The sequence below is a fragment of the Botrimarina colliarenosi genome, assembly GCF_007859955.1.
Lineage (GTDB): Bacteria > Planctomycetota > Planctomycetia > Pirellulales > Lacipirellulaceae > Botrimarina > Botrimarina colliarenosi.
Map to the genome: position 1 here is coordinate 1 of NZ_SJPR01000009.1, position 57,671 is coordinate 57,671.

Here is a 57,671-nt window from a genome sequence, read left to right on the forward strand (position 1 = left end):
AACGGAACCCAGGAGAGTGAGCTGATGCAGGCGGCCGCGCAGACCCTGTGAGGGGGTCTGCGGGCCGCTCCCCTACCAAGCCGGGGCACGCCGGAAAACTATGTGCGCAACTTGACGGACACTACCACGACACACGGTCTTGTTGAGATTCCTCTGGCGACAGATCTCTATGGCAACCGGGTAGCTGAATCCCCCTCCCCCGCGTGGGGAGGGAAATCGGACGACTGAGTCGACACGGGAATGTCAACACGACCTCGGCAAGGGGTAGGCAACCGTGGCGGATTGTCGCGTGCGTTGTAGCACGCGGAGAATCGACAAATCGTCCCTACTCACGGGCGAGCAAGAACTTACTTTGCCGGCCGCGGCACGACGATTTTGAAGGGCGTCTCGGCCGTGTCGACCATCAGCGGCGTTGTCGCGATGTTCGTGTAGTCGGTGTCGACGAGCGAGTTGCCCTTGTCGTCGACGGCGAACATGATCGCCACCTTGTGCTTGCCCGGTACAAGGCCGTCGCCCGGCTTGTAGCTGGTGACCGAATCGAACCGGCCTTCGCTATTGAGGTCGGCGCCGCCGGCGCGGGGGTGGGCGGTCCCTTTCGCCTCCGCCATCGGCTTGAAGATCACCTTGCCGACGGTAAGCGGTTCGCCGTCTTCGAAGTGGACGCTGCCGCTCGCGGCGACATAGGCGAACGGGCTGCCGTTGTTGCAGCCTAGAGACGCACTAAATAGCAGAGCCAAGGCAGCCGAGGCGGTCAAACCACGTCGAGGATTCCGCACGTTGATCTCCATCAGCGTCAGAGTTGGTGTATGCCGAGCAGCGAAGCGTCCACTATTCAAGCGACATCACATAGCCGTCTCTCGCGACGCAGAGGCGTTGCCAGGTGGCGAAGAGCTCGGGAGACGTGCTGCCATCGGTCGCGATGCCGCCGATTTTACTGGCAGCCGAGCCCTGGAAGGGCTGGACCCCCGATTCGATGAAGTCGGAGACGAAACGCACGCTCGCGTCAGCGAGGGCTGCATTGACGCCACCCGGGTGGAGGCTGCGAACGATCGACTGGCCGCTCCGCTGGTTGTAGCCGATCGACATGCATTCGGTTGCGAACGCCGGCTTGTTTTGGCTAAGCACCGTCCCATCCATCAAGATGTCGTCGTCGTTGACGCAGTCGTTAATCGTCGTTGATCCGTTGGTGGCGTGACGGCAGTGCCAGCTCGAGCCACACATGCCCATCGCCCAAACGCCGCGACGATCTTCGGGCACGAGGCCGACCCGTAGTTCGGCGACCATTAGCGTCTTTGAGGTGCCGTCAGTGATTTGCCCTATCCGCAGGCCTTTGTTGATGGAACTAACGCCGACATTCCAGTCGTCCGCATAGGGGCGACCCTCGGTGTCGGTGTCCTTCCAGCTGTCGGGCCAGAACTGGATGCCATTGAGGCCGTAGTTGCCCCGCGCCCAGTTGCCGTCGGTGCTGCCGCTAACGATGCCACCACTCCCCTGCCGTGTGACCGATCCCGTAAAGGGGTTGCCGGCGCCCAGGTCACTTGGACAGAGCATGACCGCCAACTCGGCGCCCCGCTCGCTCCAGTCGCCCGCTTCGTCTGGTCCGGCGCCGTCGCTAATCCGTGCGTTAGGCACGTCGAGATCAAAGCGGTCGAAGAGATTCTGTTCCTCCAGAAAGGGGAGCGTCAGGATCGCCCAGTTGGGAGCCAGACGGGTGTCGACACCGACCGTCGGGGACTCGGTCTTCACCAGCGGGGGGAACTCCCCGTTCGTGTCGTGGTAGTTGTGCAGCCCGATCGCCAAGTTCTTGAGATTATTGACGCACTGCGTGCGACGGGCCGACTCCCGCGCGGCTTGCACCGCGGGCAGCAGCAACGCGACCAAGATACCGATGATCGCGATCACCACCAGGAGCTCGACCAGCGTGAACGCCCCGAGCGAGCGGCGCCGAGTCAACTGACACATACCTCTAGTCCTCCGAGACACCGCTGTTGTAAACCGCTTCTCGAACATGAAATAACCCGGAAACCGATGGCTACTTTCTTAACGCGGCTCTTAGCCACAACGCGATCGCTTCTTGTAGACATCACATGACTTAAGCATTGGATTCGCGTCGCCGCTGTTCCAATGGAAGAAACTTCCCCGCTAGCAATTAGCGATCAACACGCGACCGCATCGCGATCGAGGTGACTGCAAAGGCAATCAGGACCGCCGCCGTCGGCTCAGGAACCGCTGCGATGGCGGCTTCGGCTACGATCGACCGCACACGGAAATTGTCGATCGTGAAGACGACGTCTTCCGAGAGGACACTCATGTTGCTCGCCAAGTGGAATGTCAGATAGCCGGTGTCCTCGTAGAGGCCGACGTCTGTGATCGACATGCCGTTGGTATCGCTCCCTCCGACATCAACAAATTGCGACAACTGCAACTCGACGGTTGTGGGTTCACCCGACCCGATACTGGCGAACGGGATTGCGCCAGCGTTGTTCTGGAAGAAGGGATCGCCCGTGTTGCTCGGACCGCCATCGGCCGCGATCGCCATGTGCAAAATCAGGTAGCCGGGATTGTCATTCGGGAACTGGTCTTCGACCGTGACATCGAACGCGATCGCGTAGGCGTCGGGGTTGTTCAGGGCGGTGACGAGTTCGTCGATCCGAGCCTGGACGACGGGATCGGGACCTCCGCCAACGGCGCCGTAGTTGTCCGACCACGCTGTGTAGTCGGCGGCGCCGACATCGCCCGTGGCGCCGGGGTCGCGGTTGGGCAGCGCGAACGACATCCCCTGGTTGTCTCGCCAGACGGTGTAGTCGGCGGCGTCGACCGACCCGTTGTTGCTGTAGTCACCGATCGGCGGGGTGCTGTTCGCGAAGGCGTCGAGTGAGAAAGCGGTGCCCCATTCAAAGCTGTTGGCGGTGGGGTGACGCGTGATCTGGAGGGCGTTGACGCCGTCCGTCGCGCCGATGGCCGGACTTCCGACCGATCCCTGGCGGACCACCACGTCGTGGGCGCCCGCCACGATCGGCGGCGCGTCCCAACCCTGCAGGTCCGCGCCGTTCTCCCAAGAGAAAAGAAGGGTGTCCAGAAGCGTCGGCGGCTCCGGCGACGTGCTGACGGTCGCCATAGCGCCGTCGTAGCCGCCGAGGAACTCGTCCCCGCCGAAGAACTCGATGCCGAACGACGTGATGTCAGACGGGTCACCGCCAAGCGACGTGATCTGCATCGGAGTGATCGAGAAGGTGACGGGACTCGCACCGAGCGTCAGCGCCTGGCCGTTGCCGGTAAAGATCGAGCCCCCCGCGGAACGGACAAACACCTGAGCGCTGATGTTTGGCAATCCTTCCGGAGCGATCACCGGGTTGCTGAGGGTTAACGAGAACGCGTTGAGGCCCGTGAGGTCGGCCGTCACCGGCGCCTCGACCGCGACGCGGAAGAGGTCGTCGTTGATGTCGTAGTCCGTTTTGAAAGTCAGCGTGGCGGCGTCCGATCCCGTAGCGGTCAGAGCTTGGAGCGCCGCCATATCGGGGTCGGGATTGTCGATAAAGTCGGCGAAAGCCAGGTTAAGGAAGTCGGCCTGGCTGGGGCTGAAGATCGTCTGGGCCGCCGCTGGTGCGGCCAGCGCGGCGCTGACGATCAAGGCCAGGAGGGGCTGCGTCTTGCGGGTCATGGTCGTCGCCTTCTAGGGGCTGAGCTGCTCCGGAAAGCCGCGAATGCGGCAGATAAGTCGTTCCAATCTCCCGAAGGAGGAGCAAGGCAATCGACGCCGCCCCACCCCGGTAACGGCAGCCGACTGTCCTTCTCTCCGGCCGGCACGCCGGCGCCCATGTGGGCGCCGAGGCGCCGGTCAGATCGTCTACACTGCGAAGTTGCTTTAACGCCGATAAGTTGCTTTAACGCCGACGGACGGCGGAAGCCGCCAAGCCGACGATCAGCACGAGCGCGGCGGAGCCGGGCTCGGGAATCGTTGTCAGGACAACGCTCTGGACCTGGATCTGAAGGGCTCCGCCCGCGTGCGGGTCGAGGTTCAGGCCAATCCATTGCGTCAGGTCGAGGTCGCCGCCCGCACCGAGCGCCGCCAACGGGAACGAGAGCGTGTGGTACGCGCCGTCGGCCGTTAGCGTCTGGCTCGTCCCGCCATAGTTGAAGGCGTTGCTGTCGGCTCGGTCGGCGTACTGGGCGAAGAACTGCACGCCCACCTCGCTGGCGCCGCCGGCTCCGGCAGTCGCCTTCATGGTGACTTCGGCGAAATCGTAGTTTGAGATATCCAACGGGCGGGACGAGAAGTCGACCGCAAGGGCGTTGCCGTTGCCCCACGCGACCGCGCCACCCGACTCGTCACCGGGGTCCCCCGTGCCGCCGAGGTCGACCCAGCGGAGGGCGCCACTGAGCAGGCTCAGGCCGGCTTGGCTATCGGCGGCGCCGCCGCTGATTCCGAGCTCGTCGAACTTCACGACGGCGTTCTCAAGATTCGCGGGCGACAAGGAGTAATCGGCGATGACGCGTTGGGACAAGCCTGGACCAACCGAACGCAACTCGCCGAGTTCCCATGTCAACGGTGAGGCCTCGCCGCTGCCGAAGATCTGCACGCCGATCGCCCGGACGAACTCCAACTGGTCGGCCGAGATGCCCGAGCCGGCGAAGCTGACCGAGACCGTGCTCATGCCGCCGGGATCAACGGTAAACGAGCTGCTCGTAAAGAAGCCGCAACAGCCCGACCCGTCGTCCGGCTGGAAGAAGAGCTGGCCGCTGATGCTGTTCGCGCCGTTGTGGGAGATGTCGAGTTCAAACTCGGTGAGACCCAAGAGGTCTGTGCCGCCGGCGTCGAAGAAGCCGCCCGACGCATTCGCGGCCGATTCCTTAGCGACATTGAAGCCATCACTGATGGCCCAGTCACTGCCAGCAACCGACTCGGTGACGGTCAGGACGCCGTCGGTCGCATTGCTAAGCGTGGTGGCGCCGGCGCCAAAGCCGTACGACCAGCCTTCGACGCTGTCTCCGAGCGCCGAGCCGAAGGAGTGATCCCACGTGTAGAGCACGCCCGGCGACTGGGCCGACGCAAGACTTGCCGCCGCCGCCATGCTGACAACCGCTACGAACTTCAATCGATGCAGACTCACTGGTACTTCTCCAACAGATAAGGGAAGAAGGTTCGCCCTCGTGACAACAGCACTCCGCACGAACTACCCGCGCGTCTCGGCGGGGCCCACGCTACTGCCGCACTTGCGGGCCTAACTTGAAAAGCGACTTGAAAAGGAATGCCACGGACCTCGTCCGCGGGCTGTTAAACTACTTGAACATGAAGCTAATATCGCTTCAACCCTTTGTCCAATGGAATCATCTGATTTTTTGGCGACCGGGAAGGCGGGGGCTATTCCACGGCATCCGCGGCGGCGGGACCGGTCGAGTCGCGGAGGATCAGGTCCCCGTCGACACGGACGTTTGAGAAGGGGCCCGCTCCGGCGTCTCCGTCGGAGGACAACCGGCGCAAAACCAAAGACGCCGCTTGATCGCCGATCTCTCGCGCACGCTGTCGCACGGTTGTCAGCGGTGGCGACATGGTGGCGGCGAAGTCGAGGTCGGCGAAACCGACGACGGATAGGTCTTCGGGGATGCGTACCCCCAGTTTAGAAGCCGCTTGGTAGACGTACGCGGCTTCGTGGTCGGTGGCGGCGAAGACCGCGGTTGGCCGGAGGCGACTGCGGAGGAGTTGGGTGGCGACCTCGGCGCCGTTGTTCCCCTCGGCGTTCAGGCGCCAGACACGCAATTCGGCCTCGGGACACCCCCGCTCGATCGCCGCTTCGAATGACTTACGTCGCTCGAGCGCCCATGTTTGCGCGGGGGTCTCGCGGGTGCTGATAACGGCAATCCGCCGGTGCCCGAGGTCGAGGAGGTGCTTCGCGACCATCGCTGTCGCCGACTGCTCGTTCGTTGCGACGGTGTCCCAGAGCGGTTGATCCGGGTGGTGATCGATCGTGACGATCGGGACGGCGCGGTCGCGAAACTCCGGCAGGTGCTCGCGGTAAGCCATGCCAATGGGGGGCCACAGAACGAAGGCGTCAACACGCCGGTCGAGCAGCCGGTTGATCAACTCGAGGCCCCGTTTCTCGTCGGCCTCGAACTGGGGCATGTGCTCCAGGTCGCCGATCCAGACCGTGATCGGCAAGAAGTCCGCCTCCGCGAACCGGGCGTGAATCCCCGAAAGGACGGCGATCCAGAACGAGTCGTAGGGCGGGATCATCACTCCCACCGTGCGGGTCCGACCGGTCTGAATACCGTTGACCAGCAGATTGGGCCGCCAGCCGAGTCGCCGCGACGCTTCGAGGACCCGTTGGCAGGTCTCTTCGCCGAAACGCGATTCTTCCCCGCGCAGGATGCGAGAGGCGGCGCTAATCGAGACATTCGCCGCTTCGGCGACATCTTTGAGACGGGGAACTCGCTTTGACATTCGGCTTACTCTAGCTGTCTGCTCGGAAAGCCGCCAGGAGATCGGTCGGCTTGAGAGGAACCCAAGACCCGCTGATAAACTACTTGAGCAGGTCGCTCGCGTTGGTTACGCTCACCGGAAGTGGAGAGTCGCTACGGCGCCTAGCGCTGGGCGACGCCCTCTCCACGGCAGACCCCCTCTTCTACCGCCGGTGACAACCGCGGCAAGCATTGGATCGGCGGGCTCCTCCCGTCTTCTCCACGTAAACGAGGCAGCGACGGTGGCAGAAGCACTCGGTACACGAACCGTCTCGGGCGGCTCGACGAATGGCTCGGTAGGACCGGCCATCCCCTGGCAAGATCGGCCGGCGGGCAGCAAGGCCCTAGTCTGGCGTCACCGCGAGAACCCCGTGATTCCCCGGGCGCCGATGCCAGGCGTGCAAGGGATCTACAACAGCGCCGTGACGCCTTTCGGCGACGGCTTCGCCGCCGTCTTCCGTCTTGAGAAAACCGACCGCTTCCCCCGCTTGCATGTCGGCTGGAGCGAGGACGCTCTCGATTGGCAGATCGAGCCCGAACCGGTTGTGTTCTCCAACTGGACCGACGCCCCCAGCCATTACGCGTACGACCCCCGTGTCACCGCGATCGACGGCGAGTACATCGTCCAATGGTGCGGCGGCCACAACGGGCCGACGATCAGCCTCGCGCGCACCAAAGACTTCCGGACCTTCGAGCGACTCGAGAACGCCTTCCTGCCGTTCAATCGCAATGGCGTGCTCTTCCCGCGGAAGATCAACGGCAACTACTACATGCTCAGCCGTCCGAGCGATAATGGGCACACGCCGTTCGGCGACATCTACCTGAGTGAGAGCCCGAACCTTGTGCACTGGGGCCGGCACCGCTTCGTCATGGGCAAGGGGGGCGACCAAGTCGGCCAGTGGTGGCAACGCACCAAGATCGGCGCCGGCCCGGTGCCGATCGAGACGCCCGAAGGGTGGGTCATGATCTACCACGGCGTCATCGACACCTGTAACGGCTTCGTCTACAGCATGGGGGTCGCGATCCTCGACCTCGACGAGCCGTGGCGGGTCCTCTACCGCACCAACCAGCACGTGCTGACTCCCGAGGCGCCCTACGAGGTGTCGGGCCACGTGCCGAATGTGGTGTTCCCCGTCGCCGCGCTCCATGATCAGCCGACGGGCCGCCTCGCGATTTACTACGGCGCCGCCGACACCTGTACCGCGCTCGCTTATACGAACCTCAACGAACTCATCGAATTCACTAAGGCGAACTCGGCGGTCTTTTAGCCGAGCCGATTAAAGCCATTGCGGACCGGCGCCGAGACGACCTCGGCGTCCCGTTGGCGGCTGCGCCGCCCCCCTGCCCTTGCCGCTGCACGGAATCGCATGAACGGCGCCCACCCGCTCGACCTAGCGATCATCGCCGCCTACGTGGCCGCAACGGTCGCTATTGGGTTCTGGATCTCGAAGAAGGCGTCGAAGAACCTCCGCAGCTACTTCCTCGGCGGCAACGCGATCCCCTGGTACTTCTTGGGGCTCTCCAACGCCTCGGGCATGTTCGACATCAGCGGCACGATGCTGATGGTCTATTGGCTGTTCGTCTACGGGATGAAGAGCGTCTGGATTCCCTGGCTTTGGCCGGTGTTCAACCAGATCGTGATGATGGTCTATTTATCGGTCTGGTTACGCCGATCGGAGGTGCTGACCGGCGCCGACTGGATCCGATTTCGTTTTGGCGACGGACGCGGCGCCCAGCTGGCCCACTTGGTCGTGGTTCTCTTCGCCTTGATCAACGTCGTTGGGTTCCTGGCCTACGGGTTTATCGGGATTGGGAAGTTCGCTTCGACGTTCATTCCGCTCCAACTCGCCACCGACCCGGCAACCAACGCCAACCTGTGGGGCTTGGCGATCACGGCCCTGACGACGCTCTACGTCGTGAAGGGGGGCATGTTCAGCGTCGTGTTCACCGAGGTTCTGCAGTTCGTCATCATGACCGCCGCGTGCATCGGCGTTGGCGTCATCGCGATGCAGCAGGTCTCGCCCGAGATGGTCGACGCCGCGACGCCCGACGGCTGGCGCGACTTGTGGTTCGGGTGGCGGCTGGACCTCGACTGGTCGGGCGTGATGGAGGCCGCCAACCAGAAGATCACCGGCGACGGCTGGGAGCTTTTCTCGCTCTTCGTGGGCCTCTGTCTGTTCAAGGGGGTGCTCGCCAGCATGGCCGGCCCGGCGCCCAACTACGATATGCAGCGCGTGCTCTCCGCCCGCACGCCGAAAGAAGCGGCCCTGATGAGCGGCTTCGTGAGCCTCGTGCTGCTGGTGCCGCGTTACATGCTCATCACCGGCCTGACGGTCCTCGCCCTCGCCTTCTTCTCCGACAAGCTCAACGGCATGGGGGACCAAATCGACTTCGAGCTGATTCTTCCCTTCGCGATGCGCGAGTTCATCCCCGTCGGACTCTTTGGGCTTTTGGTCGCGGCGCTCTTGGCGGCGTTCATGTCGACCTACGCGGCGACCGTCAACGCCGCCCCCGCCTACGTCGTCAATGACATCTATAAGCGCTATTTCAACCCCGACGCCAGCGACAATACTTATGTCCGGATGAGCTACGCGACGTCGGTGATCGTCGTCCTCGCGGGGACGGCGTTTGGCTTCGTCATCAACGACCTCAAGAACGTCGTCAACTGGATTGTCGGCGCGTTGTATGGCGGCTACGTCGCGGCCAACCTGCTGAAGTGGCATTGGTGGCGGTTCAACGGTTGGGGCTACTTCTGGGGCATGACCGGCGGCATCGGCTCGGCGATGGCGATCGCTGTGGTTGTCGAGAACTACCCCCGGCTCGGAGGCTTTGAGACGAACCTCGCGTTGTTTCCCGTCACGCTGGTCGTCTCGCTCATCGGGTGTGTCGCCGGCAGCCTATTGACCGAACCCGACGACCCCCAGGTGCTGCGTGAGTTCTATCGCAAGGTGCGGCCGTGGGGCTGGTGGGGACCGGTCCGAGACCAGTTGCTCGCCGAGCACCCCGACTTGCAGGCGAATCGCGACTTCCCACGCGACGCGGTCAATGTCGCCGTCGGCATCGCTTGGCAGACCTCGCTAACCGCTCTCGGCATCTTCATCGTGCTCAAAGACTGGCGTAGCACGATCATTAGCCTGGCCGTCATCGCCGTAACGAGCCTGGTGCTCAAGTTCAACTGGTACGACCGGCTGCAAGACTACCCCGAGGGCGTCACCCCCGCGGTTGGTGCGGCCGACTAACACCGAAGGCTCGAATGCGTTCGTTCACTCGTCTCACCTACGCCTTCCTTCTCTTTGCCTCGACGTGGACCATGATGGCCCCGTTAACCGCTTCCGCCGCCGAGGACCCGATTCCGTTCGTCACGGCACGGGGCGACCGGCTCTTCGAAGGGGATCAGCCGCTGCGGTTCGTGTCGTTCAATATCCCCAACTTGCACCTGGTGGAAGACGCGATCGAGTTCCTCGGCGAGTCGCCTTGGCGGTGGCCCAACGCTTTCGAAATCGAAGACGCCCTCGATACCATCCGGCAAATGAACGGCCGGGTCGTGCGGACCTATGTGCTAAGCGTGCGGCGTGAATCGTCCGACATGGGCGACTGTGTCCACGTCACGGCCCCGGGAGAGTTCAATGAAGCGGCGTTCGTCGCGCTCGACCGCGTACTACAGATCGCCGGCGAGAAAGGGGTCCGCGTAATCCTCCCGCTGGTGGACAACTGGCACTGGTGGGGTGGCGCCGAGCAGTACGCCGCCTGGCGTGGCAAGCCCGCCGAGGCGTTTTGGACCAACCGGCAAGTCATCAACGACTTCAAGCGGACGATCGCCTACGTCGTGAACCGCCGCAACACGCTCACGGGACGCCTCTATCGAGACGACCCGACGATTCTCGGCTGGGAGACCGGCAACGAAATCAGTCCGACTCCGGCGTGGACACGCGAGATCGCCGCGTACCTCAAGTCGCTCGACCCGAACCACCTCGTGATCGACGGCAAGTCGCTCGACGGCGTGGTCTCCGAGTCACTCGACGATCCGAACGTCGATGTGATAACGTCGCACCACTACCCCGACCGTGGTGAGGACGTCCCCGCCGCCATCGCCAAGGCGATCCGGCAGACCGCCGGCAAGAAGCCCTATTTCGTCGGCGAAGTCGGCTTTCTGCCGACGGAGGAGATCGCCGCCATTGTCGACAAGGCCGCCGGCTCGCACTGCGCGGGGGTGTTGCTCTGGAGCCTGAGGCCGCACCGCCGCGAGGGGGGGTTCTACTGGCATTCCGAACCGATGGCGAAGGGCCGCTACAAGGCGTACCACTGGCCCGGCTTCCCGTCCGGCGACGGCTACGACGAGAGCGACCTGTTGCGGCTGGCTCGTGAGTCGTCGTTCCGAATGCTCGGCGAGCCGGTCACGCCGCTGCCGACGCCGTCGGCGCCGCGGCTCCTGCCGATCGACGACCCCGCCGCCGTCTCGTGGCAAGGTTCGACCGGCGCAAGTCGCTACAAGATCCAGCGGGCGTCCGCCAAGGAAGGCCCTTGGCAAACGGTCGCCAAGAACGTCTCCGACGCCGCGATCCCCTATCGACCGCTCTGGAGCGACACCGACGCGGCGATCGGCTCAAGCTCGTACTACCGCGTCATCGCAGGCAATGCGGCGGGCGAGTCGGCGCCATCGAATGTGGTCGGCCCCGTCACCCAGCGTGAGTCGCTTGTCATTGACGAGTTCAAGAATCTCGACCTCGTAGCGACCGTGCAGGGTGACGCCACCCTCGTGAGTGACAACCCGCGGGCGGTCCAAGAGGACCGCAATCGACTTCTCCTCACTCCTGGCGCAAGCGTGACCTACGAGGCGCCGGGAATGGTCACGAACGTCATCGTCTTTGCGTTCTCAGCCGACGACACGGCGCCAGAAATCGATCTGGAAAGCCCCGACGGTACGTCGCAACCTTCAAGCGACTATCAAACCGATTCGCCCCGCCGTCCGGCCGGCGACTACGGGTATCTCCGACCGACGCGGGTCACCGCGCGGTACGACTCCTCTAGCGGATCGCGAGTCACGATCACGGCGCCGTCGGGAAACATCCAGATCGGCCGTGTCGAGATCCGCTGCGCCAACCGTTGATTAGCGACGCCGATTGCGCTGCCCGGTCGCGCCAAAGCACACAAGTACGAGCATTGCCAACGCCCCCGGCTCTGGCACGGCGACACCGTTCGACTGCCCGTAGTTGTCGCGCCACACCGTGTAATCAGCGGCGTTGACGATTCCGTCCCCGTTGCCGTCGGCCGGCGTCGCGCCGGTGAGGCCGTACAGGTCTCGCCAGACAAGAAGATCGTTGTCATCGACCGAGCCGCTGCCGTCGTAGTCGCCGGGCAGCGATGTGCCGAATTGGCGCCACGGCGTGACCGGCAGTTCGCTGAGATCGATCACGTCGTCGTCACCGACGATGCCTTGCACCGTGGCGGCCGACTGGTCGTTCGTTAGGAAGTCTTCGTTCCAGGGGAGCATGTAGCTAAACGCGACTCCGTAGCGTTCGAGCACCTCCTCGGGCGGCAGCGAACCGGTTTCCGACAACGCGATCATCTTTTCGCCATCGAACTCCTCGAGCAGCTCGAGCCACTGCGAACTCATGTTGTTATCGGGCTGGTCGCTGTAGACATCGACGCCGACAATATCGACCACGTCGTCCCCCGGGTACCACTCTTGCCAGTTCGACGCGTCCACCTGCATCGTGGAGACCCAGATCAGGTTGTCGAGGCCGTGCACGTTGGTCATGCGGTCGTACATGATGCCCCATAGTTCTTTGAGGGCGTCGGGACCGCTGTCGCCCCACCAGAACCAGGCGCCCTGGTCGTTGCCCTGCGCCTCGTGCAGCGGGCGCCAGAGCACCGGGACGTCGGCCGCCTCGAACTTCTGCAACTCGGAGGAGATGGCGTCGATGTCGCGGATCAGCAGCGAGTACTCGTTCGACGAAGGGTTCGCTAGCGCCGCGCCGAGGTCGAAGGTCGTTGCGTCGGTGTAGAAGCCGCGCCACCACTCGCGCCCCGGCTGGTCGATGAGCCCACTCGGCGCGTTCCAGTGCCACATGAGGCTCACGACACCGCCGGTCTGCTGCGCCCAACTGACGAGCCGCTCTGACTCGCCGTTGGCGTTCGCGCCATTCTCGACCCGCGACGGCGAGTAGTCCGTCAAGTCGCCCCCCACCACGGCCGGGAAGATCCCGCCTGTGTGGCTCAGGACGCCTGCCGTCATAATCGCGTTGGGGTTGTAGTACTCCCGCTGTTGGCCGAAGAGCGTTTGCGAGCCGTACTGCTCGGTCAGGTAGGTCATCAGGTAACGGTTGTTCGGTGTTGCAGCCGGATTCGACAGCACCGGGTTCACCGGCAAGGGCTGTCGGACCTGCGCGGAGCGGAACTCGAAGTAATCAACGTCGTAGTACCCCCACCCCTCGCTGATCTGAATATCGATCGGCGAGTTCTCCAGGTAAAACAGACCGCCATACTCCTCGGCGAAAGACGAGGACTCCGCGAACATGCCCGAAGCCGATTCGCCGCCGACCGAGAGCTCGTACCCCTTGTCGCCATACGGGGACCGGTAGCCGATGTAGAGGTCATAGAGTCCGTTGGGCAGCATCGCTCCGACCGTCAGCCGATCGACCACCGCGTCCTGATTCGGAAATCCCGTTACATAGCCCGTCCCCGAGAAGCCAGGAACCGACGACGCCACTCGGGTGTTGCCCGTGCCGCTAGCGGTCGTAATCGCGCCGGTCTCTGCCTCGAAGCGGAAGGACTCGGCGTGGGCCGCCCCCCCAAGGCCTATAAGGGCCGCGATGCAGAGTGTTCGCACGACGGGACCACTTGGTTGGTCAGGAAGAGATCGAGAAAAGTACAGGCAAAACGGCAACGTCGTCTTGCTGAATTCAAGTAGTTGAGCATATCAACACCGCCTAGCGACGACAACCAACTGGTCGCCCCAAAAACGGCGACAACTAGGTACGATCGACGGTCGTCTAGTGCAGCGCAAAGAAACGTCGATACGGATTCGACGACTCGAATCTTGAGGACCTCTGCCAGCGGCGACCGGACAGAATGTCTCCGACGGCCCTACTGAAAGGCCCTACTGAAAGGCCCTACTGACCGGCGCAGTCGGCCGGCAGAGGAGGCTGGACACGGCGCGCTACCGGATTCTTCGACGGAAGACTCTCTTCGACGATTCGATCGGCGTCGAAAACAGTGAGGACCGGCAAGGCGTCGCCGTCGTCGTCGAACATCCCGCGGCTGTAGATGGGTCCCTTCGGCACGGCTGGCTCCCACCAAAAGACTCCTCGGCCCAAGCCACCGGGCGTGGCGCGGACCGCCTCGGCGACTTCCTCTAGAAAAGCCCGTTGTCCCGCGGGTGACTCTGGGAAAGGGCCGTCGCCGTCGGGATACTCTGCTCGACGCCAGTTGTAGGCGGCTTCGACCACGATGATTGGCTTCTTGAAGGTCTCCGCCATGAACGCCAAGTTCGTCCGGAGACCATCCAGCCCGCCGTGCCACCACGGGTAGTAGGATTGGCCGATCACATCGAATCGGATGTCGTAGTCGTGACAGCGTTTGAAGAAGTGCTCGGTTGCCTCGCGGTCGCCGCCGCGGTCGATGTGCATCATGATCAGCGGCGAGTCGGCGCCACCCGCGTCGTGGACGCCGGCGACGCCCGCCCGGAACAGGTCGGCGAACTGCGGCCATCGCTCGGGCAACTTGCCATCGGGCCAGAGCATGCCGGCGATGACCTCGTTACCGATCTGCACCATATCGGGCCCGGCGTCCGCTGCGCGCATCGCGGCGACCGATAGGCGGGTGTGTTCGCGCACCGCGGCGACCAGCTCGTCATGCGACTTATGCCGCCACGCCTTCGGCAGGAACTGCTTGCCGGGGTCGGCCCACGTGTCCGAGTAATGGAAGTCGAGTAGCACCTTCATGCCGAGGCTCTTCGCCCGGCGCGCTTGTTCGATCGTGTAGGCGAGGTCGTTCGGCAGGTGGTCGGGCGTGTGAAACAGTCTTAGGCGGACCCAGTTGTAGCCGTGGTCCTTGAGGATCTCGAGCCCGGCGGCGGCCACGCCACCGTCCTTGAACACCGCCCCCTGCGATTCCGCGTGGGCGAGGAACGAGACATCCGCCCCGATTGCGAAGCCGAGTTGATCGACCTCGTTGATCGCCGCCGTTCCCTGTTCCGCGATCACGGCGCCCGCAATGAGCCAACAGCCGATGGTCAGTAGCAACATGATCGCGGGCGTCCGGCGAGAGCCGGCTCAATCGAGGGAGCCGACGAGGCCGTCATTGCGAGAGGCGTAACTGTACAGGACCTGGAGTTCGCCTTCGGTGCTGACGAACCTCCCCGATCCGTCGGCCAGAGCGAAGTGAGTTCCGCCCGGGTGTTCGCTGCCAAAACTCAGATCGTTGTGGCAGGCCTTGTCGTCGGTGACATTCGACTCGTTCGAGCGCTCGAGGATCGGCCAGCGTATCTGGGCGGAGTTGTGGACCCAGAAGCCGTCGCCCGCCTCGGACATCGCCCACTCGCGGTACGCGTCGTCCTCGTAATCGCCGCTCCAAGACCCCGAGCCGAGGTACCAAGGTCCGACGCCAACATCCTGCGAGAAAGGCCAGGAGACTTCGCCGACAAGGAACGTCTTGCTCGTTCCGTCGACGATTTGTCCATTCCGCACCGCGCTGAGCGGGTACATGACGCCGTTGATGGCGTGCCCGCCGCGGGCGTCGGGCAGGAAGCAGCGGTTCACCTTGGCCAGGGCGCCCTTGCAGGCGGTGATCGTGAAGGGGTCGGTCCCGGGGCACACGTCTTCGTCTTTCGCGCCGTTGACGGCGTAGTAGTGGGATCGCTTTTGCGTTTCGATTACCTCCTCACTGGTCCCGTTGAAGATGACGGTCGGCTCGGGCTCGGACCGTGACGGGCAGCGGAGGAACTCGACTTCAAAAGGCAGATCCGCGTCGCTCGGCCGTCGCGTTAGATCAAGCTGGTCGAAGATCGCATTCCCTTCGTAATAGGGGAGCGTCACCGCCAAGTAGCTGAAGGAGCCATCGTTCATCGACCCCGGAAAGACCTTCCGAGCCGATTCGAAGTTGAGCACCGCCAGGCCTAGCTGACGGATTTGGTTAACGCACTGGGTGCGCCGCGCGGCCTCCCGGGCCGCCTGCACCGCCGGCAGCAACAGCGCGACGAGCACGCCGATGATGGCGATCACGACCAGCAATTCTACCAGCGTGAATCCGGCGGCGGAGTTCGTTTTTTTCTCGGTTTGCCTCATTCGCTCCATTCCTTCGGTTCTCACCGCACCCGCCGGACGACCAAGCCTAAGACAACCATGCCGGCCGACACCGACAAGCTGCCCGGCTCGGGAACGGTCGTAGCCACCGACACAGGCAGGGTGAAGACATCGCCATAGTGAAGAGCCCATTCGTCGTAATCCTCGGGGGTCACCATCCCTTCCGTGACGGTCTCGTTCGGCAGCGCGACGCTCTCTCCGGACTGGTCACGCCAAACGGTGTAGTCGGCGGCATCGACGACGCCGTCGTCGTTGTAGTCGCCAGCGAGCGGCTCCAGGTTGTAGTAGGCGAGGAAGCTCGCGTCGGCGTACGGCGCGTTGAAGGTGGCGAGGTAACTCTCCGTCGTGAGGTCGTTGATAAAGTTGCTGGCGGCGTACTGGTACTCGCCATCAGGATCGCCGTAGTCCGCCTCCGGAACGTAGACCTCCGAGCCCGGCTCCGTCTCGACATAGCCCACAATCATCGACGGGACGAGCGCCGGCGTTAGCAACCCGCCGGACTCGGTAACGTAAAGCGCCGCATAGTCCGTGAAGTAGTCGAGCTCCAAACCATCGAAGTTGAACGTGAACGGGTCGCCAACGGCGGTCGAAGCCGAGCCGTTGATCGCGTTGGTCGATAGACCGACGATCGCGGGGTCTTCGGTGGTCAGGCCCGTGAGGTTCACGAAGTAGTTGCTGACGATCGCCAGTCGGAACGGTTCAGCGACTTCCTGGGCTCCCTCGATCAGACCCGCCTTGAAGAATTGGAAGCGGTCGAGCGACACCGTTTCGCCGAACTCAAGCCCGGGGTCGGGTGACGGGTCGAGGTAGGGCGAGAATCCCTGGGCATAGAGCACGTTCCAGTTGCTCCAACCTGAGAAATCCGTGACGAACGTCGGGCCGGCGGCGCCGCTAGCCAGCGGCATGCCGAGGAAGGTTGCCGCCAGGAAGGCGACGATCAAAGGACGAGTCATGAGAAGTCGCTTCTCCCTAAGGGGACGACGAATCGAAAGAGGTTCTAAAGTGACAGCCGCCGACAGACCGCCGAAGCCCCGAGGATCGCCACCAGGACGAACGTCGAGGGTTCCGGGACGGTGTCGAAGACGGCCTCGAAGCTGGCGTCTCCGGCGCGTCCGAACGCGGCGAAGTAGCCGCCATCGATGAAGTTGCTCGTGGTGTAGTCATACTGGTCGAGCCCGCCGTAGTTCGGGCTGGGGAGGTACACGCCGCTGCCAGGCGAGTCCTCGACGTAGTCGGCCGTGAGAGCGGAAACAAGCACGGGCGTCAATTCGCCGCCGCCCCCCACATTGACGAACACCGCGCCGTAGCTACCGCCGTAGTCGAGACTCAAGCCGCTGAAATCAAACGTGTACGGGTCGCCTGTCGCCAGCGCTGCGGTGCTCGCGACCGTGTTATCCGACAGGCCGATCACCTCGGGCGACGCGGTCGTCAGTCCGACCGACAAGTCGGTGTAGAAGGACGAAAGAATCGCTAAGCGGATGTCGCTGGCGCTGTCCGCAACGCCCGACTTGTAGAACGTGAAGGCGTCTAGGGCGACGGTGTCGGTCGCTGACAGCCCGGGGTCGGGACTGGCGCCGATCGCAGGCGAGAATCCCTGGCCGTAGACCGTGTTCCACGAGCCTCCCGGATTCGAGATCGAGAACACGGCAGCCTGGGTCGGCGACCCCGCAAAGGCGGCTCCCGCCACGAGGACGAGTGCGAGTGCGAGTCGACAAGAATTCATTAGGTGCGTGCTCCCGGAATCGAGAAGTGAGAAGTGAGAAGCAAATACAGGAAGAGGATCGAGATTATCCCGAATCTGTCGGCCGTTGATTGTCGGTCGCCAGTTTCGGTCGCCCGTCGGCGCCGGCACTGCGAAGCAGGCAGCCACTGTCGATGAGAAAAGGTCGTGTGAAAATGCGCCGCGTCCGAAGCGGTCGCGCCTCTACAGGTAGATTCCCCGCCCGCCCTCCAGGTCTTAGCCAGAAACGGCCAATTTCAGCCAAATTCGAGGGTGTTGATCGTCAGCAGGGCCTTTCTCGGCCAATTTGTGATAAGAATCAGCGACTCAAGGGTAACGGAGTAGTAGGGAAACAGCGTAAGGAAACGCGGCACGGGCATAGCTTTCCCCACTCGTCTGGCAGAATCGTCGGCGTAGTGCTGATTGGCTGGGGCGTTCGCCCCCGACGGGCGCGGGCGAATCACCGCGATGGGATGACGCTAGACCAACACGAGAACGAGCGGTCGCCGCAAAGGGAAGACGCGAACGGCGCCGGCGCCATGCGCGAGTTGGCCCGACTGTGGGTGCGCTCTTACCCGGCGATCTCGGCATTCATCACCGCCAACGTTGCGGACGCTCATCACGCAGAAGACCTCGTTCAGGAAGTCGCCCAGGTGGTCGCTGAAAAATTCTCCGAATTCGACCAACAACGTTCGTTCGTCTCGTGGTCGCTGGGCATCGCTCGACTCCGTATCCTCAAGTACTACCGCACCCAGTCGCGCGACCGGTTGGTGCTCAGCGAAGAAGCCCTCGTGCGGATCGCCGACGCGCTAGAGCACGTTGACGTCCACGCCGAGCAACGGCGCGACGCGCTCCGGCACTGCCTCGGGAAGCTCAGTGGGCGCCGCTTGACGGCGATCGAGATGCGGTATCGCGATGGCCTCAAGGTTTCGGACGTCGCCGAACGGCTCAAGACGTCATCGTCCGCCATCTCCGTGATGCTCCACCGGGTGCGGCAGTCGTTGATGGAGTGCGTACAGAAACGACTCTCTGGGGCGGAGACTCCTTAATGAGACAAGAGAACGAACTCGCACGGCTAGCCAGCCGCTACGTCGACGGAACGATCACCGGGCCCGAACTCGCCGAGCTGGAACGTCGTGTCCTCGTCGAAGACGGAGCGGCCGAGCGACTGTCGGAGTGGTGCCTAATGCACCGCCAGATCGTCGATATTCTTTCCGAAGACCGGCTGCACGACCTGATCGATCAAATGCTCGTCGGCCGCCCGGGCCCGCCAAGAGGTGTCTTTTCCGAAGTTAACCAGCGGCGTTCCAGACCCAAGACCCGCCCCGGGATCAACTCACGCTACCTAAGGATTCGCGCGATGTGGCCGGCCGGGCTGGCCGTAGCCGCGGGAGTGGCGGGGCTGGCCCTGTTCTTCTGGTGGAGGCCGACCCTGCTGCGAGTGAATCCTCTCGCGGCGCCGGCGTTCGCGAATCAGCCGAACGAATCCGCGGCTGCCGGCGCCGAAGGGCGGGCCGCCGTTGTCGCCTCACTCACCCAATTGATCGACGCCAGCTGGCGATCGCCCGAAGCGGCGCTCGAGCAAGGCCAACTCATCGCCGCCGGCGGACGGGTTCAGCTCGCCTCGGGACGCGCCAAAGTCACCTTCGACTGCGGCGCCGAAGTCGTGCTCCTGGGTCCGTGCGACTTCGAGCTGCAGAGCAGCATGGTCGCCATCCTCCACTCGGGACGCCTGACGGCCGACGTGCCGCGCCGCGCCTTCGGCTTCGGAGTGCTCTGCCCCGGTGTCGACCTCGTGGACCTCGGCACGTCGTTCGGCGTGAATGTCGAGCCACATGGCGAAACCGAGCTGCACGTTTTCAAGGGCGAAGTGCTCTGCAGCCCGAATCAGCCGCGCCTCCCCGGCGCGCAGAGTCTGATTCACGTGGTGGAAAACGAGGCGAAGCACTTCAGCCGCGACGGCAGCGACAGCAGCGTGGGCGACATCGCGATGGACGTCGACCAGTTCGAGTCGCTCCTGGCCTTGCGGCGTTCGGCCACGACGGCGCCCGCAGGGCTTGCCTCGCAGCGGCTCGCCCTGTGGCTGGCGGCCGACCGTGCGGTGGTGACCGACACGGAGGGCCGCGTCATTAATTGGCCCGACCTCCTCTATGGCGACAATTCCGCGGCCGAAGACGCGCTGCAGCCCGACCCCGACGCCCGGCCACAACTCGCGATCGACGCGATTAACGGGTTGCCCGCGGTCCGCTTCGACGGCGACTCCGACTTCCTGCTGACCACGCCGCTAGAGACGACCGACGACCAGACGGTTGTTTTCGTCTGTCAATTCACAGCGAGCGCTTTGGACGACGCCCGCACTTGGGGCGGACAGATCATCAACTACGACGGACCGCCGAGTCGCTACCTCAGTGACACCCTCGAACCGGGCGTGCTGCAAATCGGCGAGCCGCTGCTGGAGGCAGACTTCCGACCGACGCTGCTCACCAGCCAGGTGTTCGCCGGATTTGTCGGCGCCACGACGGTCGAAGCGGGCCGCGTCGACGGCTTGGAGATCGGCGTTGGGCGTCCGACGCTCGTCGCCTACACCTACAACTACGGCGCCCAGAAGAGCGAGTTGAGGATCAACGGCGAGTTGGTCGGCACGGCACGGGCGTTCGCTCCGCAGGGGATCACCTCGCGAAAGATCATCGGCCGCCACGCCTGGATGCAGTTGTTCTTCCACGGCGACTTGGCGGAGATGCTGATCTACAACGAGGCGTTACCGAGCGGACAACTCCGCGCCACGTCGCAGTACTTGGCCGACAAGTACGCCATAGAACTGCATGCGTCGCCCTAAGGTGGGGCGGCGTTTCCCTCGTCGAACCGGCGCCCTTCTGTTAACGCAGCGGCGGCGATAGCTGCGACCTTGTCTCGAGGCCTGGATGTTACACTCTTCAACTCAAACCGACCGCGGCGTCGGAGCCGTTGGCTGGGCGCTCGCCGCGTGGCTCGTGGTGTCGGCCTGCCCTGTCGAGGCCTTCATGGCGGGCGCCGACATCTCAGGGCTGCCGGTTTTCGAGGACGCGGGAATCACCTACACCCATAACGGCGTCGCGGGTGACGCCATCGAGATCCTTGCCGCCCATGGCGTTGGCTGGCAGCGGCTCCGCTTGTTCGTTGATCCGACCAACAGCTCCGACGATTTCGTCGTCAACGACTTGTCCTACACGATCGACTTAGCCAAGCGGGTCAAAGCCGCCGGGGGCAAGGTGCTCTTGGACCTGCACTACTCCGACACCTGGGCCGACCCCGGCAAGCAAAACAAGCCGCAGGCGTGGGAGTCGTTGAGCCAATCGCAACTCACCGCCCGCGTCCACGATTACACCCGTGACGTCCTCGCGGCCTTCAAAACCGAAGGGGTCGCTCCCGAGATGGTGCAGGTCGGCAATGAAGTCTCGAACGGCATGCTCTGGGACGACGGCTACCTGTGGGGTCCGGGGTCGAACGAGCCGCGGCTCGACCGATTCGCGGAGTTGCTTACCGCCGGCATCAATGGGGCCAAAGAGGGCGCCGGCCCCGATGACGAGCCGCTCATCATGGTCCACCACGACCGCGCCGATCTGTGGGCGAGGACCTCCTACTTCTTCGACGAACTGATTGAACGCAACGTCGATTTCGACGTCATCGGCTACAGCTACTACCCCAAGTGGCACTACGACCCCAGCACGGGCGCCGGAGGCCTCGACGATGTCGCCGAAAACTTGAACAACTCGGCACTCGCCTACGGCAAACCGGTGGTGATCGCCGAGACGGGATTCGCGTCGCGTGGCGCCCAGTGGGAGCCGACCTACGAGTTTCCCGTCACCGAAGAGGGCCAGCGGCAGTTTCTCGAAGCGCTGGTCGACACCGTGCAAGCCGTTCCCAACGGGCTCGGCGGGGGCGTGTTTTGGTGGTTCGCCGAGGCGGTCCCCGCTTGGCCCCTCCGTGTGTGGGAGGGAGGCCGCTACGGCCTGTTCGACGAGAAAGCCGACTTACTCTCCGCGGCCAGCGTCTTCGAGGAGTTCCTCATCCCAACCTTGCCGGGCGACTTTAACAGCGACGGCGTCGTCGATGCCGCCGACTACACCGTTTGGCGAGACGGCCTCGGCGATACGTACGAACTCGGAGACTACGGCACCTGGGCCGACCACTACGGTCAGACGATCGCGGCGCCTCAGTCCGCGATCCCTGGGTCCGCCGTCCCCGAGCCGCCAGCCGTGGCGCTCGTGCTTCTCGCGCTCGCCGGGTACGCAGGACGCCTGCGCACGGCGAGTTAGACTGAACTGCCGCTCAGCGCCATCCATTGCGTCAGTCCTGCCCCCTGATTTGAACCACATGTTTAAGCTGGCAAGCCTCTGTGTTGGTCTCTCTTTCGCGACGTCGGTCGCAACGATCGCGGTCGCCGGCCCCCCCGACTGGGAGAATCCGGCTGTCGTCCAGATCAATCGCCAGCCGGTGCGGGCGACCTACACGCCCTACGCCTCGGCAGAAACCGCGCGCGCTGGCGGGGAGTCTGAGCGGGTCGCCAGTCTAAACGGACGTTGGAAGTTTCACTGGGCGCCAACTCCCGAGCAACGCCCGACCGGGTTCCACCAACCCGGTTTCGACACGGAGAACTGGGACGAGATCGTCGTGCCCGGCAACTGGCAGACGCAGGGCTATGGCGTGCCGATCTACACGAATGTCCGCTATCCATTCCGAAAGGCGCCGCCGCGGGTGACGCTCGACCCACCCGAGGACTTTACCCAGTACAAGCTCCGCAATCCGGTCGGAAGCTACTCCCGCAATTTCAAGCTACCCAACGACTGGGAAGGTGATCGCGTCTTCTTGCTTTTTGGCGGCGTGAAGTCGGCGTTCTACGTGTGGGTCAATGGCCAGCGCGTCGGCTACAGCCAAGACAGCATGAGTCCCGCCGAATTCGACGTCACCGAATTCCTCAAGCCGGGCGAGAACCTGCTCGCAGTAGAGGTCTATCGGTGGAGTGATGGCAGCTACCTCGAAGACCAGGACATGTGGCGGCTTTCGGGCATCTTCCGTGATGTCGATCTCGTGGCCCGGCCGACGACTTGCCTTTACGACTTCCATCTCACCAACGAAATCGCAGCGGACCACTCCTCGGCGACGATCCGTGCCGCGGTCGGTCTCCGCAATTTCTCCAACAACGGCGCGGAGGGGCTGACCGTTGCAGGGACGCTCTACGACCCCGACGGGAGACCGATCGCCGAGGCGTCAACGGCTCCGGCCGCCGTCACCAAAGCGGCGCAAGCCGAGCTCCGATTCGACATTCCAAAGCCGCGGCTGTGGTCTGCCGAGACCCCCGAGCTCTACCGCGTCGTGCTGACGGTGCGAGACGCCTCGGGCGATGTGCTCGAGGCGATCCCTTGTCGGTGGGGGATCCGCACGTACGAGCACCGCGGGAAGCGGTTCTTGGTGAACGGCCGCGAGGTCAAGCTCAAGGGCGTCAACCGCCACGAGCACCACCCACGCACAGGCCGCTACATCGATCGGGCGACCATGGTCCGCGACGTCGAGTTGATCAAGCGAGCCAACATCAACTTCGTCCGCACCAGCCACTACCCCAATGATCCGGTCTGGTACGAGCTCTGCGATGAGTACGGCCTTTACGTCATGGACGAAGCGAACCAAGAGAGCCACGGCTTCGGCATGGGCAGCCGAACCTTGGGCGACGATCCGCTGTGGGAGTTGGCCCACATCGACCGCGGCGTCTCGATGGTCGAGCGCGACAAAAATCACGCCTGCGTCGCCATCTGGTCGCTCGGCAACGAGGGGGGGGCGGGCCGCAACCTCATCGCAATGCGGGCCGCGATGGAGAAAGCCGACGCCACACGGCCCTATTTCTACCACGCCGACCCGCGGGTGAGCGACTGGGTCGACATCGATTACCCCACGGTGGCCGAACTCGACCGCCATTTCTCCAAGCCGCACGACAAGGGCGTCTTGGTCCGCGAATACGCCCACATGATGGGGAACTCCGGCGGCAATCTTCAGGAGCACGTCGACGCCCTCTACCGTTACGACGACTACGTCGGTGCGGCCATCTGGGATTGGGTCGACCAAGGCCTCGCTAAACCGCTTGAAGGAAAGTTGCGCTACGGCGACGATCCCGCATCGCTCGAGCTACGCAAGGGCGAGTTCTGGGCGTACGGGGGTGACTTTGGCGACCAGCCCAACGACCGCGACTTCTGCCTTAACGGTCTCGTCGGCCCCGACCGCGACCCGCACCCGCACTACTACGAAGTCCAGAAGGTCTACCAACCTGTCAGGATGGAGCTGTCCGATTCGGCCGGCGCTATCCGAGTATCGAACCGCTACGACTTCACCAACCTCTCCGCGTTGCGGTGGCGCTGGGAGCTGCTCGCCGATGGCGAGCGCGTCGACGGGGGCGACGTAACGCCGCCCGCTTGCGGCCCGGGCGAGTCGGCCTCAATGCCGATAAGCGCTTTTGCGAATCTCCCTGCGGACGGTTGCGAGTACGCCGGCGCCGTGTACGCCGTCTTAGCCCAACCTTGCAGCTGGGCGCCGGCGGGATTCGTCGTCGCCCGCGAGCAGTTCCTGCTAAGAACCCCGCAGCCCACTAAGGACGCTCAATCACCGCTGATCCCGGTGTCGGTCGAGGACAACCGGCAGGCAGCGGCGGGCGCTCTGAAGTTGACCGGACCGCAGGGCGATTCGTTCGAGTTCGATCCCCGCACCGGAGCGCTAACGGCTTGGTGGAGCGGCGGCCGCAACCGACTCGCCCGCCCGCTCGAGCCTTACTTCTGGAAGCCCACGAACCGCAACCAAGCCAACAACGGCTTCGAGCGGCGCCTCGGCGTTTGGAAGACCGCCGCCGAAGAACGGAAATTGATTGGCTCCCGGCAGAGCCGTCGCCAAGTCGAAGGCGAGGTCGTTGAGTTCCTTTTCAAGCTGCCAGTCGCCGACTCCCACCTCCGTCTGACGTACGCCCTCCTCCCATCCGGGCAGTTGCATGTCATCGCCTCCTACCAGCCGGACAATGCCGGCGAGGCGCCGTCGTTGCCAAAATTTGGGATGAGGCTTGGCTTGGCTGCCGATACCGATCGTGTCGTGTGGTATGGGCGCGGTCCCCACGAGAACTACGAAGACCGGAACTCGTCCGCGCTGCTCGGGCTGTACGAGACGCCCTTCGAGGCTTTCCCCACGAAGTACCTGTTCCCCCAAGACAACGGCGCTCGCACCGACGTCCGATGGCTCGAGCTACGCGACTCCGAAGGTGGGCTGAGAATCGAAGGACGGACGCCGCTGACCCTCCGAGCCTGGCCCTACACCGAGGAGGACCTTCGCGACGCGACCCACCCGCATGAGCTGCCGCAGCGGGATTTTATCAACGTCAATATCGACGCCAGGGTGCACGGCGTCGGCGGCGACAACAGCTGGGGTAAGCAGACGATGTCCAAGTACACCCTTCCTGCCGACCAGCCTTACGAAGTCGACTTCGTGCTGCAGCTGCTCGATTCGGAGCGTGGCGAGCCGGAACCGAAGGATTGAGCAGCTCTGGACCAAGATGTCCTCCAGCCCACGATTCGAATGGCCTCGCTCACGGCCGGTCAGGGGGCTGGTAGGTTGAGCGCCGGCAAGTCGGCGGGGACTTCCTCGGCATCCGGCGCCTCCATCGTCTCGGCCGTAACGGGGGGGCTGACGACAGGCTGAGCTAGGAACGGCGACGGCCAGCCGCCTCCAACGGAGCGGTAGATCGCCACCACCCCCTGCGCAACCGCTCCCTTGGCGATTGCCGCCGACTCTTCTTGCTGGGTCTTGAAGTTTTGGACGTTGAAAACCCGGTTGAAGTCGGCGTTCTCGTCGCCCTTCTCAAAGAGCTCATTGATCAGGTCGTTCGTCTTTCCGGCGGCCTCGGCCGCGACGAGCTGCGACTCAAGACGCTCTTGGGCGCGGAGGAACTGGGCGATCGCGTTCTCGGCTTCGAGGTTCGCGAGCAGCACCGTTTGGCGATAGCTCGAGAGCAGCTGTTGGAAACGCGCCTGCTGGACCTCGATCGATCCGAAGATCCGGCCATAGTTCAACAGGTTCCAAGTCAGGTTGGGGCCGACCGAGCCAAAGCCTGAGCCGCCGCGGAAGATGTCTGCAAACTGATTCGCGCTTCGGCCCACCGTTCCGACCAGCGAGATCTGCGGGTAGAGGTCCGCCTCGGCGACGCCAATGAGCGCGCTCTGAGCCGCAAGTTGGCGTTCGGCACGGCGGACGTCCGGCCGGCGCATCAGCGTCGCCGCCGGGATACCGACGGCGATTTCCGGATCGACATTCGGAATGCGGCCCTCGCCCAGACGCGGCCCCAAGTCCTCCGGCGGGATGCCCAGCAAGACGCAAAGCTGGTTTTGACTCTGACGCAGCGCCAGCTCCAGTTGCGGCACGAACGCCTCGGTCTGCGCGAGGCTCGACTTCGCCTGCTGAACGTCGACCTCGCTCGCCTCGCCGGCCTGTCGCCGCTTTTGGGTGAGGTCGTACGTCTTACGTTGGTTGTCCACGTTCCGCGCGACGAGTTCGAGACGCGTCTGCGTGGTGCGGATATCGATGTAGGTCGCGGCGACATCCGCCACGAGCGTCACGACGACGTCGCCGTAGTCAAAGACCGACGCGTCGAGAGCCGCGTCCGATGATTCGATGGCGCGACGGTAGCGGCCCCAGAAGTCGACTTCCCACGCCAAGCTGAAGGACCCCCGCCAGACGCTGAAGTGTCGATCGAATCCCGAGCCCGTTGTCAGGTTGTGCGAGTACGACGCCGAGAAGTCCTGCTGCTGGGGAAAGAAATTCCCGACCGCGATACGACGGAGCGCTCGCGCTTCAAAGATCCGCCCGCCGGCCTCGCGGAGCGTCAGGTTCTGACGGTACGCCTCGGCGACAAGCTCGTTGAGAACCGGATCGTTGAAGCCGGACCACCAAGCCTCGTGTTCGACCGGTTCGGTAAGAACCCGCTTGTCATCCGAGTCGATCCAATCTTCCGCCACCTGGGCGCCGGGTTGGCAGTAATTCGGCCCCACCTTGAAGCCGTTGGCGACCCACTGCCGCGGGCTCGTACAGCCGAGAACGCCGATCGCCAAGGCGACGGTCGAAACAACCGCCCAGCGACCCGCTGGGAGGGTCCGCCGCTGGTGATGATCGCAGCCCATACAACTGACGCCCCTACCGCCGCCACGACCGGCAGCACAAGAATGGTCCCTACCACCTGCTTTTTCGTTGATTTTGGCGCCAGGCGTGCAACCGACCTGCCAGAGATCGAGAACCTTCTGACGACGGCGGCCCCACCCTCGCTACAGTCCTCACAGGCCCGGCGACCGGCAAACTCGACCCGGCCGCTCCGCTGGCCGGGAGTGTCGCCCGAGCGTCCCGTGACTATGATCGCACTAGATGAACCGTTCTGGTTGCTCCGGTAGGGCCCAGAGCCCTCTTCCCAGGCCCGGCGCAAGCCGGGCGACGCCGAGTTAATGACGAAGCCGACCGAATCGAAAACCGAGCCGGGCCGTGTTCTGCTACGCCTCGCGATTCCCTGCGCGATCCTCTTGGCGGGCTGGTTGGGCTTTGTGCGCCTCGCTGGTAGCGTCGAGGTAGAGCCCCCTGCACAAGAAGAAGAGGTGATGCTCCGCACCCGAGTGGAGGAGCTCAAGGTCGTCGACTTCCCGGTGATCGTCCGCACCAATGCGGTCGTCCAGCCGCACAACCGCGTGACGCTTGCGGCGGAGATTGGCGGCGTCATCGTCAAGGTGAGCCCGTCGTTCGAGGTAGGGGCTTACTTCGAAGCGGGAGAGGTCCTGGTCGAGATCGACCCGCGGAACTACCAGACTCAGCTAGCAATCTCCAAAGCACAGCTAGCGGCGGCCCGCTCCGCGCTGGAGCTGACAAGGCTCACGGAGGAGCGAAAGCTTGAGCTGATCGAATCCAACGCCGTTTCCAAGGCCGAGGTCGACGCCGCCTCCGCCGCACGCGAGCAGGCCGAGGCCGATGTCGATCTCGCGCGGAGCCAGGTCAAGCAGGCCGAGCTCAACCTGACGCGGACCAAGGTGTTGGCGCCTTTCGACGGTCGGGTTCAGTCCAAATTGATCGGGCAAGGCCAGATGGCGGGCGCCAACTCGGCCTTGGGCGAGGTGTTTGCAATCGACTTCGCCGAGGTCCGGTTGCCGATCTCCGGCAGGCAACGGACGCACCTCCGGCTCCCGGAGTTTGCGGACGATCCCCCCGTCAACGTTACGTTGCGTGACGCGATCGTCGTATCTGACGACCAAGTCTGGCGCGGTATAATCGTTCGCACCGAGGGAGTGCTCGACGAGAACTCCCGGGACCTCTTCGCAATCGCTCGGATCGACGACCCCTTCGGCCGACGTACAGGCGCGCCGCCCTTACGCATCGGGCAGCCGGTCATCGCCGAGATCGAGGGGGAAGTTCTCAAGGACGTGGTCGCTTTACCGCGCGGGGCGGTCCGCCAGCTCGACAAGATCGTGTTGGTTGACTCGGTGGCGCACACGCTCCTGCCAATGAATGTTCAGCCGCTCTGGTCTGACGCCGACCATGTGCTGGTCCGGGCCGCGGCGATCCCGGAAGGGAACTGGCTCGCCACGACAGCCATGACCTACACGCCGATCGGGTCGAAGGTCGAAATCATCCCGGCGCCCGATTCGGGCCCGGCCATCGCCGACTCGGGTTCTGCCGAATCGACCGACAAAGTCGCCAACTGAGCGGGACCCATGATTCGCTGGTTTGCGACCAACGGCATCGCCGCCAACTTCTTGATGATCGCGATCGTCATCGCGGGCGCGTATACCGCGGCGACCAAGATCCCGCTCGAGGTTTCGCCCGAGCGGAGCTTCGAGACGGTCATGGTCGAGATGGTCTACCGGGGCGCGACGGCCAAAGACGTTGAACGCGCGATCCTGATCCCGATCGAAGAAGCGCTCGAGGGGGTCGAGGGGATCCGCGAGCTCAACGCCGATGGTTTTCGAGGACAAGCCCGCCTCTGGATCAACGCCGAGCCGGGGACGAATCTCCGCGCGCTAATGGACGACATCCAGGCGCGGATTGATACGATCACCACGTTCCCGGATGAGACCGAGCGGCCGCAGATATCAATTCCCGACTCCTCCAACTGGTGGGAGGTGCTGAGCGTCGCCGTCACCGGTGAGCTGAGCCCTAGGGAACTGGGGGAAGTCGCCCGCCGCGTCCAAGAGGACATCCTGGCGCTGCCTGGCGTGAGCCGCGCGCAGGTGCAGGGAGGCCGCCGCTACGAAATTAGTGTCGAGGCCGACCTCGAGAGGCTCGTCTCCTACGGGCTCAGCTTCCAAGACCTGTCGGACGCGATCCGCCAGTTCTCGATCGACCTGCCGGCCGGGGCGATCGACAGCCCAAGCGGGACCTTCATCGTCCGGACGCGCGGTCAAGCCTACTCAGAGCGAGAGTTCAGCGAGCTGCCGATAAGCCGGTCCAATGGGTCCGACGTCCTTCTCGGAGAGGTCGCCACCATCAACGATGGTTTTGAAGAAGGCGCCAAGATCGTTGAATTCAACGGCAAGCCGTCGCTCTTTGTCGAGGTGCTGCGAACGGGGAAAGAGAGTGCGATCGATATCTCTAACCAGGTCCGCGACTACGTGCGGACGTCGCGCAGCCGCTTCCCCGATGGCATCGAACTCTTTGTCTGGGACGATGAGTCGGTCTCGATCCGGGGCCGGCTGAGCACGCTGATCTATTCGCTGCTGCAGGGTTCCGTGCTGGTGCTGTTGTTACTGGGACTTTTTCTCCGTCCCGCGTTGGCTTTCTGGATCGTGGTCGGCATTCCGGTCGGCTTCGCCGGGGGCGTGTTGCTCATGCCGTGGTTCGGGATCACGGCCAATGTCATGAGCCTCTTCGGTTTCATCATCGTCGTCGGCATCGTCGTCGATGACGCAATCGTGACCGCCGAAAACATCTATCAAAAGCTGAACGAGGGCGTGCCTCCGCTTGAGGCGGCGATCGAGGGGACCCACGAGGTCGCCACGCCGGTCACGTTTGGCGCGCTGACGACAGTCGTCGCGTTTCTTCCGCTCGCCTTCTTCGAAGGGACTTGGGGCGACTTCGCGTCGCAGGTGCCGCCGATCGTCGCGCCGGTGCTGCTCTTCTCGCTCGTGGAGTCGAAACTCATCCTGCCGGCCCACTTGAAGCACCTCAAGCCGATCCGTGGCAACTCGCTCTTCACACGTTTTCAACGGTCGGTCGCCAACGGCCTCGAGGTCTTCATCGAGCGGATCTACCAACCAGCGCTAGAACGAGCCGTTCAACACCGGTCGTCGGTGCTCGCCCTGTTCGTCGCGTCGGGACTCCTGATGGCGGGTTACTGCCTCAGCGGCCGGATGGAGTTCGTCGCGTATCCCTCGGTTGATCGCCAGCGGATCTCCGCGTCGCTCGATATGCCGGACGACACGCCTCTGGACGTGACCGACCGGTACATGAGCCGGATCGAGACGGCGGTGCTAAAGCTGCAAGAGGAGTTTGTCGACCCAGGTAGCGGCGAATCGCTGGTCCAGAATATCTCGAAGATTGTCGGCGCGGCGCGGATCCACCGCGACTTCGACAAGTCACGCGGAGCCATTGCCTTCGAGGTGATGGCGCCATCCCTACGGAGTGAGCCCGGTCCGAAGAACAGCGAACTCGTCAAACGCTGGATCGAACTCGTCGGGCCGATCCCCGAGGCTTCCGAGTTCCGCGTCCGAGCCGACGCCAGCGTGCGGAACGACCGCGACATCGACACCGAGAACCTCAACATCGAGCTACGCGGGCCAATGTCGCCCGCGAAGGCCGAAGTCGCCCGCCAAATCCGCGCCCTCCTGCAAGAGTACGACGGATTCAGTTCGACCTGGTCCGGCGTCAACTACGGTCAGGACGAGTTGGAGCTGTCGCTCAAGCCGCTCGCGGCCGAACTCGGTCTGACCCAGCAGCAGCTCGCCCAGCAAATACGACAGGCGTTTTTCGGCGAAGAAGCGCAACGGGTGCAGCGTGGCGTCGATGACATCCGGGTGATGGTGCGACTGCCACGTGAGCAGCGCGAGTCGCTGCACACGCTCGACCGATTGCGGATCCGTACGCCGCGTGGGGCCGCGGTGCCGCTCTCCACGGTGGCCGAAATCAACTTTCAGAAAGCGTCTTCGATGGTGCGACGCAAGGACGGGGCGGAAGTCCTGCTCTGCGGCGCCCAGCCGGTCGATGAGACGGTCGATGTCCTTGGTATCGCGAAGGAACTCACGCCGAAGATTCGCGCGCTGTGCCGACCGCATGGCCTCTCGTTCCAGTATGTCGGCTACGTTGCCGAGGCGGAGGACGCCCAATGGACAACGATCATCGGCGCGTGCCTGCTGGCGTTCACGCTCTACGGTCTGCTGGCGGTCGCCCTGAAATCGATGGGACAGCCGTTCTTTGTCATGCTGGCGGTCCCCTTCGCGATCATCGGAGCCCTGCTCGGGCATATCTTGTTGGACATCACGCCGTCGTACCTTTCGGTCTTTGGAATGCTCGCTCTGGCCGGTGTCGCGGTGAACGACACGCTAGTGATGGTCGACTACGTCAACCGCCGCCGAGAGAAGGGCGCCACCCTCGAAGAGGCCGCGCTCCAAGCGGGGGCCCGACGTTTCCGGCCGATCATGTTGACCTCGGTGACCACCTTCGTGGGTCTCGTTCCGCTGCTGATGGATCGTTCTCTCCAAGCGCAATTCCTGATCCCGATGGCGGTGTCGCTCGCCTTCGGGGTCCTCTTTGCGACGCTCGTGACTCTATTCTTGATCCCCTGCTCGCTGCTGGCCGCCGACGACCTCCGGCGGGCGCTCGGGGCGGCGAAACGTTGGTACCTGAGGCCCTTCCGGTCCGCGCCTTCGACCGAGTAGTCAGGAAGCGTGCCGGTGCATTGAGCCCAGCCCGGCGCATTTCGTAGAGAACGCCCCGCCGGAGCGTCACCGTTGCGACGTCACACCGAACCCGCGGTGGTGCGAGTAATTCAAGTTAAACGAACGAAGATCGGCTACGTTCGCTGGCTTGTTCCGACGTCGATTCCCCGAGGAAGAGCGACGAGTTCGTCGGCTCCATCAGCAGATCGCCACGCCAGCCATGGTCGCCGGCAAACCAGTCGAAGCTTCGCTCTAACAGGTCGGTCAAGTCGGGGGTATTGAGTCCCGTGATCGAGGGGCAGAAGTACTCCGATGGCGGCTCAAGATTGATCGACCCGATCGAACGATCGCGTCCTACGACGATCCCCCGTTCGTAGCAGGCGCGGACCGACCCGATCGCCGCCGGGCAGGTCGTCGCAATAAATCCCGTCGCCTCGGACTCGCCTTCGTCGAGAAGACGCGACATGAGCCGGTACGCGGTTGCAGTCGGATCGGTGTAGATCGGGGCCGGATCGTCTCGCAGATCGCCCCGCCCCCCCTTGCGTGACAACCAGTTCTGCCAGATCGCGATGCGGCGATTGATTTCGGTGTTGCGATTCTGCGTGTTAAGACAATCGATGTGACGATGCCCAAGGTCCCAGAAGTGATCGAGGACTCGTTCGATACAAGCGTCCGAGAAGAGGCGGATCGACGGCAATCCCTCCGCAGAGAAGTCGCCGTCAAGCACGACGACCTTATTGGCGCGGAGGTGCTCGATCAGTCGTTGCGGGACGACGGGGCCGTAGGGGATGATCACGGTCCCCTTCGCCTGCTCGACGACGTCAACGACCGCTTTGTCGTCCCAGTGGACGAATTGGCCCGGCCGGATCGCCAGTCCTCGCTTCTCGGCCGCCTCGGTGACCACCACGCGGAGTTGGGTCAGATAGCTCGACGGATACGCCGGGTAGAGAAGCACGACTTCGGCCGGCTTCGCCGATCTCGCGAACGTCGGGTGGATCACCAGCGAGCCCGATCCGTCGCGCGCTAGCACCTCCTCGTCGAGCAGCTGACGCACCGCTCGCCGGGCCGTCATGTAGCTCACGCCGGTCTCTTCGGCGAGCCTCCGCTCGCCGGGGATGCTGTCAACGAGGTAGTCGCCAGCCTGGATCCGTCGCTTGATGATCGACATGACCTCGTTGTATTTCGTCGGCGCCGGCATCGTTTCTCTTACGGATAGCGGGATACGGCGAACGCCGACTTTCTTGAGCGTACGCGTAACAACGTTTCGCGCCCAATACGACGGCATTTAAGGAGCTTCGCGCGGCCATTGCGGCTCGGCGTCAGGGACTTCGGCGGCACGCTCGAGAGGCGTTTGGAAGCGATTCGTCCGACCCGTCGAGCATTTGCTTGACACCCAACCTAGCATAGCATAGCGTAGGTGCTATGGGTTTGGGTCCGGTTCCCGTCCTGCCAGTAGCGGCCACCCGTGGCTCAGCTGCGAGCAACTTTTCCATGACTTATCCAAGACACCGTTGGGCGTCGTGTTTCTAGCGGTGCGGAGATTATCGCAAGCGTTGACTTCTCAGCTGGTTTTTTTCGTGGTTGGCTAAGGATCGTCCCTACAGCGCGGATTGGGGAAGGATTCTGAACCGCCTGTCGCCGCGGATTCGATCGCTGAATCGAATCCGCGCACCGAGGTCTTCCTTTCTCATCACTCGTTTCGATCGACCCCTCTTGGAGAGCGTAATGAACGCCATGCTTCGTTTAATCCTCGGCCAGGCTGTGCTGGCGCTGGTTCTGGTTGCTACGACCGTGTCTGCCCAGACCGTCCTGATTGACTTCGGCAGCGACACGTCGTTCCGCGGCCTGAGTGTTGTGAACCCCGATGCGAATGGAAACAACTGGAACAACATCGCCCCCGGCGCCTTCTTCTCCGACCTGATCGATACGAACGGCGTGGCGACCACAATCGACTTTGGGTTCAGCACCCCGGTCGGCACGGACAGCTACAACGGCCCGGCGGGCGACACGAGCGCGGGCGCCGCCGCTAGCGTTGGCAACACGGATATCGACGCCGCCGCGCTCGGCGACTTGGGCGTCCTCAATGCGGCGTTCGACTTCGTAGCCGAGCGGGACACGCGTTTCGAGATCCAAGGCCTCGACCCGAGCAAGCAGTACGACCTGACCTTCTTCGGGTCGCACAAGTACAGCGGAAACGCCACGACCCTCTACTCGGTCTACACGGACAACACGTACAGCACCGTGGTCGGATCGGCCACGCTTGACATCCAAGACCTGGTCGACCCCTCTCTGCACAACCGTGATACGGTCGCGACGATCAGTGGACTGTCTCCCCAGACGGGTGACATTCTCTATGTCCAATTCACCGGGACGAATGGCGATTACGGCTACCTCAACTCGCTAAAGATCACGGCCGTTCCTGAGCCGGCGTCGGCGGTCGTCGCAATCGGGTTGGTCGGCATCGCGGCCGCTTCTCGGCGTTGTCGGGTCTAGGCCCTTTATCTATCCCTTCGCGCTTAGGTGACCTGTCATGTCCTCTCTTCAGCATAGCGCACGGAAGTTTCGTAGAAACCTCGTGCTCATAATGCTCGCTTGCGCGCCGGCGGTCCCCGCCGGCGCGCAGACGGTGCTGTTCGATTTCGGCAACGACGCATCGTTCCGGGGGGTCTCCTCGCCGAGCCCTGATATCAACGGCAACTATTGGAATAGCCTGCGGACCGGCGTGTTCTACCCCGGACTCTTGGGCGCGGATAACCAACCGACGACGATCGACTTCGGCTTTAGCACGCCCGTCGCGACCGACAGCTACAACGGCCCTGCCGGCGCAACCGACACGACGACCGTCGGTACCGACGTCTTCTTCACGGACATCGACGCTCCCGCGTTAGGAGACCTGGGTGTGCTCCAAGCGGCGTTCGATTTTGTCGCCGGACCGTCGCTCGCCGACAACGCGGTTCGGTTCGAGATCCAGTCGCTTGACCCTCTAAAAGTCTACGACCTGAGCTTCTTCGGGTCTCACAAGTACAGCACCGACGCGACCACCGTGTACTCGGTCTATACCGACAATACCTACACGACGCTTGTTGATACGGTGTCGCTCGACGTGCAAGACTCGCTCGATCCCTCACTGCACAATCGTGACACCGTCGCCACGCTCAGTGGGATCGCTCCGCAGGCCGACAACATTCTGTATGTCGAGTTCATCGGTTCGACGGGCGCCGAAGGCTATCTGAATGCTATGAAGTTGGTCGGCATCAACGCCCCCGCGGTCGACGGTGACTTCAACCGTGACGGAAGGGTCGACGCCGCCGACTACACGGTCTGGAGAGATAACCTCAACGGCGACGAGGCCCTTCTCGGCGGCGCCGGTGACGGAAGCGGCACGGTAGATGCGGGTGACTACACGCTCTGGAGCGGCAACTACGGCGTTAGCGCGGGGCTCGCCACGGCTACGCCCGAACCGGTGTCGTCGGTGTTGGTGTTGGCGGCGTCACTGGGGTGGTTCGCCGCTGCGGGACGCCGACCGTGACCGGGCAGGCAGGCGACGGTCTGACCGTGGCGGGGATGGTTTTTCTCCCCGCCACGCATCGACGCCCTACTCGATCGTCTGACGGGATGGGCCCGGCAAGCCTCGACGTCTTCTCTGCTAATCAAGGAGGCAACCATATGCAGTCGACAAATAGATCGCCGAACCGAGGCGCGTTCACGCTCGTCGAGCTTCTGGTCGTGATCGCGATCATCGGAATCCTGATCGCCCTCTTGCTACCGGCGGTGCAGGCGGCGCGTGAGGCGGCGCGACGCACGCAGTGCAAGAGCAACCTCAAGAACATCGGCTTGGCCCTGCAGAACCACCACGACACCCACGGGGCTTTCCCCGCCGGTGGCTGGGGGTATCGCTGGCTCCCCGAGCCAGATGGCGGCTACGGCCGCGATCAGCCCGGTAGCTGGCTCTACGGGATCCTCGCCTTTATGGAGGAGGGGTCGATCCGCGACATCGGCGCCGGCACCGCTGCGAGCAGCCCGGCGCGCGACCAAGCGATGGCCCGGCTCTTGGTGGCGAGCGTCTCGGTGATGAACTGCCCCAGCCGCCGGCCCGCGGAGCCCTACCCGCTTGTGAGCAACGCCAGCAACTCAAACTCGGACTACAACAACACGACGGCCGACTTCACGGTCGACCCCGCCGCCGCGTACCGAAGCGACTACGGCGGTTGCCGCGGGGGTGGCACTCAGCAAGCCTACGACGCGGCGACGTCAACTGGATCGGACCAGGAGAAAGCGGTGGCGATCCGCAGCTTCCAGCTCATCGATGGCCCGGGACCCGCCACCTTTGCGGAAGCGACGACCTGGGACGCCAAGAACCCGCAGTTGGGCATCAACAAATGGGTAAGCAATATGGGGGCCGGCGGGAACGGCGTGATCCTCGGTCGCGAACCGGTTCCGATGCGGAAGATCAGCGACGGGACCTCCAAGACCTATGTCGCTGGTGAGCGGATGCGTGAGTCGGACCTCTACACGACCGGCACCTCACTGTTCGACGACCAGTCGGCCTACAACGGGTTCGACCGCGATTCGATCGTTTCGGCCTGGGTCCCTCCGCTTGCCGACATGACGTCGACGGAATACGAAGCCTGGCAGACTTCTGTTGGCAACACCTACGCGCCCGCCAGCGGCGGCTCGCTCTCGTTCAACTTTGGAGCCGCGCACCCTTCGGTTTTCCAGGTGGTTTACTGCGATGGGTCGGTGGCGAGCGTCAGCTATGATATTGACCTTGAGGTTCACCGGGCTCGTGGAAGCCGCAACCTGGGCGAAACGAATCAGGAGTAGCGGCCTCGCCCCCCGAGGCGCCTCTCCGACGCCACGCCGATTACGATGCTCAACGGCCGGGACACACGCATGAGTCGCTGCTTAATCAGTCTCGCCTCGCTGCTAGCGGTGGTGATCGCGCCCGCTTCGGTCTTGGCGCAAGCGGCCGAGGTCGTGAAGACGAATCCGACGAAAGTCTTCATGCACTACATGCCCTGGTTTGAAACGCCGGACACGCTCGGCGGCAATAACTGGGGTTACCATTGGAAGTTCAACAACCGAAACCCCAACCTTGTCGACGAGACGGGGAAGCGGCAGATCGCGTCGCACTACTACCCGCTCATTGGGCCCTACGCTTCACGCGACGCGGACGTCATCGAGTACCACCTGCTGTTGATGAAGCTGTCGGGCGTCGATGGGCTGCTCATCGACTGGTACGGCCAGCAGGGGACGAACGGCGACATCAACAACCTGCTGACCAGCAGCAACGCCGTTGTCGATCGTGTCGATAACGTCGGGCTCGACTTCGGCGTTGTGATGGAAGATCGGTTCTCTGCCAACCTCAATCAGGGGAAGGCCAACGTCGCGTATCTCCGCGACCACTACTTCAATCAACCGAACTACATCCGACTGGGCGCCGAGCAGAAACCGCTCTTGCCGGTCTTCGGTCCGATCACGTTCCAGCAAGAGAGCGACTGGACACAGGTCCTCGCCCAGGCGGGCGAGCCGGTCGACCTACTGACGCTCTGGTACGAGTCGGCGGACGCCGGCTCCAACGCCGCGGGCGAGTACGCGTGGATCTATGAGGATGCGGCGCAGGACAACCACCTCACGCACCAGCGCAATTTTTACCGCATCCGCGCGCCACAGCAGGGGGTCGCGGGTGGCGTCGCCTACCCCGGTTTCGACGACTACTACGTCGAGGGGGGTGTCGGCAACGTGGTCCCCTTCGAGATCCCGCACGACGGTGGCCAGACCCTCGACGCGCTGCTGAGTCTGGCGACGACTTACGCCAACAACGTCGATTTCGTCCAGCTCGCCACCTTCAACGACTTTGGCGAGGGGACCATGTTCGAACCGACTATCGAGACCGGGTTCGAGTACCTCAAGAAGGTGCAGCAGTTCACGGGGGTCGCTTACGGCGAGGAGGAGTTGCGGCTCGTCCATCGCCTTTACCTTGCCCGCAAGAAGTACGCGGGTGACGCCGCCATCGAAGGCGAACTCGACACGGTCTCGGATCTGCTGACGAATCTCCAGATTGGTCAGGCCGAGGCCGCTCTCGAAGCCGTCGCCCCTCGGGGCGATTTTGACGGCGACGGCGACGTTGATCTCAATGACTACGGCGTGTGGTCGGCTTCACTTGGCTCGCAACTCGCCCTCTACGGCGGTGGCGCCGATGGCAATCAAGACGGACGCGTCGATGCGGCCGACTACACGGTCTGGCGAGACAGCCTCGCCCTGAGGAACGCCGCCTTGATAAGCGTCCCAGAGCCGGCGACCCCCGCGCTGGCGGCCCTAGCCACCGGCGCCGCGTTGTTCTCGCGGCGGTAGCCGACCGCCCTCGCTAGGCCGAGGCGCCGCGGCGTAGCCCGCTCGAAGGGGTATGCCCTACCCACTTCGGCGCCGGCTCGCCTTGACGTACATTGGGGCTTATGACGCCGTTGGCTGCGGTGAGTCGCATGCGTCACTAACGTTGACGTCGCCTGCCTCGGGACTCAGCCGCCTGTGAGTAAGACCCCGACCCTTTGGGCGAATCGATGAGCGACGCCGCTGACCCGATCGGCGACGCCGAGCACAGCACGCCGGCGCGTTTGTTGGCCAGCCTCTCGCTGATGATGTTCCTGCAATCGTGCCCGCTCGGCGTCTGGGGCGTCACGATCGGCACCTACCTTGCCGCCAACACCGGCGATCAAGGGTCGGGCGTTTACTCGGCCGGGTTCGTCGGTTACAGCACCGCGGCGGGCGCCATCGGAGGGCTCGTCTCGCCCTTTGTCATGGGGCTCCTCAGCGACCGTCTCTGGCCGGCTCAGCGATTGGTGTCGATGCTCCACTTCGGGTGCGCGGCCTCAGCGGTGGGGATGGCCACGAGTCAGAGCGAACTCGGGTTCTTTCTTTGTCTGGTCACGTACTTTCAGTGCTACGTCCCGACCGTCGCCCTGATGAACAAGGTCGCGCTGCGTCATCTTGCGAAAGCCGATGTCGAGTTCCCATTAGTGCGTCTGTTCGGCGCCTTTGGGTGGATTAGCGCCGGCATCTTCGTTGGCCTTGTCTGGCCGTGGACCACGGGAGAATCGATCGAAGCCACCCGCACGCCACTCTGGATTGGCGCCGTAGCGGATGTCTTGGTGGCGATCTATGCGATGACGCTCCCCGCGACGCCCGCCGAACGACAGGGGCCGATCCTGCTGCAAAGCGTGATCGGCGAGTGCCGCGAATTGCTTGCGAATCGACGTCTCGTTGCGTTTCTAGCGATTTCGCTTTTCGCTTGCGTCCCCAGCATGGCCTACAACAACTACGGCAACGCGTTCTTGAATCGCGAAGGGTACCCCAACCCGGCTGCGTTGATGACGTTCGGGCAGGTCTCCGAAATGATGGTGCTGCTCGTGATGCCACTGTTAATCCACCGCCTCGGACTGAAGGGGGTTCTCGTCGCCGGGATGGTGGCATGGACCCTCCGTTACGTTTGCCTCGCCGCCGGCGCGTCGTACGGGACGAGCCTGGCCGTCTACGCGGCGGTCTTGCTTCACGGCCCCTGCTTCGCCTTCATCTACGTGGCGGGTCCGATGTACACCGACCGATTGGTGGGCCCGCAGAGTCGCGGCGCCGCGCAGGGGCTCTACGCCTTGGCGGCCATCGGCTTAGGTCACTTGCTGGGAGCCTTGACGGTGGGCAAATGCCAAGAGCTCTTCTTGACTCCGGAAGGCGTCTCGCAGCCGCCCTACGACTGGACCACCTTCTGGCTCGTTCCGGCCGCGATCAGCTTTGCAACGGCGATCGCCTTCGTGTCCGTCATGCGGGGCGGACAAGTCGGCAAGCGGCAAGTCGACCCCGATTGATGGCGACAACACCCGGCGGTCCTATCGCAGCGAGAATCCAGGCAACGTATCTGCCCCTCACCGTTCGGTACGTAACTGACGCGACTCCAATTCCTACAAAGCGGGGTCCGTTGGAGTGGTCGACAGCTGATCGGTCGGTCCGTTGACGACCCGCTCCCCTTCCCTGCGGCCGAAGAGCCAGAACAACGCCGGGTGGACGAAGAAGTCGAGCAGCGTGCTGCTGATGACCCCACCGAGGATTACTGTCGCCACGGGATAGAGAATCTCCTTACCGGGCTCGCCGGCGGCGAGGACCAACGGCACCAAGGCGATTCCTGCCGTCAGGGCTGTCATCAGGACCGGCGCCAAGCGTTCGAGCCCGCCGCGGAGGATCATCTCGTGCGTCCACGACTCGCCCTCGTACTTCACGAGATGGAGGTAGTGCTGGAGCAGCAGAATGCCGTTCCGCGAGGCGATCCCCGCCAGCGAGATAAAGCCAACGATGCTAGCGATCGTCAGTGTCTGGCCCGTCAGGACGAGCGCAGCGACCGATCCGATAAACGCCATCGGCACCGCCGCCATGACCTGGAGGGCGAGGTTCACGGACTTGAACATCGTGTAGAGCACGAGGAATACGCCTAACAACGAGCCGGCGAAGAGCCATCCGATCAGCCGCGACGCGTTCTGTTGACTCTCGAACTGCCCGCTGTACTCGAAGTAGTAGCCCGCCGGCAGCCCTTGCTGGACCGGGATGAGTCGCTCCTTGATCTCTTGGACGACGTCCACTAATCCGCGGTCAGCGACGTTGCACTGCACGACGATACGGCGACGTACTTGTTCGCGTTTGACGACGTTGGGGCCGGCCGACGTATAAATCTTAGCCACCGCTTCGAGCGGCACGACGCCCCCGCCCGGGGTTTCGATCGGCAGGCGTCGTAGCACGTTGATGTCCTCCCGCGCGTCTTCTTCCAGTCGCACGATCAGGTCGAAGCTGCGTTGTCCAATAAGCACCTCCGACACGACATGGCCATTCATAGCCGTCTCGATCATCTGGTTCACCTGCTCGACCGAGAGGCCGTTCACCAGCAGTTTGTCGCGGTCGAGTTCGACACGCAGTTGCGGGATCAAGGTCTGCTGCTCAACCAGCAGGTCACGGACGCCCGGCACGCCGGCGATCGCTGCGCGCGTCTTCTCTGCCTCGCGCCGGAGCACGTCGAGATCGTCGCCGAACAGCTTGATGCCGACCTGCGCCTTGACCCCCGAGAGCATGTGCGAAATGAGGTGGGCGATCGGCTGCTCGGTGGCGGAGACGACCCCCGGAAACTCGTCCATCATCTGGCGGATCGTCGTCAACTGCTCCTCCCGCGAACGCGGCGACTCGGGGTCGAGGTCGATAACGTACTCGCTGGCGCTGACCGGCTCGGCGTGCTCGTCGAGCTCGGCGCGTCCGGTGCGGCGCACGAATCCCATCACGTCGGGGTTCTCGCACAGCCGCCGCTCGACCTGTCGATTGAGGCTGTTCGAGGTCGACAACGACGTCCCCGGGGGGAGGAGCACGTTGAGCTGAACGGACCCTTCGTTGAAGGGGGGGAGGAAGTCTCTCTCAAGCTGAAAGAGCGTCGCCATCGCGATAGCGACCGCCGCGGTCACCGCGGCGAGGTTCAGCCACGGCGAGTGGAGGCTGAAGCGGATCACGCCGCTTGCCAACCACTTTAAGAATCTCAGCAGCGGACCTTCATTCTCGTGTCCCCGCAAGCGGCTGTGACCAAGCATCAGGTAAGACAGCACCGGCGTCACGGTCAGGGAGACCAGCAGCGACGCCCCGATTGAGACGACGTAAGCAATTCCCAGCGGCGCAAAGAGGCGGCCCTCCATCCCCGACAGCGCGAAGAGGGGCAAGAACACGAGGCAGACAATGATCGTGCTAAAGACGATCGAGCTGCGGACTTCGAGGCTGGCGTCGTAGACGACGCGCAAGGCGGGCTTGGGGTTGGCCGCCCGTCGGTTCTCGTTGAGCCGACGGTAGATGTTCTCAACATCGACGATCGCATCGTCAACCAATTCGCCGATCGCCACGGCAAGACCGCCGAGCGTCATGGTGTTGATCGACAGGCCAAACCATCGGAAGACGAGCACCGTCATGGCGAGCGAGAGGGGAATCGCCGTTAACGAGATAAACGTCGTGCGGACGTTCAGCAGAAACGCAAAAAGGATGATGACGACCAACACGCAGCCGTCTCGCAGCGCCTCGGCGACGTTCGTCAGCGCCCGGTCGATAAAAGCCCGCTGCGCGTACAGCGGCTCGATACGGACATCGTCGCCCAGCGCGCCGCGTGTTTCGGCCACCGCGTCGAGAATGGTTTGATGGAGCTTGCGGGTGTCGGCGCCCGGCTGCTTGTTGATGGTCAGAATAACCGCCGGCCCCCCGGAGAAGTCGCCGTCGTCTTCACGCACGTAAGCGGACCCGTCGCCCCGCTTGATCTGGGGGCCTTCAATGATCTGAGCCACCTGGGCAAGGGTCACGGGTCGCCCGTCCCGGATCGTAACGGCGACCTTCTGGAGGTCCTCGATCGACTGGACCCGACCAATCGCCCTGACGAGCAGCTCGTTGGGCCCCTGCTGGTCCAGATAGCCGCCGGTGGCGTTCTGGTTCGATTTTGAGATCGCGTCGCGGACTTCTTCGAGCGTTACGCCGTAGCGTCGCTGCGCGGCCGGGTCGACGAGCACTTGGAACTGTTTGCGCCCGCCTCCCATCGTGAAGACCTGGGCGACCCCCGGAATGGTCAGCAGCCGTTGCCGAAGGACCCAGTCGGCCCGTGTCCGCAGCTCGATCGGGTCGGTGACGCCCCCTTCGCTCCACATCCCGAGCATGAGGATCTGGCCCATGATCGAAGAGATCGGAGCCAGTTGGGGGCTCACCCCCATGGGCATCCGGTCGGTCACTAAGGCGAGTCGTTCGGCGACGACCTGGCGGTCGACGTAGATGTCAGTGCCGTAGTCGAACTCGACGTAGATCACGGAGAGGCCAATGCCCGAAGCGCTCCGCACCGCCTGAACACCGTTGGCGCCGTTGAGCGCCGTCTCCAGCGGAAAGGTGATCAGCGACTCGACTTCTTCAGGGGCGAGGCCGGGCGCCTCGGTCATGACCACAACACGGGGCCGGTTGAGGTCGGGGAAGACATCGATCGGCGTGTGCAAGGCCGACCAGACCCCCCCCGCCATCACCGCGAGGGCGGCGCCGAGGACCAGGAGCTGATTGCGCAGCGAGAATCGGATAATCGCGTTGAGCATCGGCGGCGCCTTCTCAGTGGTTGTGGCCGGCATGGGGGTCGATCGCCCCGCCCGCCTTGTTCTTCAACGCAAGCTGCATTTGGTGCGCGCCGGTCAGGGCCACAGTGTCGCCAGGAAAGACCGCTCCGTCGTTGGCGACCACCACCGACTTCCGATCGCGATAACGTTCGTGGACCGCGATGCGGTCGAAGTGGTCGCCGTTCTGGACAAACACGAAGCTGTCCGGCCCCTCTTTGACGACGGCGTCGGTGGGCAGAACGATCTGATCCGTCCACTCTTCGACGGGCACCTGGAGCTGCATCCGCTGACCGGGACGGTAGCGCCACGTGACAAACCGTTGGCCTCGGTCGTTCTCAGTGTCGTCGGTCACCTCGTTCGGCAATTCGACATAGAACGGGAGCGTACGCGATTTGGGATCGATCTCGTTGGCCAGGTAGGCGATCGGCAAGCCCGTGACGTCGCGTTCCTTACCGGCGTTCTCGACAGTCGCAGTCGCCCGCCATCCGCGTCGCTTTGCCTCGGCGATCGCAGCGCCGTCGCTCTCGAACGCCTGCCCCTCGATGTAGAGCTGCGCATAGTCCGCCAACACACAGAGGACCTCGCCGATGTCGACGGTCTCGCCCTTGTGGACCGAGAGCGACTGAATCACCAAAGGAGGGCCGTGCCCGGCGTGTTCGAGCGGTTCCGGCGCCGCGAGCGGGCCCTCTTCAACGAAGGCGGCTTGGCTAACTGGCGCCACGCCGCTCAGCCGCATCTCATCCGGCGAATCCTCGTCATGGTCGTGATCGTCAATAATGGGGGCGTACAACCGAAGCTGGGTGAGCAACCGTCGCTCAGTTTCTATCCGCTGAATCTGCTCAACAGACAGACCGTGGAGCCGGAGGGCCTCGCGCTGCGACGCGAGCGAGGCAAGCAACTTGTCGCGGGCGTACTGCCGCTCCAGCAACACCTTGCCCGCGATGGCGCCGCTCGCGCTCACCCCCTCGACGCGGGCGACCTCCTTCTGCTCGACGTCCAGGTCGCCAAGCGTCTGCAAGAACTCCTTCTGCGAGTTGACGAGCTCTTCGTGCGTCAGCCGCAACTGAAACAGCAGGGTCCCGCTCGGGACCGCCTCTCCCGTGACGGCGTGGACGTGGGTCACGACGCCGGTCAGCGGCGCACTGACCGGCAGCCGGCTTCGTCCCGGCCGCTCGACAACCACCGCAGGAACGGAGACCGTGCGAACGAACGTCGACATATCGATCGGGCGGACCGTCTCGGGGCCGAGGCCAAGGTTCGCCATGGCGGCCTCGGACAGTTCGAGCGACGCCTCGTCGCTGTGGCCTACGTGGTCATGGCCTTCATGACCGGCCTCGCCTTCGTCATGGTCGTTATCATCGTGGTTTTCCTCGGCGGCATCCTGCGACGCGGTGAAATGCTTCGCCCACCGCGAGATCGGCGAGTCGAGCGAAGCGGTGACGACACCTCCCGCGAAAGCTAGGAATAAGAGGATCACACTCACCACAAGACCGAGCGACAACTTGCTTGGCGGGGAAGGTTTCATCGGTTCTCTCGGGGCGAGTGCGCGGGGCGGCGCGGGGGTGACGGATCACCCGCCGCGCCGCACCAACGCACGAGGATCGATCAGTGGTTGTGGCCGCTGTGGTCGTGATCGTGCTCAAGCGACGTCGAATACGGCTTGCCCGCGACACGGACCACCAACTTGGCGGAGGCGTCGTGCCGGTGCAGGTCGCCCATCAGCGGCTTGCTGACCAGCGCATACATGGCGGTTGGCCCCGACGCCGGCTTCCCCTGGGCATACAGCGGGGCAAGTCGATACTGCCGCGGCTTGCCCCCGCCACGGACATTCACCAGCAGGTAAGGCTCGCTAATCGCGACCTGCCGACTCGCGGCGCTGTCGAGCAGCACCACAGTCACTTGGTCCATCTTTTCGTCGAGCACCAGCTCCGCGTGGTATGCCTCGGCGCCGAGCTCGAAGAGCGCCCCGCCGTGAGGGCCCGCTTCGGCGTGATCGTGAGCGGCGTGGTCGTGGGCGGCGTGATCATGCCCCGCCTGAGCCTGACCGGGCGCCGCGGCGACCCGAGTCGGAAGAGCGTGAACGACCGCTGATAGTAGCGCAGCGGCGATGAATAATCGCATGGATATTCTCCAAAATTGCAATGGGACGGACCGAAGCCGACGTGCGCGCAGGCGCACCGGTAGCTTCGGGACTTCAACGTGGGACGGGCGTCACGCCGGTAAGGGGCATGACAGGGCAGAAAGCCCAGAGGGGCGCCTCAAATGCGCAGCAGCGTGCCCTGACTGAGCAGCGACTGTGGCGGACCCGGGCGGATCGCCACCGCGTTGGCCGATCGACGAGCCAACTGGGAAGCAAGCACGTGCGGCTCGGCATTCCAGAGGGCGATTCCCGACGAACCCGCCACTTCGGAGACGGCCTCGATCAGCAGGCCATCCGGGTCGGCTGCCGAGCAGGTCGGGCACCCGTCGCACGGGGTCGGAACTGGCTGGTGACGCAATGAGCTCGCTCCGTGATCTCCGCAGTCGTGGTGGTGGTCACCATCGCTGAAGAAAGAAGCGTGCTCACAGCCCGAAGGCTCGGCTTCGCAGCGGTCCGATCCATGCCTGTGCTGGCAATGGCAGCCCGCAGCCAACTGCGATTGCAGTAGCCCGGCGGCGAGCAGAATGGCGAGGAAGGAACGCATGCCGATAACTCTCCACCTATCCTATCGGTGAGTCAAGCTCGATGGCTTGACGCGATTGTGCAGCCGCGTTGGTCACGACGGCCACACAATTCTTCCTTGATGGCGTCACGGGGGCGTCCGCCGCCTGGACCGACCGGCGCCAGCCGAGATTTCAGACGAAGTCATCGCTCGCCTGCCGACAGTGCTGTGGTTCACGCTCGATCTGGATCGTCGTGTGCTCAATCGCAAAGCGATCGTGCAGTTGTTCCTGGATGAGCCGCAGCAAGCCGTCGTCGTTTTCAACGACCGGTCGAACGAGGTGGGCCGTCAGCGCCGTTTCGCGCGTGCTGATTGCCCAGATGTGCAAGTCATGGCAGGCCGTCACGCCGTCAAGCGATTCCAGGAAACGCCGAACAGCGTCGGAATCGATTCCTTCGGGAACACCCTAAACGGCGAGGTTGGAAGACTCCCTCAGCAGGTTCCAGGTGCTCACAAAGACGACCGCCGCAATCACCAAGCTGGTCACCGGGTCGATCCAGGCCCAGCCGGTGGCCCAGATGCCGAGCCCCGCGACGACCACCCCCACGGAGACCCCCGTGTCGGCCGCCATGTGGAGAAACGCGCCGCGAATGTTCAGGTCGTCCCGTCGATCGGACCAGAACAGCATCGCCGTGGCGGCGTTGATGACGACCCCCATGCCTGCGACCGCAACGATCGACAGCCCGCCGAGCTCGGCGGGCTCGCTAAATCGTCGAACGGCTTCCCAAGCGATTCCGCCAATCGCGGCCAGAAGCAACAGGGCGTTGAGAAGGGCGGCCAGCACGGTCGCGCCGCGCCATCCGTAGGTACGACGACGCGAGGGCGAGATCGACGCCAACGCGTGCCCTCCCCAAGCAAGGAGCAAGCCAAAGACATCGCTGAGGTTATGACCGGCGTCAGAAAGCAGCGCCAGTGAGCCCGTGGCGAATCCAAAACCCGCTTCGACGAGAACATAAGCGATATTCAGACCTACGCCGATCGCAAAGGCTCGACCATGATTGGTGGCGACATGGTCATGCGAATGCGGCATAGCGTCGTGCTCTCACTTACTTCTGGTTCATTGGGCTTGGCGGGCCCGACATCGGCATTATGGACGGTGTTATGGGGAAATGGCGAGTCTGATGGGAAGCTACTCGCGACCGGGTCTTCAGCCGTGCCGACTTGCACCCGCGCGACGCCGTGCACAGACGCGGTGGCTGCAAATCGGAGCTGGCTATTCGATGCGAATTGTCGAAGCCTGAGTTGCACGGAATTGGCGGGACGGTGACTAAGACCGGTTGCCGCCCTCGCTCGACACCGTTCTTCTGCTGCAAATTGCCCCGTCTTACGGGGAGGTATAGCATCGACCACGTGATTCACTCCAATCCTTCCATCGAGACTTCTGCCAGACCCGAGCGTTGCTAGTGGCTATTGCGCAAGACCCCGTTTGTGGGATGCAGGTCGATACCGACACCGCCCTCTCGATCGATGCGCACGGTCAACCCGTCTACTTCTGCAGCGCCGGGTGCCGTCGCCGTTTCGCTGACGAGCAAGGCTTGGAGGTCGCGGCAGGCGACGATCCCGCTCCCCCGGACGAGCTTCGAGAACAATCATCGCCTCCAACGAATCCTGGAGCGGGAGGCCGCCTCTACACGTGCCCTATGCATCCCGACGTAGAGCAGGTCGGCCCGGGCAGTTGCCCCAAGTGCGGGATGGACCTGGAACCGAAGGAAGCGTCCTTAGGAGACGAGAACGACGGCGAGTCCGCCATGGCGCGCCGATTCTGGGTCGGCGTCACGCTCAGCGTTCCGCTGCTCGTCCTCACGATGGGCCCGATGGTCGGTTTGCCGGTCGAGGATTGGTTGTCGTCCGACGTGGCGGCTTGGTTGCAGTTTGCCCTCGCCACGCCTGTCGTGTTCTGGTGTGGCTGGCCCCTCTTGGTGCGTGGTTGGCGATCGATCCAGAACGCGAGCCCGAACATGTTCACCCTGATCGCCATCGGAACGCTGACGGCGTATGTCTTCAGCTTGTTCGCGACTCTGGTTCCGAGCTGGATCCCGGAGGCGTTCTACGAGGCGGGTCGGGCGCCGCTCTACTACGAGGCGGCCGCGGTCATCATCACGCTGGTCCTGCTCGGTCAGGTGCTCGAACTGCGGGCCCGGAAAAAGACAAGCGGCGCGATACGCGAGCTTCTGAAGCTCGCGCCCGACACAGCGCACCGGGTCGTCGATGGCAAGGAAGAAGACGTCGCCTTGGACCAGATTGGCCTGGGCGACCGGCTCCGCGTCCGCCCCGGCGAGAAGATGCCGGTCGATGGCGTCGTTGTAGAGGGCGCGAGCGCCGTCGACGAGTCGATGCTCACCGGCGAGCCGATCCCCGCCGACAAAGCGGCCGGCGACCACGTGTCGGCCGGGACGCTCAATCAAACCGGGGCGCTCGTTGTCGAAGCGAAGCAGGTTGGCGCCGACACGGTGCTTAGCCGGATCGTCGACATGGTCGCCTCGGCGCAGCGCAGCCGGGCCCCGATCCAGGGGCTCGTCGATGTGGTGGCGGCGTGGTTCGTGCCGGCGGTGATTGGCGCCGCCATCCTTGCGTTTGTCGTCTGGGCGACCGTTGGGCCCGAGCCGCGATTCGCCCACGCCCTGCTGGCGGCGATCTCGGTGCTCATTATCGCCTGCCCCTGCGCGCTGGGCCTTGCGACACCGATGTCGGTCATGGTCGGCGTCGGCCGTGGGGCGAAAGAAGGGGTCCTCGTGAAGGATGCGCAGGCGTTGGAAACTCTCGAAAAGGTCGATACGGTCGTCGTCGATAAGACCGGCACCCTCACCGAAGGGAAGCCACGCGTCGTCGACGTCGCCATTGAGGACGGTTCGGACGAGGAGGAACTGCTCGGGTTGGCGGCCGCCGTCGAGGGCTCAAGCGAGCACCCCTTGGCACGCGCCATCGTCGACGGCGCCAAAGAACGCGGTGTCGCCACGAAGTCGGCCGAGCACTTCCAGAGCACTACCGGCGGCGGCGTCTCCGCGGAAGTAGCGACACGGACGGTGCGGGTCGGCAAGCTGGCGTTCTTGGCCGAACAAGGAATCGCTCCGTCGGACCAGCTCAAGTCCGCCGCTGATTCGGCGCAGTCCGAGGGGCGGACCGTCGTATTCGTCGCGGCCGATGACCGGCTCCTCGGCTTCCTCAGCATCGCCGATCCCGTCAAGAATAGCTCGGCAGAGACCATCCGGCGGCTCCACGAGCGAGGGCTCCGGGTCGTCATGCTGACCGGGGATTCCGAGGCGACCGCCGAATCCGTCGCGCGAGAACTAGGGATCGACGAGGTCCACGCCGGGGTGTCGCCCAAGGAGAAGCACGAGTTCGTCAAGCAGCTTCGCAAAGACGGCCGCGTCGTGGCGATGGCGGGCGACGGAATCAACGACGCGCCGGCCCTCGCCGCGGCGGACGTTGGCATCGCCATGGGGACCGGCAGCGACGTGGCGATCGAGTCGGCCGACGTGACCTTGCTAGGGGGCGATCTTCAAGGCGTCCTCAAGGCGGTCGCTCTCAGCCGCGCCACGATGCGAAATATCCGTCAGAACCTAGCGTTCGCCTTCGGCTACAACGCCCTGGGGATCCCCATCGCGGCGGGCGTTCTCTATCCCGTCTTCGGTTGGCTCCTCAGCCCGATGATCGCCGCCGCGGCGATGAGCCTCAGCAGCGTGTCGGTGATCGGCAACGCGCTGCGATTGCGGGCGACGAAGCTCTGAGGCCGCTGCGGGCAACGCCTTTATCACCGTCACCGACGCTTCCCGGATGCCGGATGGTTGAGGAGCGGAGCGACTAGTCTAGCGACAAGGAGCAACGCAGCCTCGGCCTGCGGTATCGCGGTTGGGCTCTGGAGTCCGATGGATTCTTACCCAGACTGCCTCGCGGAACGGCTCTGCCGCCCGCTCAGCGAGGACCGCGCGAAAGCCCGGCGCAATGGCGTGAGCGACGTAAGTCCCTACGCGACAACGCCTTCTGTACGACGCAGCCCCTAAGTGCAGTCATCGGGCCCAGGTTTTCTTCCTTTTTGTTAAATCTCTGCGTAGCCTCCACCCTTCGCCCCCCGTTGCTAGTGACGCAAGGGGATACCAACCGCCTGTAATCCAAACGGGCAGCCGAGTGGAGAAATCGCTTGTCGGGCTCGAAGATCGATCCAGACGATTTCGTGATGCTCGTGGCGCGTCACGGCCCGCGAGTTCGGGCCTTCGCCGCCACGCTGGTTGGGTTTGACACCGACGTGATCGATGAGGTGATGCAGGCGACGCTGCTGGTCGCTTGGAAGAAGATCGACATCTTTCGCTACACGGGCGACAACCCGGCCGAGGAGTTTGTCCGCTGGGTCTGCACGATCGCTCGGTTCGAGGTGCTCGGCTACCTACGAGACAAACAGCGGAGGCGGACTCTGGCTTTCGACGAAGCGATTGTCGGTGAGCTCGCCGAGTTACAAGAACAGCATTCCGACCTACTAGACGCCCGCCACTCCGCCCTACGCGGGTGTCTCAAGCAGCTCGAGCCTAAGCAACAAGAAGCCCTCCGCATGCGGTACGGCATCGGCCTGTCGATGTCCGAGATCGCAGCGCGGCAGAGCCGGACCGTCAAAGCCGCCACCGTGGCGATGTGCCGCGTCCGCAAGGCCCTAGAGCGGTGCATACGTCAGTCGCTCTCCCGCGAGGGGATCGCATGACCAGAATCCGCGTCAATCCGACCCGCCGCCGGTCACGAGGACCGGCCCGACTCGATCAACCATCGCTACCCGGAAGGAACGCCTGATGGCGAAGCCTGTCAACGACCCGATGTCGAGCGGCCCGCCCGCCGACGAACTCGAAACGCTCTTGGAGCGTTTGTGCTTGGGCGAATTGGCCCCCGCCGAATGGAGTCGTCTGGGGGATCTGATCCGTGGCGATCAAGACGCGGCGATGCGGTACGTTGAGACGGCTCACTACTGCGAGACGTTGCGGAACGAAACCGCCGGCGCCGAGCCGCTCCCCGCCATGCTGCGTAGCGCCGTGGCCCGCGATGGCGGCAAGGACTACGAGCCGTCGTCGTCACTCCGTTCACGGGGACCGCTCGCCTGGTTCGCGCCGTGGGCGGTCGCCGTCAGCGTCGCGTTCCTCTGTGGATGGCTGGCGTCGGGCGCCGGGTCGACGCCTTCGCCAGCGACGCCCGCGCCCCCTCAAGTCATGCCGAAGACGTTCGTCCTCAGCGAGGACGCGGGCCGGTCCGAGCCCATGGGACGCATCACCGGGCTGACACCGGTGGCGTCGTCCGATGGGCTGCTACGTTCGTTGAAGGTGGGATCGCAACTGGGGCGGGGCGAGGTCTTCCAACTCACCCGGGGCGCCGCCCGGCTGGAAATCGGCCGCGGCGAGGTGCTCATCCAGGGACCGGCCGAGGTTTCGCCGATCGGGGACAACACCCTTTTCGTCCGGAGCGGCCGCGTCACGGTCAGCCACGGCGACGCCATGACCATCCAGACCCCCTCCGCGGTGATCGTGGGGCAATCGGCCCGCTTTGCGGTCGTCGCCAACGCCGAGGTAGGCCTCGACCTGTCCGTGATCGAAGGAGAAGCCACGGTCCACAGTGCCCCGCGCCGTGGACGCGTCGGCGAGTCGCTCGGCAAAGTCGCTGCGGGAGAAAACGTCCAGGTCTTCGACGCGGGGTCGCGACGGTACCGCATCAGATCTGGGGCCGCTCTTCCCGAAGGGGTCCTGCTCGCCTGGAGCGACGCGACAGAGAAGCTGCACCCCTATGAACAGCTGGTCCTCGCTGACAAGCCGCTCGCCTACTGGCCGCTGTACCGGGTGCGACGCCACCGGGCGGTGCTCGACCTGACACAGAACGGTTTCGACGGCTACGCGATCGGGAACTGGCCCACCGAACTCACCGACGTGCATGCGAGTCAGCCCCGCGGGTCCTATTTCGATGGCGAGTCGTACGTCGAGTCGGACCGCAAGCCGCCGGTCGACCTCCGCACCGGCTTCACGATCGAGAGCTGGGCACGCGTCGCCGGCGGCCCGGAGTACCAATCGGTGTTTACGTCGCGGTGGGTGCTCGAATCGCATAGCGGGCAAGAGCAGTGCCTCGGGTTCACGCTTTACGCGGGGGAGAACGACCGCTGGCAGTTCTGGACCGGCTCGGGCGAGTACGGCAAGAACTGGGACAAGCTCGACTCGAACGAAGCGGTCCAGCGCAACCGATGGACCCACGTCGCGGCGAGCTTCCAGCCCGACGCGGGACAAGAGAACGCGACGGCGTCGATCGCCGGCGTCGTCCGGGTCTTTGTTGACGGCGCCCTCGCCGGTGAGGCGCGACACTCGATGTCGCTTGAAGATTTCGCTTGGCCGGCGCGGATCGGCGCCGCTGAGTTTGTGCCGAAGTCACTCACGTCGTGGCTCTTCGAGGGCGAGCTCCGCGACGTGGCTCTCTACGATCACGTGCTTCAGCCGGGCCAGGTCCGGACGCATGCCGAGCAAGGAAAATCGGCGACCTGAACCTCTACTTCGCCGTACACGACGGAGCCATCATGGACCCAACTGCTACTAAAACCCGGTCTCGCCTCGGCTTCACCCTGGTGGAGCTGTTGGTGGTGATCGCCATCATCGGCATCCTCGTGGCGCTGTTGCTCCCGGCGGTGCAGGCGGCGCGCGAGGCGGCCCGGCGGACGCAGTGCAAGAACCAGCTGAAGCAGCTCGGACTGGCGTTCCACCTTCACCACGACACGCACAAGCACCTGCCAACCGGCGGATGGCGATTTAACTGGCTGGGATATCCCGAGTACGGTTTTGGCAAAGAGCAGCCTGGCGGATGGCTCTATAACGTCCTGCCGTACATTGAGGAGCAGTCCCTGCATGATATAGGGGCCGGACTTACTGCCGCCGCACGAAATCAGGCGACCCTCAAACGAGTTCAGTCTCCCTTTGAGGGGATGACCTGCCCGAGTCGCCGAATCACCAACGTCTACCAGCTGGCAAGCACTTCTCTGCCGTATGCGTACTGCGAGACGCCAATAGAGGTTTGCAGCAAGACGGATTACGCCGCTAACGCGGGCGACATGTTTGTCGGTGAACCCGCAAGCGGCATCATCAGCGAAACCGTCGTCGACTATCAGATGGGACGTGACTTCGCTTGGAATCCAATCTACACAGCGCGAGACCCTTCCGAACCTACGATCGTGATAAACACGCCGGCAACCGGCGTCGTCTTCACGAGATCCGAAGTGTCATTCTCCAAGATTACGGATGGCACCTCAAAGGTGTATATGGTCGGAGAGAAGTACATGTCGACCGACCACTACACCGACGGCTTGGACAAGGGAGACAACGAGCCCGGCTTCTCTGGAGGGAATGCCGACACGCTCCGGGTAACGGTGGCGAAGGTACAACTGAATCGAGAGATTCGGCTCGAGCCCGATGGGGCCGGTGAAAAACTCGGCGACGAGCTTAAATTTGGGTCCGCCCATTCCGGCGGACTCAACATGGCGTTCTGCGACGGCTCCGTCGGCTTCGTGAGTTTCGACATCGACGCTGATGTGCACCGACTCTCTGGCAACCGCGCCGACGGAAACGTAACGACGAAATAGCGAACGGTGAACCATGCGACGGAACATGCGAGCGGCGGCGATTTCCACCCCCTTCCCCCGGATTTGACCCCTGGAGTAGTTCTGATGAAAGCTTGCCTTGCGGCCCTGGCCTGCCTTGGAGTAGCGGCGACGCTCACCCCGGCTAGTGCTTACTACAAAACCGTCACGATCGACGGTGACTTCAGCGACTGGGCCGACGTACCGGTCATCGACAGCGATCCGGCCGACAATCCGGGATCGGTTGATATCGGCGACATCAAGGTCGCCAATGACGAGAACTTTCTCTACATCTACTACACCTCCTACGACTCGCTAGCGCTGTCGACATTCATCTCGATCGACTACGACAGCGACGTCTCGACCGGGTACGACGTTTTCGGCATGGGCCTTATCGGCTCGGAAGCGGCTTGGCAGAACGACTTTCCGTTCCAGCAACAGGCCGGCGTGTTCAACAACGGTCTCGGCCTGACCGGCGAGTTCTTTGGATCGGGCGCTGCGTTGATTGCTCCCTACGGCGATTTTCCTGAGCATGAACTGGCGATCTCACTCGACATTGCTTTCGGCTTCACCGGCATTCCCGTGTTTGACGACGCCGACTTCGACCTGCTCTTGTGGACCGACGTCGGCGCAGGCGATGTCTCGTCGAAGATTAGCTACACGCTGAGCGTCCCCGAGCCGACCTCGGCGGCGATCGTCCTGCTTGGCGCGTTGGGCACTGCCACACGGCGACGCAATTGATTGTGAGCTGAGTTCGTTGAAGCATCGTTGCGATTCCGGGCCGGTGTCTCTGAGCCGACACCGGCCTGGATCGCAACGCCCCACTCACCCCATGCAAGGCGTCCCCCGCCCCGAGGCGATACCCAATGAAACACACTTACTCACTCGCCGCGTTGACATTTCTGGCGGCGTTCGGTTCTCAGACCGTCGCCCAGGTGATCGCGCCCAGCACCTTCACCACTTCAATCCAAGTCCGGGACGAGGCGGCAGGAACTGAATTCGACGACTGGGCCGACATCCCGATCACTTTGACCGACCCGTTGGACAATGAGGGAGGCTCACCCCTGCCCTTTGTCGATATCAACACTGTTCAGATCGCCAACGACCAGACCAGTCTTTATATCCGCGTGACAACGCACAGCTCGGTTATTTCGGCGCTGGGCAGCGGAATGTACCTTGCCTTCGACCTCGATCAAGACACCGGCACTGGCTTCGATGTCTTCGCGCTTGGAGAAATTGGGTCGGATTTAGGGTACATAACCGATTACCCGTACCAACAGGCCACCGGCACCTTCAATACCGGCGTCGAAGGGGTCGTCGACTATGGCGGAGCCTTCATCGGATTGGCGGTAACGTACCCATACTACGAGACCGGACCGCCCGTCGGCACGCAGATCGAATGGTCGATCCCGCTCAGCTTGGCGATCGGGCCCGACGGTCCTGGAACACCGGTCTTCACGAGCGACACGTTCGACCTGATGGTGTGGAACGATCAAGGCGCTGGCGACGTCACGGAGGTCATCACCTACACGCTCGCAACAGCCCCGGCCGTGACCGGCGACTACAACGGCGACGGCATGGTCGACGCCGCCGACTACACCGTCTGGCGTGACAGCAACGGCGACATCGGCGCCGATCTGCCCGCCGACGGCAACGGCGACATGGAAGTCAACGGCGACGACTACACGGTCTGGGCCAACAACTACGGCGGCCCCGCCCCGTCCAGCGCCGTCGCGGTGCCGGAGCCCGCCGCGCTGCTGCTGGTGGTCGCCGCCGTTGGGTTCGCGTTCCCTCGTTCGATGTTCAATCGCTGAGGCGCCGCGTACGTGAGACGATTTTCCGACATGCTTGGCACGTCCTGGGGTGGGACGATCGCCCGCCTGCTGACGCTTCTGACCACGCTGCCTCTGGTCGGAGCGTCAGTAGGCGAGGCGTTTGCTTTGGAGATCGTCGTGCCGGCTTACTTCTACCCGTCGGCGGGCGGCGATTGGGGACGGATGACTTCCGCCCTCAGCGAAGCCTCGATTACGGCGATCATGAACCCGGGGAACGGCCCCGGCAACCGGATCGACGCCAACTATACGAGCGCCACCACGTCGTTCACCACGGCGGGGGGGAAGCTGATCGGCTACGTCTACAGCGGCTACGGCTCGCGCCCCCTCGATCAGGTGCTCGCGGACATCGACGACTACGCCGAGTGGTATCCCGTGAGTGGGATTTTTGTCGATGAGTTTTCCAATAGCTCCGACACCGCGGCCCTCGACTACTACAACGCGATTTACGAACACGTAAAGTTGATCGACCCCAGCTGGGAAGTCATGGGCAACCCCGGAACCACGACGGTAGAAGACTACCTGACCCGCCCGGCGGCGGACCGACTGATGGTGTGGGAGAACTTCGGCTCGACCTACCCGAGCCACACGCCGTCGCCGTGGAACGCCGACTACGACAGCTCACGCTTCGTCAACCTCCTGCACACGCTTGCTTCGGGCGATGCGGCCGCCGATTACGTCGATCTCGCCGTGTCGCGGAACGTCGGAGGCGTCTACTTCACCGACGACGTGCTCAACAACCCCTGGGATCGACTGCCCTCGTACTGGGAGCAGTTCGTCACCAAGGTGGCGACTGTCAACAATCGAGTGATCGGGCCTTTGCAAACCCTCAGCAACCCAGTGAACGACGGCGGCATCCTCATCGACACGTCGCGCAACGACTGGGCCGGCGTCGTCCCTTTCACCGCTGACGCCGCCGCCGACACGATCTCGGCCCTCGACATCGACTCGGTCACCCTGGCGAACGATTCGGCAAACCTGTTCGTGCGGCTCACGCTCAACGATGAAAACGGCCCGCCGCCGGGGCTCGGCTCGACGCACCGCATCTATCTCGATGTCGACGGCGATCGCGACACCGGCTTCTATGGCGACGGGGGCGATTTCGCCATCGGGGCCGACTATCTGCTGCTAGACGACCGGCTGTTCGCCTTCCAAGGCGAGACGCAGCAGACCTTCTCGTGGAACTTTCTACAGAACGTCGCTGCCGACGACTCGACGACCGACGATATCGAGTGGTCGCTGCCGCTGGCCGCGATCGGCAGCCCCGCCAGCATCGATTTCTTGGTTCAGACCAACGCCAGCGGTGGCCCCGACTACCTGCCCGACGCGGCGGCGACGGGCCTCTTTGGCAACCCGTATCGTTACGAAATAGGCGTCGCGCCGATGGCGGGGGACTTCAACAGCGACGGCCTCGTTGACCCGCTCGACTACACCTACTGGGTAGATCAGTTCGGCTCGGACGACCCGTCAGCCGACAGCAACGACGACGGGGTCGTGGACGCCGCTGACTACACCGTGTGGCGTGACGCCTACGCGGCCACGACGGCCATCGCGGTTCCCGAGCCGTCTATCGCCGCCTGGTCGCTGTCGCTGTTCGCAATGCTCTGGCGGCGCGGCCGCCGACAGCCTCCTCACCAAGCGACCAACGCATGAGATCACTCCCCGCAATCAGCCGACGCCGATTCGGCGCGACGGTCGCAGCGACCGTCGCCGCTGCGGCGGCTCCGGCGCTGCTGCACGCCGAATCCTCGTCGTCCGTAACAGCCGCGACTGGCCCTCCGCGTAAGCTTCGCAAGGCCGTGAAGTGGGGCATGATCGAAGGCGAGGCGCCCCCCCTCGCAAAGTTCGGCCTCTGCAAAGAGTTGGGCTACGACGGCATGGAGCTCATCAGCCCCGGGCAGCCGCCGATCGATGAGTTGCGAGCCGCGTCGGCGGAAACCGGCATGCCGATCCACGGGGTCGTCAACGAACGCCATTGGCAGGTCCGTCTGTCGGCCCCCGACCAAGCGACTCGCGACGCCGCGACGGCGATCCTCGAGCAGGCAATCCGTGACTCGCACGCCATGGGCGGGCACACCGTCCTCTTGGTCCCGGGCGTCGTCAACGAAGAGGCGACCCACGACGAGGTCTGGAAACGTTCGATCGTCGAGATCAAAAAGACGCTGCCGATCGCCGCAACGCTCGGCGTCCGCGTCCTGATCGAAAACGTCTGGAACGGCTTCTGCGAAACGCCCGAACAGTTGCGCGACTACCTCGACGAGATCGACAGCCCGTGGGTCGGTTCGTACTACGACATCGGCAACGCCCAGAAGTTCGCTCCGAGCGAGAAGTGGATCCGCACGCTGGGGTCCCGAATCGTCAAACTCGACGTGAAGGACTGGGGCGTCACGGCCGGCTTCTGCAAGATCGGCGATGGCGAGGTGAACTGGCCCGCCGTTCGCGAAGCGCTTGCCGAGATCAATTACTCCGGATGGTGCACCGCCGAGGTCGCAGGAGGCGGTCGTGAACGACTCGCCGATATTTCTCGACGGATGGACGCGGCGCTGCTCAGCTGAGCGCGCCTAATAGGTCAACAAGGAACAACCCGATGCCAATCAATCCACCAGCCGACTCCAGCCGTCGCGCTTTCCTAAAGCAGTCCGCGGCGGTCGGATCGACGCTCGCGGCGGCGCTGGCGGCGAGCCCTCTCGCACGCGCCGCTCACACCGGCGCGGACGAGACCCTGCGAGTCGGTCTGGTCGGCTGCGGAGGCCGCGGCCGCGGCGCCGCGATCGACGCGCTGAACGCCGACCCGGGGGCCAAGCTCGTCGCGGTCGGCGACGCGTTCATGGACCGCGCCAAGAGTGGGCTCGCGGCAATCGAGTTCGAGGAGTCGATCGCCGACCGGGTCGCCGTCGACTCCGACCACACCTTCGACGGCTTCGACTGTTTTAAGAAGGTGATCGACTCCGAGGTCGACGTCATCCTGCTCGCAACGCCGCCTCACTTCCGCCCCGAGCACCTCGCCTACGCGGTCGAGA

Annotated in this window: 41 protein-coding genes (1 of these 41 running past the window's edge); 23 read left to right on the plus strand and 18 right to left on the minus strand. The window is 63.9% G+C overall.

Features of this window, described 5'->3' with window-relative positions:
- Nucleotides 1-347: 347 nt before the first annotated feature.
- The 5 genes from Pla108_RS19495 to Pla108_RS19515 all read right to left on the minus strand — a co-directional run bounded on the left by Pla108_RS19495 (nt 348) and on the right by Pla108_RS19515 (nt 6,439).
- A complete protein-coding gene (locus Pla108_RS19495) occupies nt 348-776 on the minus strand; it encodes a hypothetical protein (RefSeq protein WP_197526726.1) in 429 nt (142 codons plus the stop codon).
- Between the two features lie 52 nt (nt 777-828).
- On the minus strand, nt 829-1,962 hold the full coding sequence (locus tag Pla108_RS19500) for a DUF1559 domain-containing protein (protein WP_197526743.1): 1,134 nt from the start codon (nt 1,960-1,962) through the stop codon (nt 829-831).
- A gap of 187 nt (nt 1,963-2,149) precedes the next feature.
- Nucleotides 2,150-3,661 (minus strand): hypothetical protein, encoded by a 1,512-nt coding sequence (locus Pla108_RS19505; RefSeq protein ID WP_146446662.1) that lies wholly within the window; start codon nt 3,659-3,661, stop codon nt 2,150-2,152.
- A 223-nt stretch (nt 3,662-3,884) separates the two neighbouring features.
- Nucleotides 3,885-5,111 (minus strand): PEP-CTERM sorting domain-containing protein, encoded by a 1,227-nt coding sequence (locus Pla108_RS19510; RefSeq protein ID WP_146446663.1) that lies wholly within the window; start codon nt 5,109-5,111, stop codon nt 3,885-3,887.
- A 251-nt stretch (nt 5,112-5,362) separates the two neighbouring features.
- Nucleotides 5,363-6,439 carry a LacI family DNA-binding transcriptional regulator gene (locus Pla108_RS19515; RefSeq protein ID WP_146446664.1) on the minus strand — a complete coding sequence of 359 codons (1,077 nt, stop codon included), beginning with the start codon at nt 6,437-6,439 and terminating at the stop codon, nt 5,363-5,365.
- A 259-nt stretch (nt 6,440-6,698) separates the two neighbouring features.
- On the opposite strand from Pla108_RS19515, the gene Pla108_RS19520 reads away from it, so the two are divergent.
- The 3 genes from Pla108_RS19520 (at nt 6,699) to Pla108_RS19530 (ending at nt 11,563) form a co-directional block, all read left to right on the plus strand.
- Complete coding sequence (locus tag Pla108_RS19520) at nt 6,699-7,724, plus strand: glycoside hydrolase family 130 protein (protein WP_231934562.1); 1,026 nt, start codon at nt 6,699-6,701, stop codon at nt 7,722-7,724.
- 99 nt (nt 7,725-7,823) lie between these two features.
- The gene (locus Pla108_RS19525) at nt 7,824-9,695 is read left to right on the plus strand and encodes a sodium:solute symporter family protein (protein ID WP_146446666.1); all 1,872 of its coding nucleotides are present in this window, start codon (nt 7,824-7,826) and stop codon (nt 9,693-9,695) included.
- A 14-nt stretch (nt 9,696-9,709) separates the two neighbouring features.
- On the plus strand, nt 9,710-11,563 hold the full coding sequence (locus tag Pla108_RS19530; RefSeq protein ID WP_146446667.1) for a cellulase family glycosylhydrolase: 1,854 nt from the start codon (nt 9,710-9,712) through the stop codon (nt 11,561-11,563).
- Here Pla108_RS19530 and Pla108_RS19535 read toward each other — a convergent pair whose 3' ends face one another.
- The 5 genes from Pla108_RS19535 to Pla108_RS19550 all read right to left on the minus strand — a co-directional run bounded on the left by Pla108_RS19535 (nt 11,564) and on the right by Pla108_RS19550 (nt 17,481).
- Entirely contained in the window at nt 11,564-13,285 is a 1,722-nt protein-coding gene (locus tag Pla108_RS19535; protein ID WP_197526727.1) for a glycosyl hydrolase, read from the minus strand. It lies immediately after the preceding gene.
- A gap of 283 nt (nt 13,286-13,568) precedes the next feature.
- Nucleotides 13,569-14,702, minus strand: coding sequence for a glycoside hydrolase family 53 protein (locus Pla108_RS19540; RefSeq protein WP_146446669.1), 1,134 nt, complete (start codon nt 14,700-14,702; stop codon nt 13,569-13,571).
- Nucleotides 14,703-14,729: 27 nt separating this feature from the next.
- Nucleotides 14,730-15,740, minus strand: coding sequence for a DUF1559 domain-containing protein (locus Pla108_RS19545; RefSeq protein WP_197526728.1), 1,011 nt, complete (start codon nt 15,738-15,740; stop codon nt 14,730-14,732).
- A gap of 20 nt (nt 15,741-15,760) precedes the next feature.
- On the minus strand, nt 15,761-16,711 hold the full coding sequence (locus Pla108_RS21105) for a hypothetical protein (RefSeq protein ID WP_197526729.1): 951 nt from the start codon (nt 16,709-16,711) through the stop codon (nt 15,761-15,763).
- A gap of 44 nt (nt 16,712-16,755) precedes the next feature.
- The gene (locus tag Pla108_RS19550) at nt 16,756-17,481 is read right to left on the minus strand and encodes a hypothetical protein (protein WP_146446671.1); all 726 of its coding nucleotides are present in this window, start codon (nt 17,479-17,481) and stop codon (nt 16,756-16,758) included.
- Nucleotides 17,482-17,951: 470 nt separating this feature from the next.
- Here Pla108_RS19550 and Pla108_RS21110 point away from each other — a divergent pair, with 470 nt between their 5' ends.
- The 4 genes from Pla108_RS21110 (at nt 17,952) to Pla108_RS19570 (ending at nt 25,023) form a co-directional block, all read left to right on the plus strand.
- Nucleotides 17,952-18,527: a sigma-70 family RNA polymerase sigma factor gene (locus Pla108_RS21110; protein ID WP_197526730.1), complete on the plus strand. Its 576-nt coding sequence runs from the start codon at nt 17,952-17,954 to the stop codon at nt 18,525-18,527.
- Nucleotides 18,527-20,314 carry a LamG-like jellyroll fold domain-containing protein gene (locus Pla108_RS19560; protein ID WP_146446673.1) on the plus strand — a complete coding sequence of 596 codons (1,788 nt, stop codon included), beginning with the start codon at nt 18,527-18,529 and terminating at the stop codon, nt 20,312-20,314. The genes Pla108_RS21110 and Pla108_RS19560 overlap by 1 nt, the downstream gene beginning before the upstream one ends.
- Before the next feature lie 85 nt (nt 20,315-20,399).
- Entirely contained in the window at nt 20,400-21,773 is a 1,374-nt protein-coding gene (locus Pla108_RS19565; protein WP_146446674.1) for a glycoside hydrolase family 53 protein, read from the plus strand.
- A 58-nt stretch (nt 21,774-21,831) separates the two neighbouring features.
- Nucleotides 21,832-25,023, plus strand: a complete 3,192-nt coding sequence (locus tag Pla108_RS19570) for a glycoside hydrolase family 2 TIM barrel-domain containing protein (protein ID WP_197526731.1) — start codon at nt 21,832-21,834, stop codon at nt 25,021-25,023.
- 59 nt (nt 25,024-25,082) lie between these two features.
- Here the strand turns inward: Pla108_RS19570 and Pla108_RS19575 are convergent, their stop codons facing one another.
- Nucleotides 25,083-26,660 carry an efflux transporter outer membrane subunit gene (locus Pla108_RS19575; protein WP_146446676.1) on the minus strand — a complete coding sequence of 526 codons (1,578 nt, stop codon included), beginning with the start codon at nt 26,658-26,660 and terminating at the stop codon, nt 25,083-25,085.
- 315 nt (nt 26,661-26,975) lie between these two features.
- Between Pla108_RS19575 and Pla108_RS19580 the strand changes: the two genes are divergently transcribed.
- Nucleotides 26,976-28,220, plus strand: a complete 1,245-nt coding sequence (locus Pla108_RS19580) for an efflux RND transporter periplasmic adaptor subunit (RefSeq protein WP_146446677.1) — start codon at nt 26,976-26,978, stop codon at nt 28,218-28,220.
- Nucleotides 28,221-28,229: 9 nt separating this feature from the next.
- Nucleotides 28,230-31,388, plus strand: coding sequence for an efflux RND transporter permease subunit (locus Pla108_RS19585; protein ID WP_146446678.1), 3,159 nt, complete (start codon nt 28,230-28,232; stop codon nt 31,386-31,388).
- A 115-nt stretch (nt 31,389-31,503) separates the two neighbouring features.
- Here the strand turns inward: Pla108_RS19585 and Pla108_RS19590 are convergent, their stop codons facing one another.
- Nucleotides 31,504-32,586: a GntR family transcriptional regulator gene (locus tag Pla108_RS19590; protein WP_197526732.1), complete on the minus strand. Its 1,083-nt coding sequence runs from the start codon at nt 32,584-32,586 to the stop codon at nt 31,504-31,506.
- A gap of 527 nt (nt 32,587-33,113) precedes the next feature.
- Here Pla108_RS19590 and Pla108_RS19595 point away from each other — a divergent pair.
- The 5 genes from Pla108_RS19595 to Pla108_RS19615 all read left to right on the plus strand — a co-directional run bounded on the left by Pla108_RS19595 (nt 33,114) and on the right by Pla108_RS19615 (nt 39,247).
- On the plus strand, nt 33,114-33,881 hold the full coding sequence (locus Pla108_RS19595) for a hypothetical protein (protein ID WP_146446680.1): 768 nt from the start codon (nt 33,114-33,116) through the stop codon (nt 33,879-33,881).
- A gap of 37 nt (nt 33,882-33,918) precedes the next feature.
- Nucleotides 33,919-34,917: a hypothetical protein gene (locus Pla108_RS19600; protein WP_231934563.1), complete on the plus strand. Its 999-nt coding sequence runs from the start codon at nt 33,919-33,921 to the stop codon at nt 34,915-34,917.
- 137 nt (nt 34,918-35,054) lie between these two features.
- Nucleotides 35,055-36,212: a DUF1559 family PulG-like putative transporter gene (locus tag Pla108_RS19605; protein ID WP_146446682.1), complete on the plus strand. Its 1,158-nt coding sequence runs from the start codon at nt 35,055-35,057 to the stop codon at nt 36,210-36,212.
- Between the two features lie 69 nt (nt 36,213-36,281).
- Entirely contained in the window at nt 36,282-37,742 is a 1,461-nt protein-coding gene (locus Pla108_RS19610; RefSeq protein ID WP_197526733.1) for a glycoside hydrolase family 71/99-like protein, read from the plus strand.
- A 206-nt stretch (nt 37,743-37,948) separates the two neighbouring features.
- Nucleotides 37,949-39,247 carry an MFS transporter gene (locus tag Pla108_RS19615; RefSeq protein ID WP_146446684.1) on the plus strand — a complete coding sequence of 433 codons (1,299 nt, stop codon included), beginning with the start codon at nt 37,949-37,951 and terminating at the stop codon, nt 39,245-39,247.
- A gap of 93 nt (nt 39,248-39,340) precedes the next feature.
- Here the strand turns inward: Pla108_RS19615 and Pla108_RS19620 are convergent, their stop codons facing one another.
- From Pla108_RS19620 to Pla108_RS19640, 6 genes are all read right to left on the minus strand, one after another.
- Nucleotides 39,341-42,517 (minus strand): efflux RND transporter permease subunit, encoded by a 3,177-nt coding sequence (locus tag Pla108_RS19620; RefSeq protein WP_146446742.1) that lies wholly within the window; start codon nt 42,515-42,517, stop codon nt 39,341-39,343.
- 13 nt (nt 42,518-42,530) lie between these two features.
- On the minus strand, nt 42,531-44,060 hold the full coding sequence (locus Pla108_RS19625) for an efflux RND transporter periplasmic adaptor subunit (protein ID WP_146446685.1): 1,530 nt from the start codon (nt 44,058-44,060) through the stop codon (nt 42,531-42,533).
- Nucleotides 44,061-44,140: 80 nt separating this feature from the next.
- A complete protein-coding gene (locus Pla108_RS19630; protein ID WP_146446686.1) occupies nt 44,141-44,656 on the minus strand; it encodes a hypothetical protein in 516 nt (171 codons plus the stop codon).
- A gap of 137 nt (nt 44,657-44,793) precedes the next feature.
- Nucleotides 44,794-45,219 (minus strand): hypothetical protein, encoded by a 426-nt coding sequence (locus tag Pla108_RS19635; RefSeq protein WP_146446687.1) that lies wholly within the window; start codon nt 45,217-45,219, stop codon nt 44,794-44,796.
- 151 nt (nt 45,220-45,370) lie between these two features.
- Nucleotides 45,371-45,628, minus strand: a complete 258-nt coding sequence (locus Pla108_RS21115; protein ID WP_449240204.1) for a cation transporter dimerization domain-containing protein — start codon at nt 45,626-45,628, stop codon at nt 45,371-45,373.
- A gap of 15 nt (nt 45,629-45,643) precedes the next feature.
- The gene (locus Pla108_RS19640) at nt 45,644-46,267 is read right to left on the minus strand and encodes a cation diffusion facilitator family transporter (RefSeq protein WP_197526735.1); all 624 of its coding nucleotides are present in this window, start codon (nt 46,265-46,267) and stop codon (nt 45,644-45,646) included.
- A gap of 373 nt (nt 46,268-46,640) precedes the next feature.
- Here Pla108_RS19640 and Pla108_RS19645 point away from each other — a divergent pair, with 373 nt between their 5' ends.
- The 9 genes from Pla108_RS19645 to Pla108_RS19685 all read left to right on the plus strand — a co-directional run.
- Entirely contained in the window at nt 46,641-48,965 is a 2,325-nt protein-coding gene (locus Pla108_RS19645) for a heavy metal translocating P-type ATPase (protein WP_261342534.1), read from the plus strand.
- Nucleotides 48,966-49,375: 410 nt separating this feature from the next.
- Nucleotides 49,376-49,927 carry a sigma-70 family RNA polymerase sigma factor gene (locus Pla108_RS19650; protein ID WP_146446688.1) on the plus strand — a complete coding sequence of 184 codons (552 nt, stop codon included), beginning with the start codon at nt 49,376-49,378 and terminating at the stop codon, nt 49,925-49,927.
- Nucleotides 49,928-50,012: 85 nt separating this feature from the next.
- The gene (locus tag Pla108_RS19655) at nt 50,013-51,734 is read left to right on the plus strand and encodes a LamG domain-containing protein (RefSeq protein ID WP_146446689.1); all 1,722 of its coding nucleotides are present in this window, start codon (nt 50,013-50,015) and stop codon (nt 51,732-51,734) included.
- Between the two features lie 32 nt (nt 51,735-51,766).
- Nucleotides 51,767-52,822 carry a DUF1559 domain-containing protein gene (locus tag Pla108_RS19660; protein ID WP_146446690.1) on the plus strand — a complete coding sequence of 352 codons (1,056 nt, stop codon included), beginning with the start codon at nt 51,767-51,769 and terminating at the stop codon, nt 52,820-52,822.
- 84 nt (nt 52,823-52,906) lie between these two features.
- A complete protein-coding gene (locus tag Pla108_RS19665) occupies nt 52,907-53,560 on the plus strand; it encodes a PEP-CTERM sorting domain-containing protein (protein WP_146446691.1) in 654 nt (217 codons plus the stop codon).
- A 125-nt stretch (nt 53,561-53,685) separates the two neighbouring features.
- Nucleotides 53,686-54,633 (plus strand): hypothetical protein, encoded by a 948-nt coding sequence (locus Pla108_RS19670; protein WP_146446692.1) that lies wholly within the window; start codon nt 53,686-53,688, stop codon nt 54,631-54,633.
- Nucleotides 54,634-54,663: 30 nt separating this feature from the next.
- The gene (locus tag Pla108_RS19675; protein WP_146446693.1) at nt 54,664-56,304 is read left to right on the plus strand and encodes a spherulation-specific family 4 protein; all 1,641 of its coding nucleotides are present in this window, start codon (nt 54,664-54,666) and stop codon (nt 56,302-56,304) included.
- Nucleotides 56,301-57,206: a sugar phosphate isomerase/epimerase family protein gene (locus Pla108_RS19680; RefSeq protein ID WP_146446694.1), complete on the plus strand. Its 906-nt coding sequence runs from the start codon at nt 56,301-56,303 to the stop codon at nt 57,204-57,206. The genes Pla108_RS19675 and Pla108_RS19680 overlap by 4 nt, the downstream gene beginning before the upstream one ends.
- Before the next feature lie 32 nt (nt 57,207-57,238).
- Nucleotides 57,239-57,671, plus strand: the start of a protein-coding gene (locus tag Pla108_RS19685) for a Gfo/Idh/MocA family protein (RefSeq protein ID WP_146446695.1). Its footprint extends 869 nt past the window's final position; the window shows 433 of its 1,302 coding nt (coding positions 1-433); the start codon lies at nt 57,239-57,241; its stop codon lies beyond the right edge, outside the window.

Coding starts and splice junctions, on each gene's coding strand:
- Pla108_RS19610 (WP_197526733.1), top strand. CDS start 36,282: ATGAGTCGCTGCTTAATCAGTCTCGCCTCGCTGCTAGCGGTGGTGATC.
- Pla108_RS19680 (WP_146446694.1), top strand. CDS start 56,301: ATGAGATCACTCCCCGCAATCAGCCGACGCCGATTCGGCGCGACGGTC.
- Pla108_RS19640 (WP_197526735.1), bottom strand. CDS start 46,267: ATGCCGCATTCGCATGACCATGTCGCCACCAATCATGGTCGAGCCTTT.
- Pla108_RS19515 (WP_146446664.1), bottom strand. CDS start 6,439: ATGTCAAAGCGAGTTCCCCGTCTCAAAGATGTCGCCGAAGCGGCGAAT.
- Pla108_RS19665 (WP_146446691.1), top strand. CDS start 52,907: ATGAAAGCTTGCCTTGCGGCCCTGGCCTGCCTTGGAGTAGCGGCGACG.
- Pla108_RS19670 (WP_146446692.1), top strand. CDS start 53,686: ATGAAACACACTTACTCACTCGCCGCGTTGACATTTCTGGCGGCGTTC.
- Pla108_RS19630 (WP_146446686.1), bottom strand. CDS start 44,656: ATGCGATTATTCATCGCCGCTGCGCTACTATCAGCGGTCGTTCACGCT.
- Pla108_RS19540 (WP_146446669.1), bottom strand. CDS start 14,702: ATGTTGCTACTGACCATCGGCTGTTGGCTCATTGCGGGCGCCGTGATC.
- Pla108_RS19570 (WP_197526731.1), top strand. CDS start 21,832: ATGTTTAAGCTGGCAAGCCTCTGTGTTGGTCTCTCTTTCGCGACGTCG.
- Pla108_RS19595 (WP_146446680.1), top strand. CDS start 33,114: ATGAACGCCATGCTTCGTTTAATCCTCGGCCAGGCTGTGCTGGCGCTG.
- Pla108_RS19600 (WP_231934563.1), top strand. CDS start 33,919: ATGTCCTCTCTTCAGCATAGCGCACGGAAGTTTCGTAGAAACCTCGTG.
- Pla108_RS19585 (WP_146446678.1), top strand. CDS start 28,230: ATGATTCGCTGGTTTGCGACCAACGGCATCGCCGCCAACTTCTTGATG.
- Pla108_RS19530 (WP_146446667.1), top strand. CDS start 9,710: ATGCGTTCGTTCACTCGTCTCACCTACGCCTTCCTTCTCTTTGCCTCG.
- Pla108_RS19615 (WP_146446684.1), top strand. CDS start 37,949: ATGAGCGACGCCGCTGACCCGATCGGCGACGCCGAGCACAGCACGCCG.
- Pla108_RS19500 (WP_197526743.1), bottom strand. CDS start 1,962: ATGTGTCAGTTGACTCGGCGCCGCTCGCTCGGGGCGTTCACGCTGGTC.
- Pla108_RS19565 (WP_146446674.1), top strand. CDS start 20,400: ATGTTACACTCTTCAACTCAAACCGACCGCGGCGTCGGAGCCGTTGGC.
- Pla108_RS19660 (WP_146446690.1), top strand. CDS start 51,767: ATGGACCCAACTGCTACTAAAACCCGGTCTCGCCTCGGCTTCACCCTG.
- Pla108_RS19545 (WP_197526728.1), bottom strand. CDS start 15,740: ATGAGGCAAACCGAGAAAAAAACGAACTCCGCCGCCGGATTCACGCTG.
- Pla108_RS21105 (WP_197526729.1), bottom strand. CDS start 16,711: ATGACTCGTCCTTTGATCGTCGCCTTCCTGGCGGCAACCTTCCTCGGC.
- Pla108_RS19580 (WP_146446677.1), top strand. CDS start 26,976: ATGACGAAGCCGACCGAATCGAAAACCGAGCCGGGCCGTGTTCTGCTA.
- Pla108_RS19575 (WP_146446676.1), bottom strand. CDS start 26,660: ATGGGCTGCGATCATCACCAGCGGCGGACCCTCCCAGCGGGTCGCTGG.
- Pla108_RS19675 (WP_146446693.1), top strand. CDS start 54,664: ATGCTTGGCACGTCCTGGGGTGGGACGATCGCCCGCCTGCTGACGCTT.
- Pla108_RS19605 (WP_146446682.1), top strand. CDS start 35,055: ATGCAGTCGACAAATAGATCGCCGAACCGAGGCGCGTTCACGCTCGTC.
- Pla108_RS19505 (WP_146446662.1), bottom strand. CDS start 3,661: ATGACCCGCAAGACGCAGCCCCTCCTGGCCTTGATCGTCAGCGCCGCG.
- Pla108_RS21110 (WP_197526730.1), top strand. CDS start 17,952: ATGACGCTAGACCAACACGAGAACGAGCGGTCGCCGCAAAGGGAAGAC.
- Pla108_RS19635 (WP_146446687.1), bottom strand. CDS start 45,219: ATGCGTTCCTTCCTCGCCATTCTGCTCGCCGCCGGGCTACTGCAATCG.
- Pla108_RS19590 (WP_197526732.1), bottom strand. CDS start 32,586: ATGCCGGCGCCGACGAAATACAACGAGGTCATGTCGATCATCAAGCGA.
- Pla108_RS19655 (WP_146446689.1), top strand. CDS start 50,013: ATGGCGAAGCCTGTCAACGACCCGATGTCGAGCGGCCCGCCCGCCGAC.
- Pla108_RS19620 (WP_146446742.1), bottom strand. CDS start 42,517: ATGCTCAACGCGATTATCCGATTCTCGCTGCGCAATCAGCTCCTGGTC.
- Pla108_RS19525 (WP_146446666.1), top strand. CDS start 7,824: ATGAACGGCGCCCACCCGCTCGACCTAGCGATCATCGCCGCCTACGTG.
- Pla108_RS19560 (WP_146446673.1), top strand. CDS start 18,527: ATGAGACAAGAGAACGAACTCGCACGGCTAGCCAGCCGCTACGTCGAC.
- Pla108_RS19550 (WP_146446671.1), bottom strand. CDS start 17,481: ATGAATTCTTGTCGACTCGCACTCGCACTCGTCCTCGTGGCGGGAGCC.
- Pla108_RS19625 (WP_146446685.1), bottom strand. CDS start 44,060: ATGAAACCTTCCCCGCCAAGCAAGTTGTCGCTCGGTCTTGTGGTGAGT.